This window comes from Pseudomonas sp. SDO5271_S396, from assembly GCF_054071795.1.
This window is the reverse complement of the sequence record NZ_JBSVWB010000031.1, coordinates 1-57,671: the sequence shown is the minus strand read 5'-3', so window position 1 is coordinate 57,671 and position 57,671 is coordinate 1. Positions and strand designations below refer to the sequence as shown.

At 62.7% G+C, this 57,671-nt stretch carries 47 protein-coding genes and 1 pseudogene (1 of these 48 running past the window's edge); 14 read left to right on the top strand and 34 right to left on the bottom strand.

Annotation, left to right across the window (positions count from 1 at the left end):
• From phaZ to ACW9IN_RS20070, 8 genes are all read right to left on the bottom strand, one after another.
• Nucleotides 1-86 carry the 5' portion of a poly(3-hydroxyalkanoate) depolymerase gene (phaZ, locus tag ACW9IN_RS20105; protein ID WP_457367511.1) on the bottom strand. 760 nt of this gene lie to the left of the window's left edge, so the window shows 86 of its 846 coding nt (coding positions 1-86); the start codon lies at nucleotides 84-86; its stop codon lies beyond the left edge, outside the window.
• A 165-nt stretch (nucleotides 87-251) separates the two neighbouring features.
• Nucleotides 252-1,931 (bottom strand): class II poly(R)-hydroxyalkanoic acid synthase, encoded by a 1,680-nt coding sequence (phaC, locus tag ACW9IN_RS20100; protein WP_457367510.1) that lies wholly within the window; start codon nucleotides 1,929-1,931, stop codon nucleotides 252-254.
• Between the two features lie 249 nt (nucleotides 1,932-2,180).
• Nucleotides 2,181-2,558 carry a gamma-butyrobetaine hydroxylase-like domain-containing protein gene (locus tag ACW9IN_RS20095; protein ID WP_457367509.1) on the bottom strand — a complete coding sequence of 126 codons (378 nt, stop codon included), beginning with the start codon at nucleotides 2,556-2,558 and terminating at the stop codon, nucleotides 2,181-2,183.
• Between the two features lie 206 nt (nucleotides 2,559-2,764).
• A complete protein-coding gene (hslU, locus tag ACW9IN_RS20090; protein ID WP_457367508.1) occupies nucleotides 2,765-4,102 on the bottom strand; it encodes an ATP-dependent protease ATPase subunit HslU in 1,338 nt (445 codons plus the stop codon).
• 37 nt (nucleotides 4,103-4,139) lie between these two features.
• On the bottom strand, nucleotides 4,140-4,670 hold the full coding sequence (hslV, locus tag ACW9IN_RS20085; protein WP_003171209.1) for an ATP-dependent protease subunit HslV: 531 nt from the start codon (nucleotides 4,668-4,670) through the stop codon (nucleotides 4,140-4,142).
• A gap of 196 nt (nucleotides 4,671-4,866) precedes the next feature.
• Nucleotides 4,867-5,568, bottom strand: coding sequence for an SPOR domain-containing protein (locus ACW9IN_RS20080; protein ID WP_457367507.1), 702 nt, complete (start codon nucleotides 5,566-5,568; stop codon nucleotides 4,867-4,869).
• Between the two features lies 1 nt (nucleotide 5,569).
• Nucleotides 5,570-7,306, bottom strand: a complete 1,737-nt coding sequence (gene argS / locus ACW9IN_RS20075; RefSeq protein ID WP_457367506.1) for an arginine--tRNA ligase — start codon at nucleotides 7,304-7,306, stop codon at nucleotides 5,570-5,572.
• Between the two features lie 110 nt (nucleotides 7,307-7,416).
• Nucleotides 7,417-9,636 (bottom strand): primosomal protein N', encoded by a 2,220-nt coding sequence (locus ACW9IN_RS20070; protein ID WP_457367505.1) that lies wholly within the window; start codon nucleotides 9,634-9,636, stop codon nucleotides 7,417-7,419.
• A 373-nt stretch (nucleotides 9,637-10,009) separates the two neighbouring features.
• Between ACW9IN_RS20070 and rpmE the strand changes: the two genes are divergently transcribed.
• Both rpmE and ACW9IN_RS20060 read left to right on the top strand, forming a co-directional pair.
• The gene (gene rpmE / locus ACW9IN_RS20065) at nucleotides 10,010-10,228 is read left to right on the top strand and encodes a 50S ribosomal protein L31 (protein ID WP_457367504.1); all 219 of its coding nucleotides are present in this window, start codon (nucleotides 10,010-10,012) and stop codon (nucleotides 10,226-10,228) included.
• Between the two features lie 285 nt (nucleotides 10,229-10,513).
• Entirely contained in the window at nucleotides 10,514-11,782 is a 1,269-nt protein-coding gene (locus ACW9IN_RS20060; protein ID WP_457367503.1) for a malic enzyme-like NAD(P)-binding protein, read from the top strand.
• 198 nt (nucleotides 11,783-11,980) lie between these two features.
• Here the strand turns inward: ACW9IN_RS20060 and ACW9IN_RS20055 are convergent, their stop codons facing one another.
• The gene (locus ACW9IN_RS20055) at nucleotides 11,981-14,446 is read right to left on the bottom strand and encodes a penicillin-binding protein 1A (protein ID WP_457367528.1); all 2,466 of its coding nucleotides are present in this window, start codon (nucleotides 14,444-14,446) and stop codon (nucleotides 11,981-11,983) included.
• Nucleotides 14,447-14,666: 220 nt separating this feature from the next.
• Here ACW9IN_RS20055 and pilM point away from each other — a divergent pair, with 220 nt between their 5' ends.
• The 10 genes and pseudogenes from pilM to hemE all read left to right on the top strand — a co-directional run bounded on the left by pilM (nucleotide 14,667) and on the right by hemE (nucleotide 29,117).
• The gene (pilM, locus tag ACW9IN_RS20050) at nucleotides 14,667-15,320 is read left to right on the top strand and encodes a type IV pilus assembly protein PilM (RefSeq protein ID WP_457367502.1); all 654 of its coding nucleotides are present in this window, start codon (nucleotides 14,667-14,669) and stop codon (nucleotides 15,318-15,320) included.
• Nucleotides 15,320-15,871 (top strand): PilN domain-containing protein, encoded by a 552-nt coding sequence (locus ACW9IN_RS20045; protein WP_457367501.1) that lies wholly within the window; start codon nucleotides 15,320-15,322, stop codon nucleotides 15,869-15,871. Before pilM ends, ACW9IN_RS20045 begins: the two co-directional genes overlap by 1 nt.
• Nucleotides 15,868-16,845 carry a pilus assembly protein PilP gene (locus tag ACW9IN_RS20040; protein WP_457367500.1) on the top strand — a complete coding sequence of 326 codons (978 nt, stop codon included), beginning with the start codon at nucleotides 15,868-15,870 and terminating at the stop codon, nucleotides 16,843-16,845. Before ACW9IN_RS20045 ends, ACW9IN_RS20040 begins: the two co-directional genes overlap by 4 nt.
• 142 nt (nucleotides 16,846-16,987) lie before the next feature.
• Nucleotides 16,988-18,241 (top strand): annotated as a pseudogene (locus ACW9IN_RS20035) (type IV pilus secretin PilQ); the annotation flags it as partial.
• 4 nt (nucleotides 18,242-18,245) lie between these two features.
• Nucleotides 18,246-18,764 carry a shikimate kinase AroK gene (gene aroK, locus ACW9IN_RS20030; RefSeq protein WP_457367499.1) on the top strand — a complete coding sequence of 173 codons (519 nt, stop codon included), beginning with the start codon at nucleotides 18,246-18,248 and terminating at the stop codon, nucleotides 18,762-18,764.
• A gap of 125 nt (nucleotides 18,765-18,889) precedes the next feature.
• Nucleotides 18,890-19,990: a 3-dehydroquinate synthase gene (aroB, locus tag ACW9IN_RS20025; RefSeq protein ID WP_457367498.1), complete on the top strand. Its 1,101-nt coding sequence runs from the start codon at nucleotides 18,890-18,892 to the stop codon at nucleotides 19,988-19,990.
• 10 nt (nucleotides 19,991-20,000) lie between these two features.
• The gene (locus ACW9IN_RS20020) at nucleotides 20,001-21,560 is read left to right on the top strand and encodes an AAA family ATPase (protein ID WP_457367497.1); all 1,560 of its coding nucleotides are present in this window, start codon (nucleotides 20,001-20,003) and stop codon (nucleotides 21,558-21,560) included.
• A gap of 350 nt (nucleotides 21,561-21,910) precedes the next feature.
• Complete coding sequence (gene gltB, locus ACW9IN_RS20015) at nucleotides 21,911-26,356, top strand: glutamate synthase large subunit (RefSeq protein ID WP_457367496.1); 4,446 nt, start codon at nucleotides 21,911-21,913, stop codon at nucleotides 26,354-26,356.
• A 32-nt stretch (nucleotides 26,357-26,388) separates the two neighbouring features.
• The gene (locus ACW9IN_RS20010) at nucleotides 26,389-27,807 is read left to right on the top strand and encodes an FAD-dependent oxidoreductase (RefSeq protein WP_457367495.1); all 1,419 of its coding nucleotides are present in this window, start codon (nucleotides 26,389-26,391) and stop codon (nucleotides 27,805-27,807) included.
• Nucleotides 27,808-28,049: 242 nt separating this feature from the next.
• Nucleotides 28,050-29,117 carry a uroporphyrinogen decarboxylase gene (gene hemE / locus ACW9IN_RS20005; RefSeq protein ID WP_457367494.1) on the top strand — a complete coding sequence of 356 codons (1,068 nt, stop codon included), beginning with the start codon at nucleotides 28,050-28,052 and terminating at the stop codon, nucleotides 29,115-29,117.
• Between the two features lie 74 nt (nucleotides 29,118-29,191).
• Here hemE and ACW9IN_RS20000 read toward each other — a convergent pair whose 3' ends face one another.
• Nucleotides 29,192-30,418: an MFS transporter gene (locus ACW9IN_RS20000; RefSeq protein ID WP_457367527.1), complete on the bottom strand. Its 1,227-nt coding sequence runs from the start codon at nucleotides 30,416-30,418 to the stop codon at nucleotides 29,192-29,194.
• A 173-nt stretch (nucleotides 30,419-30,591) separates the two neighbouring features.
• On the opposite strand from ACW9IN_RS20000, the gene ACW9IN_RS19995 reads away from it, so the two are divergent.
• Nucleotides 30,592-31,485, top strand: coding sequence for a LysR family transcriptional regulator (locus ACW9IN_RS19995; protein WP_457367493.1), 894 nt, complete (start codon nucleotides 30,592-30,594; stop codon nucleotides 31,483-31,485).
• A 238-nt stretch (nucleotides 31,486-31,723) separates the two neighbouring features.
• On the opposite strand, the gene ACW9IN_RS19990 is transcribed toward ACW9IN_RS19995, so the two are convergent.
• From ACW9IN_RS19990 to ACW9IN_RS19895, 20 genes are read right to left on the bottom strand one after another with little or no spacing between them, the layout of a single operon-like run.
• On the bottom strand, nucleotides 31,724-32,143 hold the full coding sequence (locus ACW9IN_RS19990) for a hypothetical protein (protein ID WP_457367492.1): 420 nt from the start codon (nucleotides 32,141-32,143) through the stop codon (nucleotides 31,724-31,726).
• A 25-nt stretch (nucleotides 32,144-32,168) separates the two neighbouring features.
• Nucleotides 32,169-33,395 carry a beta-ketoacyl-ACP synthase gene (locus tag ACW9IN_RS19985; protein WP_457367491.1) on the bottom strand — a complete coding sequence of 409 codons (1,227 nt, stop codon included), beginning with the start codon at nucleotides 33,393-33,395 and terminating at the stop codon, nucleotides 32,169-32,171.
• A complete protein-coding gene (gene fabG, locus ACW9IN_RS19980) occupies nucleotides 33,395-34,123 on the bottom strand; it encodes a 3-oxoacyl-ACP reductase FabG (RefSeq protein ID WP_457367490.1) in 729 nt (242 codons plus the stop codon). Before fabG ends, ACW9IN_RS19985 begins: the two co-directional genes overlap by 1 nt.
• The gene (locus tag ACW9IN_RS19975; protein ID WP_457367489.1) at nucleotides 34,120-34,581 is read right to left on the bottom strand and encodes a hotdog family protein; all 462 of its coding nucleotides are present in this window, start codon (nucleotides 34,579-34,581) and stop codon (nucleotides 34,120-34,122) included. Before ACW9IN_RS19975 ends, fabG begins: the two co-directional genes overlap by 4 nt.
• A complete protein-coding gene (locus ACW9IN_RS19970) occupies nucleotides 34,578-35,744 on the bottom strand; it encodes a beta-ketoacyl-[acyl-carrier-protein] synthase family protein (RefSeq protein WP_457367488.1) in 1,167 nt (388 codons plus the stop codon). Before ACW9IN_RS19970 ends, ACW9IN_RS19975 begins: the two co-directional genes overlap by 4 nt.
• Complete coding sequence (locus tag ACW9IN_RS19965; RefSeq protein WP_457367487.1) at nucleotides 35,741-36,226, bottom strand: hypothetical protein; 486 nt, start codon at nucleotides 36,224-36,226, stop codon at nucleotides 35,741-35,743. Before ACW9IN_RS19965 ends, ACW9IN_RS19970 begins: the two co-directional genes overlap by 4 nt.
• Nucleotides 36,223-36,957 (bottom strand): class I SAM-dependent methyltransferase, encoded by a 735-nt coding sequence (locus tag ACW9IN_RS19960; protein WP_457367486.1) that lies wholly within the window; start codon nucleotides 36,955-36,957, stop codon nucleotides 36,223-36,225. Before ACW9IN_RS19960 ends, ACW9IN_RS19965 begins: the two co-directional genes overlap by 4 nt.
• Nucleotides 36,954-38,201, bottom strand: coding sequence for an NAD(P)/FAD-dependent oxidoreductase (locus ACW9IN_RS19955; RefSeq protein WP_457367485.1), 1,248 nt, complete (start codon nucleotides 38,199-38,201; stop codon nucleotides 36,954-36,956). Before ACW9IN_RS19955 ends, ACW9IN_RS19960 begins: the two co-directional genes overlap by 4 nt.
• A gap of 30 nt (nucleotides 38,202-38,231) precedes the next feature.
• Nucleotides 38,232-40,544, bottom strand: a complete 2,313-nt coding sequence (locus tag ACW9IN_RS19950) for an MMPL family transporter (protein WP_457367484.1) — start codon at nucleotides 40,542-40,544, stop codon at nucleotides 38,232-38,234.
• Complete coding sequence (locus ACW9IN_RS19945; protein WP_457367526.1) at nucleotides 40,534-41,187, bottom strand: outer membrane lipoprotein carrier protein LolA; 654 nt, start codon at nucleotides 41,185-41,187, stop codon at nucleotides 40,534-40,536. The genes ACW9IN_RS19950 and ACW9IN_RS19945 overlap by 11 nt, the downstream gene beginning before the upstream one ends.
• 44 nt (nucleotides 41,188-41,231) lie before the next feature.
• Nucleotides 41,232-41,657, bottom strand: a complete 426-nt coding sequence (locus tag ACW9IN_RS19940; RefSeq protein ID WP_457367483.1) for an acyl-CoA thioesterase — start codon at nucleotides 41,655-41,657, stop codon at nucleotides 41,232-41,234.
• Complete coding sequence (locus ACW9IN_RS19935; protein WP_457367482.1) at nucleotides 41,650-43,191, bottom strand: HAL/PAL/TAL family ammonia-lyase; 1,542 nt, start codon at nucleotides 43,189-43,191, stop codon at nucleotides 41,650-41,652. Before ACW9IN_RS19935 ends, ACW9IN_RS19940 begins: the two co-directional genes overlap by 8 nt.
• Nucleotides 43,175-44,110, bottom strand: a complete 936-nt coding sequence (locus tag ACW9IN_RS19930) for an LpxL/LpxP family acyltransferase (protein ID WP_457367481.1) — start codon at nucleotides 44,108-44,110, stop codon at nucleotides 43,175-43,177. Before ACW9IN_RS19930 ends, ACW9IN_RS19935 begins: the two co-directional genes overlap by 17 nt.
• Nucleotides 44,107-44,841 carry a glycosyltransferase family 2 protein gene (locus tag ACW9IN_RS19925; protein ID WP_457367480.1) on the bottom strand — a complete coding sequence of 245 codons (735 nt, stop codon included), beginning with the start codon at nucleotides 44,839-44,841 and terminating at the stop codon, nucleotides 44,107-44,109. Before ACW9IN_RS19925 ends, ACW9IN_RS19930 begins: the two co-directional genes overlap by 4 nt.
• Nucleotides 44,834-46,504, bottom strand: coding sequence for an ApeI family dehydratase (locus ACW9IN_RS19920; protein ID WP_457367479.1), 1,671 nt, complete (start codon nucleotides 46,502-46,504; stop codon nucleotides 44,834-44,836). Before ACW9IN_RS19920 ends, ACW9IN_RS19925 begins: the two co-directional genes overlap by 8 nt.
• Nucleotides 46,501-47,046, bottom strand: a complete 546-nt coding sequence (locus ACW9IN_RS19915; protein WP_457367478.1) for a hypothetical protein — start codon at nucleotides 47,044-47,046, stop codon at nucleotides 46,501-46,503. The genes ACW9IN_RS19920 and ACW9IN_RS19915 overlap by 4 nt, the downstream gene beginning before the upstream one ends.
• A complete protein-coding gene (locus ACW9IN_RS19910; RefSeq protein ID WP_457367477.1) occupies nucleotides 47,043-47,297 on the bottom strand; it encodes an acyl carrier protein in 255 nt (84 codons plus the stop codon). The genes ACW9IN_RS19915 and ACW9IN_RS19910 overlap by 4 nt, the downstream gene beginning before the upstream one ends.
• Before the next feature lie 9 nt (nucleotides 47,298-47,306).
• Nucleotides 47,307-47,576, bottom strand: a complete 270-nt coding sequence (locus ACW9IN_RS19905; protein WP_457367476.1) for a phosphopantetheine-binding protein — start codon at nucleotides 47,574-47,576, stop codon at nucleotides 47,307-47,309.
• Entirely contained in the window at nucleotides 47,554-48,366 is an 813-nt protein-coding gene (locus tag ACW9IN_RS19900; RefSeq protein WP_457367475.1) for a lysophospholipid acyltransferase family protein, read from the bottom strand. Before ACW9IN_RS19900 ends, ACW9IN_RS19905 begins: the two co-directional genes overlap by 23 nt.
• Complete coding sequence (locus ACW9IN_RS19895; protein ID WP_457367474.1) at nucleotides 48,342-49,061, bottom strand: beta-ketoacyl synthase chain length factor; 720 nt, start codon at nucleotides 49,059-49,061, stop codon at nucleotides 48,342-48,344. The genes ACW9IN_RS19900 and ACW9IN_RS19895 overlap by 25 nt, the downstream gene beginning before the upstream one ends.
• A gap of 348 nt (nucleotides 49,062-49,409) precedes the next feature.
• Between ACW9IN_RS19895 and ACW9IN_RS19890 the strand changes: the two genes are divergently transcribed.
• Nucleotides 49,410-50,180 carry a ParA family protein gene (locus ACW9IN_RS19890; RefSeq protein WP_457367473.1) on the top strand — a complete coding sequence of 257 codons (771 nt, stop codon included), beginning with the start codon at nucleotides 49,410-49,412 and terminating at the stop codon, nucleotides 50,178-50,180.
• Between the two features lie 153 nt (nucleotides 50,181-50,333).
• Here ACW9IN_RS19890 and trxC read toward each other — a convergent pair whose 3' ends face one another.
• The 4 genes from trxC to ACW9IN_RS19870 form a co-directional block, all read right to left on the bottom strand.
• Nucleotides 50,334-50,768, bottom strand: a complete 435-nt coding sequence (trxC, locus tag ACW9IN_RS19885; RefSeq protein ID WP_457367472.1) for a thioredoxin TrxC — start codon at nucleotides 50,766-50,768, stop codon at nucleotides 50,334-50,336.
• A 78-nt stretch (nucleotides 50,769-50,846) separates the two neighbouring features.
• Entirely contained in the window at nucleotides 50,847-52,310 is a 1,464-nt protein-coding gene (selO, locus tag ACW9IN_RS19880; RefSeq protein ID WP_457367471.1) for a protein adenylyltransferase SelO, read from the bottom strand.
• A gap of 48 nt (nucleotides 52,311-52,358) precedes the next feature.
• Nucleotides 52,359-55,697, bottom strand: a complete 3,339-nt coding sequence (mscK, locus tag ACW9IN_RS19875) for a mechanosensitive channel MscK (protein WP_457367470.1) — start codon at nucleotides 55,695-55,697, stop codon at nucleotides 52,359-52,361.
• A gap of 53 nt (nucleotides 55,698-55,750) precedes the next feature.
• Entirely contained in the window at nucleotides 55,751-57,493 is a 1,743-nt protein-coding gene (locus tag ACW9IN_RS19870) for a potassium/proton antiporter (RefSeq protein WP_457367469.1), read from the bottom strand.
• Nucleotides 57,494-57,671 lie beyond the last annotated feature (178 nt).

Sequence of the window (57,671 nt, the reverse complement as noted above, 5' to 3'; positions counted from 1 at the left end):
GTCAGATGAGGCTTGCCCGGGCGTACCGCCGTGCGGATGGTCTGGCCATCCAGGTCGATGGTACGGAAGATGAACGGTTGCGGCATGCTCAAGCCCTGTGAAGTGGTGCTATTTATCTGTAGGAACTCGGTCAATGTGGGAGCTGGCTTGCCTGCGATTGCATTCTGTCAGTCACCCATTGGCTGACTGGCCCACCGCTATCGCAGGCAAGCCAGCTCCCACACTGACCTCATTTCAACTTCAAGCGTTGCTTAGCGTTCGTGTACGTAAGTGCCTGGCGCCGCCTCAGCTGCGGTGTAGGTCTTGTTCCCCAAGCTCGTAGGCGCCTTCTTCAGCTTGCCGGCCCGATCCGCCTGCCATGCCTGCCAGTGCAGCCACCAGGAATCGGTGTGTTTGGTAGCGTTTTCCTGCCATTCCAGCGCCGTTCCCGACAAGCCTTCGCTGGTCTGGTAGCGCGCCTTGGGGTTGCCCGGCGGGTTGAGGATGCTCTGGATATGCCCGCTGCTGGACAGCACGAATTCCACTTTGCCACCGAACAACTGCGCCGACTTGTAGCAAGACTGCCACGGCGTGATGTGGTCATTGGTGCCCGCCAGGGAGTAGATGTCGGCGGTCACCTGCTTGAGGTCGATAGGCGTGCCGCACACTTCCAGCGCGTTGGCGCGCACCAGCGGGTTGTTCTTGAACAGCTCGATCAGGTCGCCGTGGAAGGCGGCGGGCAAGCGCGTGGTGTCGTTGTTCCAGAACAGGATGTCGAACACCGGCGGTTCGTTGCCCAGCAGGTAGTTGTTGACCCAGTAGTTCCAGATCAGGTCGTTGGGGCGCATCCAGGCGAACACCTTGGCCATGTCGCGGCCTTCGAGCACGCCGGCCTGGTAGGAATGGCGCTTGGCGGCTTCCAGGGTCTGCTCGTCGACGAACAGCGCCACCTGGGTGTCCAGGGTGGTGTCCAGCACACTCACCATCAGGGTCAACGCGTTGACCTTCTTCTCCCCCAGCGCCGCATAGTGGCCCAGCAGCGCGGTGCAGGTGATGCCACCCGAGCAGGCGCCGAGCATGTTGATGTCTTTGCTGCCGGTGATCGCGGTGACCACATCCACCGCCTCTTTGAGGGCTTCGATATAGGTCGACAGGCCCCACTCGCGCTGGGCCTTGGTCGGGTTGCGCCAGCTCACGATAAAGGTCTGCTGGCCGTTGCGCAGGCAGAAGCGCGCCAGGCTCTTATCCGGGCTCAGGTCGAATACGTAGAATTTGTTGATCTGTGGCGGCACCACCAGCAGGGGGCGCTCGTGCACCTGTTCGGTGATCGGCTTGTACTGGATCAGCTCCAGCACATCATTACGAAACACTACCGCGCCTTCGGTGGTGCCCAAGGTCTTGCCCACTTCAAAGGCGCCCATGTTCACCTGGCTCGGCATGCCGCCGTTGTGCACCAGGTCCTTGGCCAGGTGGGACAGGCCGTCGAGCAGGCTCTTGCCGCCGGTTTCGAAGAAGCGTTTGACCGCCGCCGGGTTGGCCGCACTGTTGGTGGGAGCCATGGCTTCGGTCATCAGGTTGATCACGAAGTGACCACGGCTGATGTCCTGTTCCGACAGGTTGCTGTCGCCGATCCAGTCGTGCAGTTCCTTGCGCCAGGCCAGGTAGGTTTGCAGGTAGCGCTTGTAAAGCGGGTTCTGGCTCCAGGCCGGGTCGCTGAAGCGGCGGTCGTCGCCCTCGGGCGCCAACTGCGATTTGCCAAACATGACGTTCTTGAGTTCGACGCCAAAGTGAGCGACGTGTTTGACGCTGTGCAACGGTTGCTTGATGGCTTGGGTCAGCACCATTCTCGCCGAGGCGAGCAAATCCTTTTTCCGTAACGCGATGATCGGGTTCAGCCCCAGGGTGTTTTCCGAGGCCTGGCGTTTCAAGTCATCGTTGCTCTTGTTACTCATCTACGACGCTCCATTGTCCGAAAGACGAGTACCGGGTACCGCTGTGCACCGGGTTTCGATACACAACACAAGCCAGGTACTGCGACTCGGGTGACCGTTGATACCGCATCGTCAAATGCAGGGAACTTGCCAGTTCCATTGGTTACCCGAGTTTAATTTTTTTCGCAAGCAGGCCAATCGTTGGCCACGGGAGAGCGCATTCAAGCAGATGAAATTAGAAAATGCCCTCTAAAGAGCAAGACGCTTGTGTTAGAGCATCAGGCGCACGACCGATTCGCTCGGATCGCGGGTTTTGCCGGCGGCTTTGAGTTCGGCCAGGTAATCGGCCCACAGCGCGTCCTGACGCACGGCCAACTGGTAGAGGTAGTCCCAGGTGAACAGTCCGCTGTCATGTCCGTCGTCGAAGGTCAATTTCAGTGCGTACTGACCGGCCGGTTCTACCCGGGTCAGGCGAACGTTGAGCTTGCCGAATTGCAGGATGGGCTTGCCGTGGCCCTGGACCTCGGCGGACGGCGAATGGGTACGCAGCAGCTCGGCGGAGAGTTGGTACACCTCGTCGGGCCCGTAGGTGAGGCCGAGGGTGTTGGAGGTTTTGTGCAGGTTTACGGCAGTGGGGAATTTGGTCATTGGAGAACCGCCCAAAGATAGTCCTGAAGGAACCGGCTTCAAACTGGGGGAGCGGGCTTGTGTGGGAGTCGGCGGTTCGACGTCTCGACTTGCCCGCGATGCAAGCACCTCGGTGTGTCAGTCACACCGAGGTGATGCTATCGCAGGCAAGCCAGCTCCCACACAAGCCCGCTCCCACAATAAAGCAAAGCGGTTCTGCGTGAAGCTTACAAAATGTAGCGCGACAGATCTTCGTTCTGCGCCAATTCGCCCAAGTGGCTATTGACGTAATCCGCGTCGATCTTGATCACTTCGCCATTCTGCGCACCGGCCAGGTCGCCGGCGCTGAAGGACACTTCCTCCAGGAGACGCTCAAGCAAAGTGTGCAAGCGACGGGCACCGATGTTCTCGGTCTTCTCGTTGACCTGCCAGGCGATCTCCGCCAGGCGCTTGATGCCGTCCGGCTGGAACTCGATGCCCAGACCTTCGGTTTTCAGCAACTCGCGGTATTGCTCGGTGAGCGACGCGTGCGGTTCGCTGAGGATGCGCTCGAAGTCGCCCGGGGTCAGGGCCTTGAGCTCCACGCGAATCGGCAGGCGGCCTTGCAACTCCGGCACCAGGTCGCTCGGCTTGCTCAGGTGGAAAGCACCGGAGGCAATGAACAGGATGTGATCGGTCTTGACCATGCCCAGCTTGGTGTTCACGGTGCAGCCTTCGATCAGCGGCAGCAGGTCGCGCTGCACGCCTTCACGGGACACATCAACGCCGCCAGCGTTGCCGCGCTTGGCCACCTTGTCGATCTCGTCGATAAACACGATGCCGTGCTGCTCGACCGCTTCCAGGGCCTTGGCCTTGAGTTCTTCTTCGTTCACCAGGCGCCCGGCTTCTTCGTCGCGCACCAGTTTCAGCGCGTCCTTCACCTTGAGCTTGCGGCTTTTCTTCTTGCCCTTGCCCATGTTGGCAAACAGGTTCTGCAACTGGCTGGTCATTTCTTCCATGCCAGGCGGGGCGGAGATGTCGACACCGGAGACTTCGGCGACTTCGATCTCGATTTCCTTGTCGTCCAGCTGGCCTTCACGCAGGCGCTTGCGGAACAGTTGGCGGGTGTTGGAATCCGAGGCCGGCGCCGCGTCCTCGTTGAAACCCATGCGCGCCGGAGGCAACAGGGCGTCGAGGATGCGTTCTTCGGCGGCGTCTTCGGCGCGGTGGCTGACCTTGGTCATTTCCTGCTCGCGCAGCAGTTTCAGGGCAGCGTCTGCCAAGTCGCGGATGATCGACTCGACGTCGCGACCCACATAGCCCACTTCGGTGAACTTGGTAGCTTCGACCTTGATGAACGGCGCGTTGGCCAGCTTGGCCAGACGACGGGCGATTTCGGTTTTACCGACGCCGGTCGGGCCGATCATCAGGATGTTCTTCGGCGTGACTTCAACACGCAACTCTTCGGGCAATTGCATCCGGCGCCAGCGGTTACGCAGCGCAATGGCAACGGCGCGCTTGGCATCGTCCTGGCCGATGATATGGCGGTTGAGTTCGTGGACGATTTCGCGGGGAGTCATGGACATAGTGTTTGGCGGCCTCAAGCGGGAATAAGCCTACGGCTTATTCGGCGAGGTCCTGCTCCTCAATGGTCTGGTTGTGGTTGGTGAACACGCAGATATCGCCGGCGATGCCCAGGGCGGTCTCGACGATTTCCCGGGCCGACAGATCGGTTTTCTTCAGCAGTGCGCTGGCGGCCGCCTGGGCGTAGCCACCGCCGGAACCCATGGCGATCAGGCCATGTTCGGGCTCAACCACATCGCCATTGCCGGTGATGATCAGCGAGGCGTCTTTGTTGGCCACGGCCAACATGGCTTCCAGGCGGCTGAGGGAGCGGTCGGTGCGCCATTCTTTGGCGAGTTCGACGGCGGCACGCACGAGGTGGCCCTGGTGTTTTTCCAGCTGGCCTTCGAAGCGTTCGAACAGGGTGAAGGCGTCGGCGGTGGCGCCGGCAAAGCCCGCAAGAACCTGGCCGTGGTACAGGCGACGCACTTTCTTGGCGTTGCCTTTCATCACGGTGTTGCCCAGGGAAACCTGGCCATCGCCGCCCATGACGACTTTGCCGTGGCGACGAACTGAAACGATGGTGGTCAAGGGGAGAGTCTCCACGCAGCGGGGCGAAAATGCCCTGATGAACACTCATATGGGGTTGGCAGGGGGGATTTCAACCGTAGGAAGGGTGTGCAGACGAGTGGTGTTTATAGGTCCTGCACATTTTTGAGAGCACCTCAAAGCCAAATGTGGGAGCTGGCTTGCCTGCTCCCACATTTTGACCTGTGTGGAGCTTGGCTCAGCGACTCTGGCGTTGTTGTAACAACAGGTTGCTAAACCCTGCGCCAGCCAATTGTTTCTGCGCCACGGTCAGCTGTTCACGATTGCTGAACGGCCCGACCAGCACGCGGTACCAGGTCGCATCCTTCACCGTGCCGGACTCCACCGATACCGACTGGCCCAGCAGAATGATCTGCGCCCGCACGCGGTCGGCATCCGCTTGTTTGGGGAACGAACCCGCTTGCAGGAAGAACTTGGTCACCGGCGCTGCCTTGGTTTCCGCCACCGGGGGCGCCGGCGGCGGAGTGATCCCCGCCAGCGCAGCCTGGGCGCGGGCGGTATCGATCTTGGCCGCTTCGGCAGGGGTGACCGGGGTGGTCGGCACCTGCGGCGTCGGCAGGGTTTTCTCCGGCACGGCGTCGGGCGGCACGATCACTTCCGATTCCGGCAGCAGGGTGTAGAAGTCGTACTTGGGCTTCACCGGTGCAGTCGGGCTGGGCGTGGTCTTGTTGGCTTCGGCGATTTTCGTGGCCTTCTGCTGTTCCTGCTTGACCCGCTTGACGTCATCGCCCTTGCCCGGGTCCAGCTTCATCAGGAAGACCACAAATGCGCCGACCGTGAGGCCGATGGCCATCCACAGCCAACCCGGGATCGGTTTCTTCGCCGGGGCCTGGTAGCGGCTGGCGCCGCGCTTGGGTGCAGGTTTTTTCTTGGCAGCCAACTTACATACGCTCCAGGGTTTCCAGGCCCAACAGTTCCAGGCCTTGCTTGAGGGTCCGTCCGGCCAGTGCGGCGAGGCGCAGGCGACTTTGCTTTTGCGCTTCGTCGTCGGCGCTGAGGATGGGGCAATTCTCGTAGAAGCTGGAGAACAGGCCGGCCACTTCATACAGGTAGGTGCACAGGATATGCGGCGTGCCTTTCTCGCCGACGCTGTTCAGTACTTCGCCGAATTGCGCCAGCTTGGCGGCCAGGTCCTGTTCGTGTGGCGCTTGCAGGACGATCTGGCCGTCGACTTCGCTGAAGTCCTTGCCCAGCTTGCGGAATACGCCGGATACACGGGTGTAGGCGTACAGCAGGTACGGCGCGGTGTTGCCTTCGAAGTTGAGCATCAGTTCGAAGTTGAAGCTGTAGTCGCTGGTGCGGTGCTTGGACAGGTCGGCGTATTTCACCGCGCCGATACCCACTACGCGGGCAATGTTGCGCAAGTCGGCTTCGGCCAGTTCCGGGTTCTTTTCCTTCACCAGGGTGTAGGCACGCTCCTGGGCTTCGGTCAGCAGGTCGATCAGCTTCACGGTGCCGCCGTCGCGGGTCTTGAACGGACGGCCGTCGGCGCCGTTCATGGTGCCGAAGCCCATGTGCTCCATGTGCATCGGGTGAGTGATGAAGCCCGCACGGCGTGCCACTTCGAACACCTGCTGGAAGTGCAGGGCCTGGCGCTGGTCGACGAAATACAGCGCGCGGTCTGCCTTGAGCACACCGCTGCGGTAGCGCACGGCGGCCAAGTCGGTGGTGGCGTACAGGTAGCCGCCATCGGCCTTGACGATGATCACCGGCAGCGGCTCGCCCTCGGCGGTCTTGAATTCGTCGAGGAACACGCACTGTGCACCGTTGCTCTCCACCAGCAGGCCCTTGGCCTTGAGGTCGTTGACCACATTGATCAGGTCGTCGTTGTAGGCGCTTTCGCCCATCACGTCGGCCATGGTCAGTTTGACGTTGAGCAGTTCGTAGATTTCCTGGCAGTGGGACAGCGAAATCTCGCGGAAGCGGTTCCACAGCGCCAGGCATTCCTCGTCACCGGCTTGCAGCTTGACCACCAGGCCACGGGCGCGGTCGGCGAACGCCTCGGATTCGTCGAAGCGTTTTTTCGCGGCGCGGTAGAAGTTCTCCAGGTCCGACAGCTCGTTGCTGGTGATCGGGTTTTCCTGCAGGTATGCCATCAGCATGCCGAACTGGGTGCCCCAGTCGCCCACGTGGTTCTGGCGGATCACGGTGTCGCCGAGGAACTCCAGCACCCGCGCCACACCGTCGCCGATGATGGTGGAACGCAGGTGGCCCACGTGCATTTCTTTGGCCAGGTTAGGTGCGGACAGGTCAATCGCCACGCGTTGCAGCGGGCCCGCCTTGCGCACGCCGATCTTGATGTCGGCCAGGGCGGCGTCCAGGCGCGAAGCCAGGGCCTGGGTGTTCTGGAAGAAGTTGATAAAGCCGGGGCCGGCGATTTCAGCCTTGGTGACGCTCTCGTCGGCAGGCAGCGCCGCGATGATTTTCTCCGCCAGGTCGCGTGGCTTCATGCCGGCCGGCTTGGACAGCATCATCGCGATGTTGCTGGCGAAGTCGCCGTGGGTCTTGTCGCGGGTGTTTTCCACCTGGATCGCCGGCGTCAGGCCTTCAGGCAACACACCTTCGTTGACGAGTTGGGTGAGGGCTTGTTGGATCAGCTGGCGAATGGTGTCTTTCATGGTGTTCTCTGTGTGCCGCAAGCGGCGGCGCGCGATGCGCGGGTGGAAAAACTGGGCATTATCCGTGGCGAGGGCGGGCTTGCCAACCTTCGCGGGACCTGTGGCCAGGGTTAGTACAAATCTACCGGGTCTACATCCAGCGACCATCGCACTTGCCGGCCACTGGGCATTTGCTCCAGCGCAAGCAACCAACTGCTCAATAACCGATGCAGTGGCGCGCGAGCGGTTGCCTGCAAGAGTAGCTGAGCGCGATAACGCCCGGCGCGGCGCTCCATGGGGGCGGGGACCGGACCGAGCAATTCGATGCCGGTCAAACCCAGTTCTCCCAGCAAACCCTCGGCGGCGCTGCACGCTTCATCGAGAAAACCCTCGGCTTGCCCTGGCTTGTGGGCCTCGGCCCGCAGCAGGGCCAGATGGGCAAAGGGCGGCAGGCCGGCGGCGCGGCGTTCGCTCAGCGCTTGCTCGGCGAAGGCGAAGTAGCCTTGCTCGGTCAGTTGGATCAACAGCGGGTGGTCGGCCAGGTGTGTCTGGATGATCACCCGGCCAGGCTCTTCGGCACGCCCGGCGCGGCCTGCCACCTGCACGATCAACTGCGCCATGCGCTCGCTGGCGCGGAAATCACCGGAGAACAGCCCGCCGTCGGCATCGAGGATCGACACCAGGGTCACCCGGGGAAAGTGGTGGCCCTTGGCGAGCATCTGCGTACCGACCAGGATGCACGGGTGGCCCTTCTGGATGGTGGCGAACAGCTGGTTCATTGCGTCCTTGCGTGAGGTGCTGTCGCGGTCGACCCGCAGCACCGGGTAGTCCGGGAACAAAATGCCCAGGCGCTCCTCGGCCCGTTCGGTGCCTGCGCCGACGGGGCGCAGGTCGACTTTGCCGCACTGCGGGCACTGGCGCGGCACCCGTTCCACATGGCCGCAGTGATGGCAGCGCAACTCGCCGTAGCGTTGGTGCACGGTCATGCGGGCGTCGCAGCGCTCGCACTCGGACATCCAGCCACAGTCATGGCACAACAGCGTCGGCGCAAAGCCACGGCGGTTGAGGAACACCAGGACTTGCTGGCCGGCGGCGAGGGTCTGGCCGATGACTTGCTGCATCGGCCCGGAAATGCCGCTGTCCAGCGGACGGCTTTTCACATCCAGGCGCAGGAAGCGCGGCTGTTTGGCGCCGCCGGCCCGCTCGTTGAGGCGCAGCAGGCCGTAACGGCCGGTGTAAGCGTTGTGCAGGCTTTCCAGGGAAGGAGTGGCCGAACCCAGCACAATCGGGATGTCTTCCTGGCGCGCCCGAACCAGTGCCAGGTCGCGGGCGTGGTAGCGCAAGCCTTCCTGCTGTTTATAGGAGCCGTCGTGTTCCTCGTCGATGATGATCAGCCCGGGGTGCTTCATCGGAGTGAACAGTGCCGAACGGGTGCCGATAATGATGTCAGCCTCGCCGTCCCGCGCGGCCAGCCAGGACTCCAGGCGCTCACGGTCATTGACCGCCGAGTGGACCAGCGCAATACGGGCGTTGAAGCGCTGCTCGAAACGCGCCAGGGTCTGCGGCCCGAGGTTGATCTCGGGAATCAGCACCAGGGCTTGCTTGCCGGCCTGCAGGGTTTCGCGGATCAACTGCAAATAGACTTCGGTCTTGCCGCTGCCGGTGACGCCGGCCAGCAGGAAGGCGTGAAAACTGTCGAAGCCTGCGCGAATCGCTTCATACGCTGCGCGTTGCTCGCTGTTCAGCGGCAGTTCCGGTTGGGCCAGCCAGTGTTCATGGCGTGCGTCGGGGGCGTGCTTGCGGATTTCCACTTGCACCAGGCCTTTGGCGAGCAGCAGGTCGAGGCTGTCCTTGCTTAGCATCAGCTTGCTCAGCAACTGATGGGCCACGCCGTGGGGGTGTTGGCCCAGGGTTGCCAAGGCTTCGCGCTGGCGCGGTGCGCGGGCGATGCGCGGATCGTCCAGGCGCGCGCCGGGAACCATCGACCAGAAGCGCTCCTGGCGCGCTTCGGCCAACTCGCCCTGGCGCAACAGTACCGGCAACGCCCAGCTCAGGGTGTCACCCAGGCTGTGCTGGTAATACTGGGCGGTCCACAGGCACAGCTTGAACAGTGCCGGCGGCAACGGCGCCGTGGTGTCGAGGATGGCAAGCGCCGGTTTGAGCTTGTCGGCGGGCACTTCGCTGTGGTCGGCGACTTCCACCAGGATGCCGATCATCTCGCGCCGACCGAACGGCACCCGCACGCGCATGCCGGGTTGCAAGCTGGCGCGCGACACGCCGGCGGGGGCCTGGTAATCGAACAGGCGGCGCAGGGGCGAGGGCAGGGCTAGGCGCAAAATGGCGTCGGGCACGCGGGGGTCTCATATGAAGGCAGGCGGTGGCGCAGGGGCGGGAGCCTAGCAGACCTGCGGTGGGGGTGTCCCGTCTCGGGTGCCGGAATTGGGCCTTCAGAACACTGCCATCCATTGTGGGAGCGGGCTTGCTCGCGAAGGCGCTGTATCAGTCGCTGGAGATAGCGGCTGTTCTACCGTATTCGCGAGCAAGCCCGCTCCCACAGGGAAGTAGGGTGTGCATAGGAATTTCTGATGAAAGGGGCTTATATGTGCGGAATCGACCGGCACCGCCGCTTGCGCGTTTAAAAAGCTCTGGTAGAATCCGCGGCCTAATTACGTGCGGTATTCGACAATAGTGTCGAGTGGCGGCACGCTAGCCTGAGGAAGTGCCATGAAAGCCGATATCCATCCTGTATACGAAGAAATCCAAGTTACCTGCAGCTGCGGCAACTCGTTCGTAACCCGTTCGAACCTGGCCAAGCCGCTGAGCACTGACGTGTGCAACGAATGCCACCCGTTCTACACCGGCAAGCAGAAGACTCTGGACACCGGCGGCCGCGTTCAGAAGTTCGCCGATCGCTTCGGTGCTTTCGGTGCCAAAAAGGCCTGAGGCCGATCAACCTGGGAAACCCCTGCGGTTTTTCCAGGCTGATGAAAAAGGCGTCCCCAGGGGCGCCTTTTTTGTACCCGGGATTTGACCCCGGGGCACTGCAAGAAAAAATTGTAGACATTTTTACTTGTGATTGTGAACAGTTGAGCCCTTGTATCCCGTGGCTCTTGGCCGAAAGTCGTAGCGCAGGGCCCTTGACACCTGTGACTGCCCAGTCTTGTAGGGACTTTACGACACGCGTATCCTCGGCGGTCCGTCGACCAACAGTAAAAGCGGAATGCCGATATGTCTGATTTGAAAACTGCCGCTCTCGAATATCATGCCAATCCTCGTCCAGGAAAGCTGAGTGTAGAGCTCACCAAAGCCACTGCCACTGCCCGCGACCTGTCGCTGGCCTACAGCCCTGGTGTTGCCGAGCCCGTACGTGAAATCGCCCGCGACCCTGAACTGGCGTACAAGTACACCGGCAAGGGCAACCTGGTTGCAGTGATTTCCGATGGCACCGCGATTCTCGGCCTGGGCAACCTCGGCCCATTGGCCTCCAAGCCAGTCATGGAAGGTAAGGGCGTGCTGTTCAAACGCTTTGCCGGCATCGACGTTTTCGACATCGAAGTCGACTCCGAAAGCCCGCAGGCTTTCATCGACACGGTCAAGCGCATTTCCATCACCTTCGGTGGCATCAACCTGGAAGACATCAAGGCACCTGAGTGCTTCGAGATCGAAAAGGCCCTGATCGAACAATGCGACATCCCGGTTTTCCACGATGACCAGCACGGCACCGCGATCGTGACCGCTGCGGGCATGATCAATGCCCTGGAAATCGCCGGCAAAACCCTGGCTGACGCCAAAATCGTCTGCCTGGGTGCCGGTGCTGCCGCCATCTCCTGCATGAAACTGCTGGTGAGCATGGGCGCCAAGCTGGAAAACATCTTCATGGTCGACAGCAAGGGCGTGGTCCAGTCCGAGCGTACCGACCTGAACCAGTACAAGGCGATGTTTGCCCACGCGACCGAGAAGCGCACCCTGGCAGACGCCCTCGACGGTGCAGACGTGTTCGTCGGCCTGTCCGGCCCGAACCTGCTGAGCGCCGAAGGCCTCAAGTCCATGGCGGCCGACCCGATCGTGTTCGCCTGCTCCAACCCGGATCCAGAGATTTCGCCGGAACTGGCTCACGCCACCCGTAGCGACGTGATCATGGCCACCGGTCGTTCGGACTACCCGAACCAGGTCAACAACGTACTGGGCTTCCCGTTCATCTTCCGTGGTGCCCTGGACGTTCGCGCCAAGCGTATCAACGAAGAGATGAAAGTCGCTGCCGCCAACGCCCTGCGTGAACTGGCCAAGCTGCCGGTGCCTCAGGAAGTGAGCGACGCCTACGGTGGCATCAAGCTGGAATTCGGTCGTGAGTACATCATCCCGAAACCGATGGACAAGCGCCTGATCACCCTGATCTCCGATGCTGTGGCCAAGGCTGCCATCGAGACTGGCGTGGCGACCCTGCCGTATCCGAAGCACTACCCGCTGAAAAGCGTGGATGATGTGTTCAACGGCTAAGCCGTTGTAGCGCACCAACAAAAAGCCCCGGCTCTTGCGAGTCGGGGCTTTTTGTTGCCTGGCGATAAGCTCAAGGCCTGCGCACGATCACAATGTGGGAGCGGGCTTGCCCGCGAAAGCGCAATGTCAGTCAATAAAATCTGGCGACTGACCCACCGCATTCGCGGGCAAGCCCGCTCCCACACGGGATATCACTGGTTAGAAGAGATCAATCGGCGCCGCCTCATCTGCCGGCAATGGGCTGCCCGGTGCAACGCCGTTGCCCAACTCGTTGACCGACGGCGGCGTGTCCTCGCTCTTGAACAGTTCGAAAAAGGCGTTTGGCGTGCTGGGCGACGCCACCCGGCCACTTACCGGATCGATTCGCAAGCTGAGGATGCCTTCCGGCTCCGGCTGGGTATGCAGCGGCTTGTCCTTCAGGGCTGCGCCCATGTAGCTCATCCAGATCGGCAGGGCCACGGTACCGCCGAACTCGCGGCGGCCCAGGCTTTCCGGTTGGTCGTAGCCGGTCCACACGGTGGTCACGTAGTCGGCGTTGTAGCCGGAGAACCAAGCGTCCTTGGATTCGTTGGTGGTACCGGTCTTGCCCGCGATGTCTGCGCGGCCCAGGGCCAGGGCGCGACGGCCGGTGCCTTTCTTGATCACGTCCTCGAGAATGCTGTTGAGGATAAACGTGGTGCGCCCATCCACCACACGCTCGGCCACGGCGGGTGCCTGTGGCTCGTTCGGTGTTGTGGCGGCAGTGGCCGCTGCTGCAACGCCCGGCGTCGGCTCAATGGTGATGCCGCCATGGCTCGGAGCGGCCAGGCCATCGGTGGCGGCCACGCCGTTGACCACGTCGCCCGGCACTCGTGGCGGGTTGGCGGTGAACAGGGTTTCGCCGTTGCGACTCTCGATCTTGTCGATCAGGTACGGGCTGATCTTGTAGCCGCCGTTGGCGAAGGTGCTCCAGCCGGTGGCGATTTCCATCGGTGTGAGGGTCGCCGTACCCAGTGCCAGGGACAGGTTCGGCGGCAGGTCGGACTTGTTGAAGCCGAAGCGTGTGATGTAGTCGATGGTCTTGCCGACGCCCATCGCTTGCAGCAGGCGGATCGACACCAGGTTGCGCGACTTGTACAGGGCTTCGCGGACGCGGATCGGGCCGAGGAAGGTATTGGTGTCGTTCTTCGGGCGCCAGACCTTGTCCAGGTACTCGTCGACGAACACGATCGGGGCGTCGTTGACCAGGCTGGCGGCGGTGTAGCCGTTATCCAGCGCGGCACTGTAGATGAACGGTTTGAAGCTCGAACCCGGCTGGCGCTTGGCCTGGGTGGCGCGGTTGTAGTTGCTCTGCTCGAAAGCAAAACCGCCCACCAGGGCACGGATGGCACCGTTTTGCGGGTCGAGGGACACCAGGGCACCCTGGGCCACTGGCACCTGGCTGAATTTCAGGCTGTCGTCCTTCTGGCGTTTCACGCGGATCAAGTCGCCCACCTGCGCCACATCCGACGGCTGCCTGGGCAGGGCGCCCATGCTGTTGGTGTTCAGGAACGGGCGCGCCCATTTCATGCTGTCCCACGACACATGCGCTTCGCCGGTGCGGGTCAGCACTTGCAGACCGTCCTTCTTCACTTGGGTGACGATGGCTGGCTCCAGGCCACTGATCGGGCGCTGTTTGCCCAGTTCGGTGGCCCAGGCGCTCAGGGTCTTGCCAGGCAGGCGCGACTCGGGGCCGCGGTAGCCGTGGCGCTGGTCGTAGGTGATCAGGCCTTCGTGCACCGAGTTGTTGGCGATTTCCTGCAGGTCGCTTGGAACGGTCGTGGTGACGCGGAAACCTTCGGTATAGGCATCGCTGCCATAACGGCCAACCATTTCGGCGCGGGCCATCTCGGCAATGTAGGGGGCGTTCACTTCCGGCGTCGGCACGTGGTAGCTGGCGTTCAGCGGTTCGGCCACGGCACTTTCATAAGCTGCCTGGTCGATCTTGCCCAGCTTGTACATGCGGCCCAGGATCCAGTCGCGGCGCTCCTTGCTGCGCGCCGGGTTGGCCAGGGGATTGAAGCGCGACGGCGCCTTGGGCAGGCCGGCAATCATGGCCATCTGCGCCAGGCTGGCTTCGCGAATCGACTTGCCGTAGTAGACCTGGGACGCGGCTTCGATGCCGTAGGCGCGGTTACCCAGATAGATCTTGTTGACGTACAGCTCGAGGATCTCGTCCTTGGTCAGCTGACGTTCGATTTGCAGCGCCAGCAGGATCTCGGTGGCCTTGCGTGAAAAACTGCGTTCGCTGGTAAGGAAGAAGTTCTTCGCCACCTGCATGGTAATGGTGCTGCCGCCGGACTGAATGTGTCCGCTTTTTACCAATTGAGTCGCCGCACGCACCAGGCTGCTGGGGTCGACACCGTAGTGGTTGGCGAAATTATCGTCCTCTGCCGAGAGCAGGGCGCTGATGAAATTGGGCGGAATATCGGCAAAACGGATCGGTGTGCGGCGCATTTCGCCGAACTCCGCGATCAGCTTTTCATCGCTGCTGTAGACCCGCAAAGGAATCTGCAACTGGATACTTCTAAGCGCCTCTACGGAGGGCAAACCCGGACTAAGGTAGAGGTAGGCACCGCTGAGTACGAGCAGCAGCCCGCAGACGATGGCGACAATGGAGTACCCGAAAAACTTCAGCAGACGAATCAAGGCTTTTGGATTTCCAGAGAAAAGAATGGGTTAGGCGCCGGGGCATGCATGGCAAACGATGGATCGACCCGAGCTGCAGATAAAAGCGGGAAAAAACGCTGGGCATTAAAGCATTTTTCGGCTTGGGGCGTCATTCGCGCCACTCAAACAAGTCGACCGATTGCACGTTGCCCGGCGCCGATCAGGCGGTATGACAGGGAAAGTTTTGGGGAGTTTTATGATAAAGGGATTTTTCAGGCGAAAAGTCGATGCCGTCCTGGGTGTCGACATCAATGACACGAGCTTGCGGCTCGTCGAGCTGGAACGTTCGGGTCACGGTTACCGTGTTCAAGGCTACGTTTCCCAGGCATTGCCGGCCCATGCGGTGGTCGATGGCACGTTGTTGGACCTCGACGGAGTCGGGCGGGCGCTGCGCGAGGCGTGGGGAAAAATGAATACTGTCGCCCGGGGCGCTGCGGTTGCCGTGGCGGGGCCGTCGGTCATCACGCGGGTGATCGAGCTGGAGGCGGGGCTCAGCGACGACGAGATGGTCTGGAAGATTCAGATGGAGGCGGACCAATACATTCCTTATCCCCTGGACGAGGTGGCCATCGACTTTCAGGTCAAGGGTGTTTCGCCCCGGGACCCGGCGCGCGTGGAGGTGCTGCTGGCGGCTTGCCTGAAGGAGCAGGTCGAAGCGCGCGAGGCCGTTTTGGCCCTGGCCGGGCTGGTGCCGCGGGTGGTGGATGTCGAAGCGTTTGCATTGGAGCGCGCTTGCCGTCAGGATTTCGCCAGCTTCACGCCGGGCCATCGAGTCGATGGTGCACAATGGGCCGTGGATGCCCAAGGGATGGGAATTGCTTGCGGGTTGGCCCTGAGGAGTTTCGCTTGATGACACGAATCAACCTTTTGCCTTGGCGCCAGGTACTGGCCGAACGTCGGCGCAAATATTTCCTCATCTTTTTGTTGGCGTTCGCCTGCGCGGCGCTCGCGGCAGTGTGGCTGGCGGACCAGGTGATCGATCAGGCGATCGACCGGCAAGCAGCGCGCAATAACCACCTGGTCAAGGAAGTCGCTGTCCAGGATGCGCGTATCAAGACCATTGATGATCTCCAGGAGCAAAGCCAGCAGCTGGCGGAGCGCATGAGGGTCGTGCAAGACCTGCATGATGGCCGCTCGACCAATGCCCGATTGTTCGATCAATTGGCCCGTGCGGTGCCTGAAGGCGTTCATCTGCACGAAGTGGTCGCCAGGGGGGATACGGTCAGCATCAGCGGCAGTGCCGAATCCAGCCAGGATATCGCCCAGTTGATGCGCCGGCTGGAGGCGTCCGAAGGGACCCATGCCACCCGCTTGCAGCATGTGCGCGCTGAAGGTGAGCACGGTCAAAATGAATTTCAATTGATGGTGCGTCAGGGCGACTCGACCGAGGCGCAACCTTGAGCCTGTCGGGGCTCGACTTTTCCGCACTTTCTCACAACGCTGCAAAATGGCCCTTGCCTGGCAAGGTCCTGCTGGGCTGTGCCCTGGCGGGGCTGGTGCTGGTGGTGGGTGAGTGCCTGTCTCTGGGGCCGTCCCGGGAGCGTTTGCAGCAGGCCGAGGTGCGGGAAGGGGAGTTGCAGCAGCAACTCGCACACAAGACGACCTTGTCTGCCAGCCTTGAAGACCGTGTGCGTCGACTGCAGGTCATGCAGGAAAAGGTTGAAATGTTATGGCAGTCATTGCCCGGCAGGTCCGAAGTGCCTGCCCTGTTGGACGATATCGCCCGGTTGGCGGCAGTCAACGGTCTGCTGGTCGAGGCGGTCGCTCCCCTGGAGCAGCAGGCGCAGTCGCTGTATTCCGAGCAGTCCTTGCAAGTGACGGTCGCTGGGGGCTATCACGACCTGGCGACATTCGTCAGTGCCCTGGGCGGGCTGGGGCGCCTGGTCATCGTGCGCGACATGACCCTGCGCTCCGTGGGCCCGGGACTGCGGCTCGACCTGTTGGCCAGCAGTTACTGGCGTGAGCAGGCTGGAAGGCACGGTGTGTCCGAAGACATCATTGCGCCGGTGCCTGGCTTCGCCTACGACGCCGCTGCGCTGCGCGACCCGTTTCGGCCGCTGGCTGTGCAGGTCGCTCGGGCACCTGGCCGTACCGTTCCGGCGCCGGACCTCGCCCGTCCGCGAGGGGCGCTGGAAGGAGTGGCTACCGACCGGTTCGAAATGGTCGGCACCTTGTCCCGCGGTGCGCAGACCTTCGCTCTGCTGCGTGCCGCCTCGGAGGTGCACCGACTGGCTGTCGGCGACTATCTCGGGCCGGACCATGGCCGCATCACGGCCATTCATGACGACCATGTCGAACTGGTCGAGCTTTTTCCTGATGAACAGGGCGCCTGGCTGGAGCGCTCGCGCAGTCTTGTGTTGAACGTCAACTCATAACGGAATCGAATCAATGAAAAGGATTTTCTCGTCCTTCGGTGCGGCGCTATGGATAGCGTTCACGGCACCGATGGCTGTCGCTGTGCCCAATCGCGTGGACCTGATCCAGCTGCCACCCCCTGGCAGCGCGGCTCAGGGTACCTATACCGGAGGCAAACTGAGCCTCAACTTCCAGAACATCGACCTGCGTGCGGTCTTGCAGCAGATTGCCGATGTGGCCGGCCTGAACCTGGTTGCCAGCGACGATGTGCAGGGCACGATCACCCTGCGACTCAAGGACGTGCCCTGGGACCAGGCGCTGGACCTGGTGCTGCAAGCCAAGGGGTTGGACAAGCGGGTCAAGGCGGGTGTTTTGCTGGTGGCGCCTGCCGATGAATTGGCGGCTCGCGAGCTCCTGACGCTGGAGGCGCGCAAGCAAATGGCCGAATTGGCGCCGTTGCGTCGGGAGTTGTTGCAGGTCAACTACGCGAAGGCGGCGGACCTGGCCAAGCTGTTCCAGTCGGTGACGGGGCTGGAAGACGGCGCCGATGAACGTGGCTCGGTGGCGGTGGATGATCGCACCAATAACATCATCGCCTACCAGACCGGCGAGCGCCTGGAGGAGTTGCGGCGAATCGTGGCGCAACTGGATGTTCCGGTGCGTCAGGTGATGATCGAGGCGCGGATCGTCGAGGCCAACGTCGACTATGACAAAAGCCTGGGAGTGCGCTGGGGCGGGCGGCTCAATCGCGGGAATTGGTCGGCGGGCGGCATCGACAAACCTTTGCCCGAAGGGGCGACGCCGCCGGAAAACCCGCCCAGTTCGCCGTTCGTCGATATGGGAGCCTTTACCGGCACGTCGGGGCTGGGTCTCGCCTTCATCACCGACAACCTGTTGCTGGATCTGGAACTGACCGCCATGGAAAAGACCGGTAACGGGGAAATTGTTTCCCAACCCAAGGTGGTTACGTCCGACAAGGAAACCGCGCGCATCCTCAAAGGCACCGAAATTCCCTATCAGGAATCCAGCTCCAGTGGCGCCACATCGGTGTCGTTCAAGGAGGCCTCGCTCTCGCTGGAAGTGACCCCGCAGATCACCCCGGATGACCGCGTGATCATGGAGGTCAAGGTCACCAAGGATGAGCCTGACTACTTGAACAAGCTCAACGACGTGCCGCCGATCAAGAAAAACGAGGTTAACGCCAAGGTTCTGGTCAAGGATGGCGAGACCATCGTCATTGGCGGTGTTTTCTCCAATACCCAAAGCAAAGTGGTAGATAAAGTGCCATTTTTGGGCGATGTGCCGTATCTTGGCCGCCTTTTCCGGCGCGATGTGCTGGCGGAGAAAAAATCCGAGCTGCTGGTATTCCTGACTCCGCGTATCATGAATAACCAGGCGATTGCTGTGAGTCGTTGATTCTGTGCGAAATTTGATTCTTGTAGGTCCGATGGGCGCTGGAAAAAGCACCATCGGCCGTTTGCTGGCCAAAGAGCTGCGCCTGCCGTTCAAAGATTCCGACAAGGAAATTGAATTGCGCACGGGCGCCAATATCCCATGGATCTTCGATAAGGAAGGCGAACTGGGCTTTCGTGACCGCGAGCAGGCGATGATCGCCGAGCTGTGCGGCTGCGACGGCGTGGTATTGGCGACCGGCGGTGGCGCGGTAATGCGCGATGAAAACCGTCGCGCATTGCATGCCGGTGGTCGGGTGGTCTATCTGCATGCGTCGGTCGAGCAGCAGGTGGGCCGCACTGCCCGCGATCGCAATCGTCCGTTGCTGCGCACGGCCAACCCGGAGAAAACCCTGCGAGACCTGCTGACGCTGCGCGATCCGCTGTATCGGGAAATCGCCGACCTGGTGGTGGAAACCGATGAGCGGCCGCCGCGGATGGTGGTGCTCGATATTCTCGAGCGCTTGCAGCAACTGCCACCCCGTTAAAGCCTGGCCCGAAATGCGCTATTCTCGGCGGCGCGCTATCACCCGCCGGAGTGTGGCGTAGAGCCATTAGGTGGCGTCAGATTTCAATGTTACCGGTCGTCAATACATCTTCAACGCGGGGACACATGCAGACACTTAAGGTCGATCTAGGCGAGCGCAGCTACCCGATCCATATTGGCGAGGGGCTGTTGGACCAGCCCGAGTTGCTCGCGCCGCATATTGCCGGGCGGCAGGTGGCGATCATCTCCAATGAAACGGTCGCGCCGCTGTATCTTGAGCGTCTGAGCCGCAGCCTGTCGGCGTATTCGGTGATTTCCGTGATCCTGCCCGACGGTGAAGCCCACAAGAACTGGGAAACCCTGCAACTGATCTTCGATGGCCTGCTCACCGCTCGCCACGACCGCCGCACCACTGTGATCGCCCTGGGCGGCGGTGTGATCGGCGATATGGCCGGCTTCGCGGCTGCCTGCTACCAGCGTGGCGTGGACTTTATCCAGGTGCCGACCACCCTGCTGTCCCAGGTCGATTCGTCGGTGGGAGGCAAGACCGGTATCAACCATCCGCTGGGCAAGAACATGGTGGGTGCTTTCTACCAGCCCAATGCCGTGCTGATCGACACTGCCACCCTCAACACCCTGCCGCCGCGCGAGTTGTCGGCGGGCCTGGCGGAAGTCATCAAGTACGGCCTGATCTGCGACGAGCCGTTCCTTACCTGGCTGGAAGAGCATGTGGATGCGCTGCGCAACCTCGACCAGGCGGCCCTCACCGAAGCCATTTCCCGTTCCTGTGCCGCCAAGGCGCTGGTGGTAAATGCCGACGAGCGGGAGTCCGGCGTGCGGGCCACCTTGAACCTGGGCCACACCTTCGGCCATGCGATCGAAACGCACATGGGCTATGGTGTCTGGTTGCACGGGGAGGCCGTAGCGGCTGGCACGGTGATGGCGCTGGAGATGTCGCAGCGTCTGGGCTGGATCACCGCCCAGGAGCGGGACCGTGGCATCCGTCTGTTCCAGCGAGCCGGCTTGCCGGTTATCCCGCCGGAGGAGATGACCGAGGCCGACTTCCTCGAACATATGGCGATAGACAAGAAAGTGATCGACGGTCGACTGCGACTGGTGCTGCTGCGCCACATGGGCGAAGCGGTGGTGACCGACGATTATCCGAAAGAGATTTTACAGGCCACGCTGGGAGCGGATTACCGCGCCCTGGCCCAGCTTAAAGGTTAATAAGATCCCGATGACTAGTTTGCATGCCGACGAGGCGTTCCTCGGCCATTACCACCTGAGCCATGACCCTTTTGCTCCACGGGTGCCCGGCTTCAAATTTTTCCCGGCCCAGCGCAAGCCGGTGCTCGGCCAGTTGCACCACCTGGCGCGCTATAGCCAATTGCTGCTGGTCGTGACCGGCCCGTTGGGCAGTGGCAAGACCCTGCTGCGCCAGGCGCTGGTGGCCAGCACCAACAAGCAGTCGGTGCAGAGCGTGGTGGTGTCGGCCCGTGGTGCCGGTGATGCGGCGGGAGTGTTGCGCCAAGTGGCCCAGGCCCTGGACGTGGCAACCGCCGAGCCGAACGCGATCCTCAAGCAGGTGGTGCAGCTGGGCCTGACCGGCCAGGAAGTCTATCTGCTGGTGGACGACGCCGAGCAGCTCGACGAGTCCGCCCTTGAGGCGTTGCTGGCGCTGGCGGCGGGCACACCGGAAGGCCGTCCCCATGTGTTCCTGTTCGGTGAGTCTTCGCTGATCGCCGAGCTGGAGCAGATCAGTGGCGACCAGGAACTGTTCCACGTCATCGAATTGCAGCCGTACGAAGAGGAAGAAACCCGCGAATACCTGGCTCAACGCCTCGAAGGCGCAGGGGCGGGTATCGAACTTTTCTCCGCTCAGCAGATCTCTGATATTCACGAAAGCTCCGACGGCTGGCCTGGCACCATCAACCAGGTCGCCCGCGATGCCATGATCGAAGCCATGATTGCCAGCCGTTCCGCGGTGAAGCGTCCAAAGATGGGGTTCACTATGCCTAAGAAGCACGTACTGGCTATCTCCGCCGTTGTCGTGGTCGCCGTTGCCGCCGCCTGGTTGATTCCGGGGCGCAGCAAGGCACCGACAACTGCCGGCACGCCAACCGAACAGGCGCAATTGCCACTGGGCAAACCCACGCCAAATGTCGAATTCGCCAACTCCGGCCAGCCGACCAACCTGCCGATGGTCGGCCAGCCCGTGATGCGCGGCCCGCTGGCTGAAGAGGCCGGTGGTATCTCCGAGGGGGACGACGGTGTGCCGGTGGAAGGTTCCAGCGCCACCCCGCCGACGGTCACCACCACTGCGCCACCTGCAGGCGTGCCAGCCGGCCAGCCAGCCGCCAAGCCCACACCGGCACCTACGGTCGCAACTGCCAAGCCTGCGCCAGTGACCAAGCCGGCTGCGCCTGCACCTGCCGCCAAGCCAGCGCCAGCACCCGCAGCCAAACCGGCTGAGAAGCCCGCTGCCACCGTCGCCAAGGCTGGCGCCGCAGGCAGTGGCTGGTACGGCAGCCAGCCGGCCAGCAACTTTGTGGTGCAGATCCTTGGCACCAGCTCCGAAGCCAACGCCCAGGCGTTCGTGAAAGAGCAGGGCGGCGAGTACCGTTATTTCAAGAAAGTGCTCAACGGCAAGCCTCTCTACGTGATCACTTATGGCAACTTCGCAAGCCGTGCCGCGGCTGATTCTGCCATCAAAGCCTTGCCAGCGAAGGTTCAGGCTGGTAAACCTTGGCCTCGCACTGTTGCCAGCGTTCAACAAGAACTCGCAACAACTCGCTGAAGATCCGGCGGCCTTACCCAGGCCGCCCTCCCGGCACCTCAAAAAAACTACAACAGCGTGCAGCCCTGAAGGCCGCGCGCTTTGTGGTGTCTGCGTCACAGTAGCTTTTGAGTCGCGGCAGTCAGAATTAAAAAAGTTTTGACTAGCACAGCGTATCGCTTTAAACCTTTCATAAATGCGACATAGATTTGCGACATTTCGTCGCTAAATTTGTGAGCGTTCGTGTCGGTGTGTACAATGACCTCCCTTTTGCCCCCGCTAAGCCGGCGTACGTTCGGCGTGGAAGGTAACCGGTTGAATTGAAAAGAAATTTGCCTCGATAGAAGAGGCAGCCTGGTGAGAAAGTGTCTATGAAAGCAGGTCTGTACCAACCCGATGAATTCAAGGATAACTGCGGTTTCGGCCTGATAGCCCATATGCAGGGCGAGCCCAGTCATACCCTTTTGCAAACGGCCATCGAGGCCCTGACCTGCATGACCCACCGTGGTGGGATCAACGCCGACGGCAAGACCGGTGACGGTTGTGGCTTGCTGATTCAAAAGCCCGACCTGTTTCTGCGCGCTGTCGCAAAAGAACAATTTGCTGTCGACCTGCCCAAGCAGTACGCCGTGGGCATGGTGTTCTTCAACCAGGATCCGGTCAAAGCCGAAGCCGCTCGCGAGAACATGAACCGCGAGATCCTGGCCGAAGGCCTGCAGCTCGTCGGCTGGCGCAAAGTGCCGATCGACACCAGCGTACTCGGCCGTCTGGCCCACGAGCGTCTGCCGCAGATCGAGCAAGTGTTCATCGCGGGTGACGGCCTGAGCGACCAGGACATGGCGATCAAGCTGTTCAGCGCCCGTCGCCGTTCTTCCGTGGCCAATGCCGCGGATGTCGATCACTACATCTGCAGCTTTTCCCACAAGACCATCATTTATAAAGGCCTGATGATGCCGGCGGACCTCACCGCCTTTTATCCGGACCTGAGCGACGAGCGCCTGCAAACCGCAATCTGCGTGTTCCACCAGCGCTTCTCCACCAACACCCTGCCGAAATGGCCGCTGGCCCAGCCATTCCGCTTCCTCGCCCACAACGGCGAGATCAACACCATCACCGGTAACCGCAACTGGGCCCAGGCCCGTCGCACCAAGTTCACCAACGACCTGATGGACCTGGAAGAGCTCGGCCCGCTGGTCAACCGCGTGGGTTCCGACTCCTCGAGCATGGACAACATGCTCGAGCTGATGGTTACCGGCGGCATCGACCTGTTCCGTGGCGTGCGGATGATCATTCCGCCAGCGTGGCAGAACGTCGAGACCATGGACCCGGACCTGCGTGCATTCTACGAGTACAACTCGATGCACATGGAGCCGTGGGACGGTCCGGCCGGCGTGGTAATGACCGACGGCCGCTACGCGGTGTGCCTGCTCGACCGTAACGGTCTGCGCCCGGCGCGTTGGGTCACGACCACCAACGGTTTCATCACCCTCGCGTCGGAAATCGGCGTGTGGGACTACAAGCCCGAAGACGTCATCGCCAAAGGCCGCGTGGGCCCTGGCCAGATCCTGGCCGTGGACACCGAAACCGGGCAGATCCTCGACACCGACGCCATCGACAACCGCTTGAAGTCGCGTCACCCGTACAAACAATGGCTGCGCAAGAACGCCCTGCGTATCCAGGCGACCATGGAAGACAACGACCACGGTTCGGCTTTCTACGACGTCGACCAGCTCAAGCAGTACATGAAGATGTACCAGGTCACGTTCGAAGAGCGCGACCAGGTGCTGCGTCCGCTCGGCGAGCAAGGCTACGAGGCGGTAGGTTCCATGGGCGACGACACGCCGATGGCCGTACTGTCCCAGCGCGTGCGCACGCCGTACGACTATTTCCGCCAGCAGTTCGCCCAGGTGACCAACCCACCGATCGACCCGCTGCGCGAAGCTATCGTGATGTCCCTGGAAGTGTGCCTCGGTGCCGAGCGCAACATCTTCCAGGAATCGCCTGAGCACGCCTCCCGCGTGATCCTCAGTTCGCCCGTGATTTCCCCGGCCAAATGGCGCTCGCTGATGACCCTGGATCGCCCGGGCTTCGATCGCCAGATCATCGACCTGAACTACGACGAGAGCGTCGGCCTTGAAGCCGCGGTGCGCAACGTCGCCGATCAGGCCGAAGAAGCCGTGCGCGCCGGTCGTACCCAGATCGTACTGAGCGACCGTCATATCGCGCCGGGCAAACTGCCGATCCACGCGTCGCTGGCCACTGGCGCGGTACACCACCGCCTGACCGAAAAAGGCCTGCGCTGCGACTCCAACATCCTCGTGGAAACCGCCACCGCCCGCGACCCGCATCACTTTGCGGTGCTGATCGGTTTCGGCGCCTCGGCGGTGTACCCGTTCCTGGCCTACGAAGTGCTGGGCGACCTGATCCGTACCGGCGAAGTGCTGGGTGACCTCTACGAAGTGTTCAAGAACTACCGTAAAGGCATCACCAAGGGCCTGCTGAAAATCCTGTCGAAGATGGGTATCTCCACCATCACGTCGTACCGGGGCGCGCAGCTGTTCGAGGCCATCGGCCTGTCCGAAGAAGTCTGCGATTTGAGCTTCCGTGGCGTGCCAAGCCGTATCAAGGGCGCGCGTTTCGTCGACATCGAAGCCGAACAGAAAGCCCTGGCCGCCGAAGCCTGGAGCGCGCGCAAGCCGATCCAGCAAGGCGGCCTGCTCAAGTTCGTGCACGGTGGCGAATACCACGCGTACAACCCGGACGTGGTGAACACCCTGCAAGCCGCCGTGCAGCAGGGCGACTACGCCAAGTTCAAGGAATACACCGCGCTGGTGGACAACCGCCCGGTGTCGATGATCCGCGACCTGTTCAAGGTGAAGACCCTGGACACCGCGATGGACATCAGCGAAGTCGAACCATTGGACGCGATCCTCAAGCGCTTCGACTCCGCCGGTATTTCCCTGGGCGCCTTGTCGCCCGAGGCCCACGAAGCCCTGGCCGAAGCCATGAACCGCCTGGGTGCGCGTTCCAACTCCGGCGAAGGCGGCGAAGACCCGGCGCGCTACGGCACCATCAAGAGCTCGAAAATCAAGCAAGTGGCCACCGGTCGCTTCGGTGTCACCCCGGAATACCTGGTCAACGCCGAAGTGCTGCAAATCAAAGTGGCCCAGGGCGCCAAGCCCGGCGAAGGCGGTCAGCTGCCTGGCGGCAAGGTCAACGGCCTGATCGCCAAGCTGCGTTATGCGGTACCGGGCGTGACCCTGATCTCGCCACCGCCGCACCACGACATCTACTCGATCGAAGATTTGTCGCAGCTGATTTTCGACCTGAAACAAGTCAACCCGCAGGCGCTGGTCTCGGTGAAACTGGTGGCGGAAGCCGGCGTGGGCACCATCGCCGCCGGTGTGGCCAAGGCGTATGCCGACCTGATCACCATCTCCGGTTACGACGGTGGCACCGGTGCATCGCCGCTGACCTCCATCAAGTACGCCGGCGCACCATGGGAGCTCGGCCTGGCCGAAACCCACCAGACCCTGCGCGGCAACGACCTGCGTGGCAAGGTCCGTGTGCAGACCGACGGTGGCCTGAAAACCGGCCTCGACGTGATCAAGGCCGCGATTCTTGGCGCCGAAAGCTTCGGCTTCGGTACTGCGCCGATGATCGCCCTGGGCTGCAAATACCTGCGTATCTGCCACCTGAACAACTGCGCCACCGGCGTGGCGACCCAGAACGAAAAGCTGCGCAAGGATCACTACATCGGCACCGTCGACATGGTGGTGAATTTCTTCACCTACGTCGCCGAAGAGACCCGTGAGTGGCTGGCCAAGCTGGGCGTGCGCTCCCTCGAAGAGCTGATCGGCCGCACCGATCTGCTGGAAGTTCTCGAAGGCCAGACCGCCAAGCAACACCACCTGGACCTGACGCCGTTGCTCGGCAGCGATCACATCCCGGCTGACAAACCGCAATTCTGCGGTGTGGAGCGCAACCCGCCATTCGACAAGGGCCTGCTGGCCGAGAAGATGGTGGAAATTGCCGGTGGCGCGATCAGCGACGCCAGCGGTGGCGAGTTCGAACTGGATATCTGTAACTGCGACCGTTCCATCGGTGCACGTATCTCCGGCGAAATCGCGCGCAAGCACGGCAACCAAGGCATGGCCAAGGCGCCGATCACGTTCCGCTTCAAGGGTACTGCGGGCCAGAGCTTCGGCGTGTGGAACGCCGGCGGTCTGCACATGTACCTGGAAGGCGACGCCAACGACTACGTGGGCAAGGGCATGACCGGCGGCAAGCTGGTCATCGTTCCGCCCAAAGGCAGCGTGTACAAGACCCAGGACAGCGCCATTGTCGGCAACACCTGCCTGTACGGCGCCACCGGTGGCAAGCTGTTCGCCGCCGGTACCGCCGGTGAGCGTTTCGCCGTGCGTAACTCCGGTGCCCACACCGTGGTGGAAGGCACTGGCGATCACTGCTGCGAGTACATGACCGGAGGCTTTGTCGCGGTACTGGGCAAGACCGGTTACAACTTCGGTTCGGGCATGACTGGCGGTTTCGCCTATGTGCTCGACCAGGACAACACCTTCGTCGACAAGGTCAACCACGAGTTGGTCGAGATCCAGCGCATCAGCGGCGAAGCCATGGAGTCCTACCGGAACCACTTGCAACACGTGCTGGATGAATACGTTGAGGAAACCGGCAGCGAATGGGGGCGTAACCTCGCCGAGAACCTCGATGATTACCTGCGTCGTTTCTGGCTGGTCAAGCCCAAGGCTGCCAACCTGAAATCGTTGCTTTCCAGCATCCGTGCCAACCCGCAGTGATATGCGCCTGAAGAGTTTGATGAGGTTTTAACATGGCTGAACGTCTGAATAACGACTTCCAGTTCATCGATGTCGGGCGCAAAGATCCGAAGAAGAAACTGTTGCGTCAACGCAAGAAAGAGTTCGTGGAAATCTACGAGCCCTTCAAACCCCAGCAGTCGTCCGACCAGGCACATCGTTGCCTGGGTTGCGGCAACCCGTATTGCGAATGGAAGTGCCCGGTGCACAACTTCATTCCCAACTGGCTCAAATTGGTGGCCGAGGGCAACATCCTTGCGGCCGCCGAGCTGTCGCACCAGACCAACACCCTGCCGGAAGTGTGCGGCCGGGTGTGCCCGCAGGACCGTCTGTGTGAAGGTGCCTGCACCCTCAACGACGGCTTCGGCGCGGTGACCATCGGTTCGGTGGAGAAGTACATCACCGACACCGCGTTCGCCATGGGCTGGCGCCCGGACATGTCCAAGGTCAAGCCGACCGGCAAGCGCGTCGCCATCATCGGCGCCGGTCCTGCCGGCCTGGGCTGTGCCGACGTGCTGGTGCGTGGCGGCGTGACCCCGGTGGTGTTCGACAAGAACCCGGAAATCGGTGGTCTGCTGACCTTCGGCATCCCCGAGTTCAAGCTGGAAAAAACCGTACTGAGCAACCGTCGCGAAGTGTTCACCGGCATGGGCATCGAGTTCCGCCTGAACACCGAGGTCGGCAAAGACGTGACCATGGAGCAACTGCTCGCCGAATACGATGCCGTGTTCATGGGCATGGGCACCTACACCTACATGAAGGGCGGCTTTGCCGGCGAAGACCTGCCGGGTGTGTATGACGCGCTGGACTTCCTGATCGCCAACGTCAACCGCAACCTGGGCTTTGAAAAGTCGCCGGAAGATTTCGTCGACATGAAAGGCAAGAAGGTGGTGGTGCTGGGCGGTGGCGACACCGCGATGGACTGCAACCGGACCTCGATCCGCCAGGGCGCCAAGGCTGTGACCTGTGCCTATCGTCGTGACGAAGCGAACATGCCGGGCTCGCGCAAAGAGGTGAAGAACGCCAAGGAAGAAGGCGTGAAATTCCTCTACAACCGCCAGCCGATCGCCATCGTCGGTGAAGACCGGGTCGAAGGCGTGAAGGTGGTCGAGACCCGTCTCGGCGAGCCGGACGCCCGTGGCCGTCGCAGCCCCGAGCCGATCCCGGGTTCCGAAGAGATCATCCCGGCCGACGCCGTGGTCATCGCTTTCGGTTTCCGCCCAAGCCCGGCGCCGTGGTTCGAGCAGTTCGACATCCAGACCGACAGCCAGGGCCGCGTCGTGGCGCCTGAGCAAGGCCGGTACAAGCACCAGACCAGCAACCCGAAGATTTTCGCCGGTGGTGACATGGTGCGCGGCTCGGACCTGGTGGTCACGGCGATCTTCGAAGGCCGCAACGCCGCCGAAGGGATCCTGGATTACCTGCAAGTCTGACCCCGATCCCAACTTGAAATGGGATCAAACGGTGGGAGCTGGCTTGCCTGCGATAGCGCTGTAACAGTCACCGGATGTCTCGACTGAACTACCGCAATCGCAGGCAAGCCAGCTCCCACATTTGTTTTGCAGCGCTTTTATGTCCGCGACAAATTGACCCGATAGATAAAAGGCACGGTGCATTCCGTGCCTTTTGCGTCGCGCTCTGAGAAAATGCCCGCACTTTTTTTGCGGATGCCGACATGACTGCCCTCAAGAACGACCGTTTCCTTCGTGCCCTGCTCAAGCAACCCGTGGACGTCACCCCTGTGTGGATGATGCGCCAGGCCGGTCGCTACCTGCCGGAATACCGCGCCAGTCGTGCCAATGCCGGCGACTTCATGAGCTTGTGCATGAACCCGGCGTTCGCCTGCGAAGTCACGATGCAGCCGCTGGACCGCTACCCCGAACTGGACGCGGCCATCCTCTTCTCCGATATCCTCACCATCCCTGACGCCATGGGCCAGGGCCTGTATTTCGAAACCGGCGAAGGCCCGCGTTTCAAGAAGGTCGTCAGCACCCTGGCCGACATCGAAGCGCTGCCGATCCCCGACCCGCACAAAGACCTGGGTTACGTGATGGACGCCGTGAGCACCATCCGCCGTGAACTCAACGGCCGCGTGCCACTGATCGGCTTCTCCGGCAGCCCGTGGACCCTGGCCACCTACATGGTCGAAGGCGGTTCGTCGAAAGACTTCCGCAAGACCAAGGCGATGCTCTACGACAATCCGCAAGCCATGCACCTGCTGCTGGACAAGCTGGCGCAGTCGGTCACCGCCTACCTCAACGGCCAGATCCAGGCCGGTGCGCAAGCGGTGCAGATCTTCGACACCTGGGGCGGCAACCTGTCGGCGGCGGCGTACCAGGAATTTTCCCTGGCCTACATGCGCAAGATCGTCGGCGGCCTGATCCGCGAACACGAAGGCCGCAAAGTGCCGGTGATCCTGTTCACCAAAAACGGCGGCCTGTGGCTGGAAAGCATCGCCGATGCAGGTGCCGACGCCCTCGGCCTGGACTGGACCTGCGACCTCGGCGAAGCCCGCCAGCGCGTCGGCAACCGCGTTGCGCTGCAAGGCAACATGGACCCGACCGTGCTGTATGCCAAGCCGGAAGCGATCCGCACTGAAGTGGGCCGCATCCTCGCCAGCTACGGCAAGGGCTCAGGGCATGTGTTCAACCTGGGCCATGGCATCACGCCGGAAGTGAACCCGGAGCATGCCGGCGCGTTCCTGCGCGCGGTGCATGAACTGTCGGCGCAGTACCACGAATAATGAAAAAGCCCGGCAAATGCCGGGCTTTTTCATGGCTGAACACAAGCCAGCTCCCACATAAAAGCAAAATAGCCTTAGACCTTCACTTCTCCCAACGGTGGCAGCTTCGCCAGTCTCAACGCCACCAGCAACGCGCCGATCAACAGCGCGATGATGAACGCGCCAATCCCGTTCCACCCGGCAAAGTGCCAGAAGAACCCGCCCGCCGTCCCCGCAATGCTCGATCCCACGTAGTAGCAGAATAGGTACAGCGACGACGCCTGCCCCTTGGCTTTCACCGCGCGGCGCCCGATCCAGCTGCTGGCCACCGAGTGGGCGCCGAAGAAGCCGAAGGTGAAGATCAGCATGCCTGGCACCACCAGCCACAGCGGTGTGAACAGGGTCAGGCTCATACCGGCGAGCATCAGCACGATCGTTCCCCACAGGACGCGGCGGCGACCGAGGCGGTCGGCCAGCGAGCCGATTTTTGCCGAGCTGTAGATGCCGGTGAGGTACACCAGCGACAGCAGACCGACCACCGCCTGGCTCAGTTCATAGGGCGAGGCCAGCAAGCGGTAGCCGATGTAGTTGAACATCGTCACGAACGCGCCCATCAGCAGGAACGCCTCAAGGAATAGCCACGGCAGGCCCGCGTCCTTGAAGTGCATGACAAAACCGTCCAGCAGGTTGCGCGGCTTGAGGCTGCTGGCGCGGAAGTTGCGCGACTCGGGGAGGATTTTCCAGAACACGGTCGCTGCGATCAGCGCCAGGGCGCCGATGATCAGCATTGCGGTGTGCCAGCTGACGAAGTCGATCAACACGCCGATGATCAGGCGTCCGCTCATGCCGCCAATGGCGTTGCCGCCGATGTACAGACCCATGGCCAGGCCGATGTGTTGTGGATGGATTTCTTCGCTCAGGTAGGTCATCGCCACGGCGGCCAGGCCGCTCAGGGACAGGCCCACCAGCGCGCGCATCAGCAGGATGCCCTCCCAGGTCGGCATCAGACCGCTGGCAATGGTGCACAGCGCGGCGCTGAACAACGCGGCGACCATCACCGGCTTGCGTCCCAGGGTGTCGGAAATCGGCCCGGTGATCAGCAACCCAAGTGCCAGCATCGCCGTGGCCACCGACAGAATCAGGCTGCTTTGCGCCGCATTGATGGAAAACTCCCGGGACAGCGCCGGCATCATCGGCTGCACGCAATACAACAGAGCAAAGGTCGCGAAACCGCCAGAGAACAGCGCCAGTACCGTGCGCATGAACATGGGCGTGTCTTTTTCGATGTATTGCTCGTTGAGCTGGGCCACCACCTCATCCAGGGCGTTCGGTGGGACTTCTTGGGCGTAGGGCGCGACAGCAGCTTTCACGGGGGACCTCGGGGAGCAAGAGTGCGCCGAAATCGGCACTGCAAAAAAGAATATAGCTGGCTAACGATTCTTTCCAATATATTGTTCGACCTGTTTGATAGCTTTTACGACCTAATGAGGTTTAGATGGAATTACGACATCTGCGCTACTTCATCGCCGTCGCCGAGGAACTGCACTTTGGCCGCGCCGCACAGGTGCTGGGCATCTCTCAACCGCCATTGAGTCAGCAGATCCAGGCGCTGGAGCAGGAGGTCGGCGCACGGCTGTTTGAGCGTACCAATCGTCGGGTCGAGCTGAGCGAGGCGGGACGATTGTTCCTGCATGAAGCGCGGCTGGCGCTGGCGCAGGTCGACAAGGCTGCGGATGTCGCGCGACGGGCGCAGTTGGGTGAGTTGGGCGAACTGAAGATCGGCTTCACGTCGTCGGCACCGTTCAACGCCAGCATCCCCCAGGCGATCTTTGCGTTTCGCCAGGCGTTCCCGGCGGTGCATCTGAACCTGCAGGAGATGAGCAGTACCCAAGTGGCCGAATCTCTGGTGGATGAGTCGATCCAGGTGGGGCTGATGCGGCCACTGCCGTTGCCCGACTCCCTCAGCCTGATCGAACTGATGCGCGAGCCGCTGGTGGCCGTGTTGAATGCCGGCCATCCGCTGGTGACGGGCAGTGAGCGCGGTTTGCATCTGGCGCAGTTGGCTGAAGAGCCGTTCGTGTTTTTCCCGCGAACCTACGGCAGCGGCCTGTACGCCCAACTGCTCAACCTGGCACGTGACGCCGGCTTCAGCCCGCACTTCGCCCAGGAAGCGGGCGAGGCCATGACCATCATCGGCCTGGTTGCAGCGGGGTTGGGGGTGTCAGTGCTGCCGGCCTCGTACCAGCGCATTCGAATCGATGGGGTGGCGTATCGCACGCTCCTCGACCCGGACGCGGTAACGTCCGTGTGGCTGGTGCAACGCAAAGGAGGGCAAACCCCGATGGCCGAGGCGTTTGTGGAGTTGTTGACGCGCAAGGCTGTTCAATAAAAAACGGACTTTAAAACGAAGCAGCTCTTTGTGGGAGCTGGCTTGCCTGCGAAAGCGGTGGGCCAGTTGGCAGGTGTGTCGACTGACATTCCGCATTCGCGGGCAAGTCGAATCGTCGCACCGCCGCCAGCCATCGCAGAGCCAGGCAGGACGCGGCGATGACAAGCCAACCTGTTTGTGAAGAGGGCGCCGAAAGGCGCCCTTTGTCGTTTCTGGCGCCCTGCCGGTCAAGCGCGCTTCAGTTCTGCTGCGACGTATTCGCCTCGTTCACTCCGTAGGCGCGCAGCCCCGCCAGGATGTCCCGGTCCAGCATGCTAACCCAGCGGTTGTAGTTGCGATGGATGGTGCCGTTCTTGTAGCCCAGGTCACGGCTGTCGCGGTAGGTGATGGCGTAGCTGTTGCGGGTGTAGCGGATGTCGATTTCAGCATGGAACTGATTGCGCACGGTGATCTCGGCCTGCACCAGTTGCGGGCTCAGGCGCTGCACGGACCATTCACGTTTTTGCAGGGCATTGACGATGACCTGCCGGACTTTCTCTTCGCTGACCTGCCCGGTGGCCGGGATATCGTGCTGGGTATTGAGGATCGGCTTGTTGGTGCACCCCGCGGCGGTCAGCAAGGCCAGGGTGATCAGGGTGGCGCGTAGCAAGGAAGACATTCCGTTTTCTCCAGTCGATTGAAATTCAGGGCCAGCGGCGAAAGATCAGCGACGTGTTGACGCCGCCAAACGCAAAGTTGTTGTTCATCACGTAGTCGTGGTGCATCTCGCGGAACTCACCCTGCAGGTAATCCAGCTCGCCGCATTGCGGGTCAACGCTGTCCAGGTTGAAGGTGTGCACGTACTGGTCGCGGTTCATCATCTCGATGCTGAACCACGATTCCAGCGCGCCGCACGCGCCCAGGGTGTGTCCAAGAAAGCTTTTCTGCGAGCTGATGGGCATGCGACTGCCGAACAGGCTGCTGGTGGCCAGGGTTTCGGCGATATCGCCCTGGTCGGTGGCGGTGCCGTGCCCGTTGACGTAGCCGATGGCCGCCGGTGCCAGCCCCGCGTCTTCCAGGGCCAGTTCCATCGCGCGGCGCATGGTTTGTTGTTCCGGGCGGGTGGTGTGCTGGCCGTCGGCATTGCTGCCAAACCCGACGATTTCGGCATGAATATGCGCACCTCGCGCCAGGGCATGTTCCAGTTCTTCCAGTACCAGCATGCCACCGCCTTCGCCGATCACCAGGCCATCGCGACCGCTGTCGTACGGGCGTGGGCTGCTCTGGGGCGCATCGTTCTTCAGGCTGGTGGCGTAGAGCGCATCGAACACCATGGCTTCGGTGGGGCACAGTTCTTCAGCGCCGCCGGCGAGCATCAACGGCAGGCGCCCGAACTTGATCGCTTCATAGGCGTAGCCGATGCCCTGGCTGCCACTGGTGCAGGCGCTGGACGTGGGGATCAGCCGCCCTGTGAGGCCAAAGAAGATGCTGATATTCGCCGCCGTGGTATGGGGCATCATGCGCACATAGGAGTTGGCATTGAGCCCTTCGGCCACCGAGTTCAGCAGCATGTTGCCGAACGCCTTGATCTCGTCGGTGCTACCGGTGGACGAGCCGCACGCCACGCCCATGCGCCCGTCCTTGATCGACTCATCGCCAAGCAAACCGGCGTCTTGCAACGCGCGTTCCGCTGCCCACACCGCCAGGCGCGACACACGGCCCATGCTGCGCAGTTGCTTGCGTGTCCAGTGGGCGGGCACCACGAAGTCATCGATGGGCCCGGCCAGGCGTGTGTTCAATTCGCTGAAGCGATCCCACTCGTCCATGCGCCGAATGCCGCTGCGGTTGGCGCGGAAGTTGGCGGCGATGGTGTCCCAGTCGCTGCCCAGGGAAGTCATGCCGGCCATGCCGGTGACGACGACGCGCTTCATCAGCACAGGCCCCCATTCACGGCCAGGACCTGGCGGGTGATGTAGCCGGCTTCCGCCGACATCAGGAAATTCACCGCGCCCGCCACCTCTTCCGGGGTGCCCATGCGCTGTGCCGGGATCATCTTCATCAGTTCTTCCACCGGCACGTTTTCGTCCAGCATCGCGGTGTCGATCAAACCGGGGGCGACACAGTTGACGGTGATCTTGCGCTTGCCCAGCTCGATGGCCAGGGCCTTGGCGGCGCCGATCAGGCCGGCTTTCGAGGCGCTGTAGTTGACCTGGCCACGGTTGCCGATCAGGCCGGAAACCGAGGTGATGCACACGATGCGCCCGGCGGTGCGGCGCCGAATCATCGGCATCATCACCGGGTGCAGCACGTTGTAGAAGCCGTCGAGATTGGTGCGCAATACGTCGTCCCAGTCGTCCTCCGACAAGGCCGGGAAGGCGCCGTCACGGGTCAGGCCGGCATTGAGCACCACGCCGTAGTAGGCGCCGTGCTGCTCCACGTCAGCCTCAAGGATTGCCTTGCACGCAGCACGATCCGCCACATCGAATTGCAGTACCCGCGCCTGGCGGCCCAGGGCCTCGACCTCGGCCCGCACCGCGTCGGCTTCGGCGCGACCGCTGCGGCAATGCAGCACGATGTCATGGCCGGCCTGGGCCAGGCGCAGGGCAATGGCGCGACCGATGCCACGGCTGGAGCCGGTGACCAGTACGGATTCAGTCATGGCGTTACGTCCTTCGATTCATCTAAATAATTGGCCGCCTGGGGCGGTCGAAATACATTCAAGCGGGCGCTGGCCAAAATGCCATCACCGGTCAGGTGGCATTCGAACACACCCATGCCGTTGTCGTCTTCCAGAGAGCGCATGCCGTGGATGCTCAGTTCGGCACCTGCCGGAAAATGCGCCACGTTGCACGCGAACTTGCGAGTGCCCAGCAGAAAACCCAGCGCCACGGCTTCACCGTTGCGGCGTGCGTGACAACCCGCGTAGGCGGCCACGCTCTGCGCCATCAGCTCGATGCCGACCCAGGCCGGCAGGCTGCCATCCGGGTGGTTGAACAAGCCACCGGGCTTGACGGTGACGCGGGTGTGAATCTGCTCCTCATCGAACGACAGCACCTGATCGATCAGGATCATGTCGCCAGCATGGGGCAGCAGTTCGGCGAGTGGCCAATCGATCATGGGGCCTCTCCGATAATCAGGCTGACGTTGTTGCCGCCGAAGGCAAACGAGTTGCTCATCAGGCAGCGTTGTTCCAGGACCTCTCCCGTTTGCGCCCAGCGCAGAACGGGTAGCTCCGGGTCGGTTTGAGCGTCCCACACATGGGGCGGCACGCGGTCGTGTACCAGGCTCAACCAGCAGAACGCCGCTTCCAGCGCGCCGGCGGCGCCCAGGGTGTGGCCGCTCATGGGTTTGGTCGACGAACAGGCCACACCTTTGGGAAACAGGCTGGCGACGGCCAGGCTTTCCATGGCGTCGTTATGCACCGTGGCGGTGCCGTGCAGGTTCAGGTAACCGATCTGCTCGGGCTGTCGTTTTGCGCTGACCAGTGCCTTGCGCATGGCTTGCAGCGCGCCCTTGCCGGTGGGCTCGGGCGCAGAAATATGGTGGGCGTCGCAGCTGGCGCCGCTGCCGAGCAGGGCGATGGGCGCAGGTTCGCGGGTCATCAGGAACAGCACCGCCGCTTCACCGATGTTGATGCCGTTGCGGTTCACCGAAAATGGGTTGCACCGTTCGCTCGACACGGCCTCCAGCGAGACGAAGCCGTTGAGCGTCAATTTGCACAGGCTGTCGACCCCACCGCAGATCACCGCGTCGCACAGTCCCAGGTTCAACAGGCGCTGGGCACTCATCAGTGCGCGGGCGCTGGAGGTGCACGCAGTGGAAATCACATAGGCCGGGCCGCTTACCTGCAACCAGTCGGCGAGGAAGGTCGCCGGGGCGCTGAGTTCCTGTTGCTGGTAGTCGTAGTCGGCGGGGAAGTGCTGGTCCCGCAGGTAGTGAGCGATGCCTTGGCTGGCCTCGTCGATGCCCGACGTGCTGGTGCCCAGCACGATAGCCACCCGCGCGGCGCCATGGGTGTGGATCGCCTGACGGATCTCGTCCTCGATCTGCAACGCGGCATCCAGCAGCAACTGGTTGTTGCGGCTGTGGTGCTGGCTCAGGTGTGCCGGCAGGGGCGCCAGTTCACTGTGCACGCCGGCCACCGGCAACACGCGCTCCGGCACCCAGCCGCCTTCGGCGCGCATGCCGGAACAGTCGCCGGCAAACAAATTGCGGCTGACTTCGGCCTGGCCCCGGCCCAGTGCACAAATGACACCGAGGGCGTTGAGGTAGGCCGTCATTGGCCCGCTCCCAGCGGTGTGATGCGATAGCTCAAGGGCGGCTGAACGCTCATGTTCACGGTGAACACCTCGGAAGACTGGTACACGATCTGCCAGTGGCCGGGCAGGGTGCGCGTCAGGTCCATCGCCTGGGCGCTGGGGTAGAGCGCGCGCACGTCATCCGACGAGGTCAGGGCAAACAGCAGGGCGGCGAACAGCGCCCGCGCCTGAGGGTTGGGCGGCAACAGGCCGTCGGCCTGCCATTGGCCGTCGATCAGTTTCTGCCGCGCCTGGGGGATGCCCAGCGGGTCCATCATCGACCAGCGGATGCCGCTGCCTTCACGCTGGATCACCAATAACCAGTCCTGGCGCTGACCCTCGGCCAGGCGCTGCACATGCAACTGCATGGGCAACGCCAGCGCCGGGGTTTTTTCGGGCAGCGGCGGCTGGCTGACGCAAGCGCCCAGCAGTAACACGCACGCCATCAACAGCAAACGGATCATGGTGTAGCAGCCTCCAGGGGTTTGCGTGCCACGCAGTTGACCAGGGTCTCTTCGCGTTGGCCCACCGGCGGCGGATTGCGCAGGCCCCAGCGCTCCAGCAGACCGAAATCGCTGGAACGGCTCCACCACAGGTACGGATACGAAACGTTCTGCGGGCCGAACTCAAAACCCTGCTCGCGGAGCATGTCCAGATATTCCTCGGCGCTTTTCTGCACGTGCATGGGGTGACGGAACAGCCAGCGGATCACCCAGGTATCGATGTACGCCTCGGTGGATTCGGCGAACAGCAGATAGCCGCCGGGCTTGAGCACCCGGTAGAACTCTTTCAGGGCGCGATGCTGTTCCACCAAGTGATGAAAAGTCTGGTGGCAGAACAGGATGTCGACGCTTTCGTCGGGCATTTGCAGGGTGGCGCAGTCGCTGCCGATCAGCTCGACGGCCAGGCCCTGGCGTTCGGCTTCCGCGCGGCTCAGGGTCAGGCTGTGGGGGTCGGCGTCCAGACCGATCAAGCGTTCGGGCGCGAACACCTGCTGCAACAGCTTGAAAGACTTGCCCTGGCCGCAACCGGCGTCCAGCAGCACCGGAGCCTGTGGCAATGGCTCGCTGAACAGGCCGCGCAGGTCGTTGATCGCGACGCGCAAGACATGGTGCTGCCAGGTATGGCTACGCAGGAACCAGAAGCCGAAACGGGTTTCTTCGACGTAGTTTTTACTCAGATAGTGAGTGCTCATGCGGCATCCCCTGCACAAATTTCAGACAGCATCCGTAGCCGTCGCTTCGGCTCGCTGACAAACGGGTTGCGTTCGTCCCACGCGTAACCGGCGAGAATCGAGCTGATCATCCGGCGAATCTCCGGTGAACTGCCCGGGTGGAAAATCACATCCTGGAACGTACCGGCGTACCAGCCTTCGACGTAGCAACGGAAAGTGTCGACCCCGCGTTTCAAGGGCTCGGCAAATTCGGTCTGCCAGTCCACGGTTTCACCCTGCAACTGACGGTGCAGCAGCCCGGCGGCCATGCTGGCCGAGCGCATGGCGATGGTCACGCCGGAAGAAAACACCGGGTCGAGAAATTCCGCGGCGTTGCCCAGCAGCGCAAAGCCCGGGCCATGCAGGGTTTTGACGTTGGCCGCGTAGCCGCCGATGGTCCGCGCGGGGGTGTCCCACACAGCGTTTTGCAGCACGCCGGACAGGCTCGGGGTTTCGTCGATGAAGCCGCGCAGGCAGGCGTCGAGGTCGCTGTCCCGCCCGTCGAAGTGCGCCTTGGCCGCGACCACGCCCACCGAGCAGCGACCGTTGCTGAACGGGATGGTCCAGAACCAGATATCGCGCTTCGTCGGGTGGGTGGTGACGAGGATTTTGGTGCGGTCGAAGCCCGGGTGTTCGATGCGGTCTTCAATATGGGTGAACACCGCCTGGCGCACGGGGAAATCAGACGGTATATCCAGGTCCAGCAGGCGCGGCAGCACGCGGCCATAGCCGCTGGCGTCGAGCACGAACCTGGCTTTGAGGTGGTACTCGCTGCCGTTCTCGCGACGCACGTGCAGGTAGCGGCACTCGTCCTTGAAGTCCACACCGACGAGGGTTTCGCCGTAGCGGATTTCCACGCCCTGCAAGGCGGCCTGGTCCGCCAGCAACTTGTCGAATTCACCGCGCTGCACCTGGAAGGTGGTCGGCTTGCCGTGGCTGAACGTATCGCTGAAATCGAACGCACTGTAGCGCTCGCCCCAGGCGAACGCCGCACCGGTCTTCAGCTGGAAACCTGCGGCTTGCACGGCCTCGAGCATGCCGGCTTCTTCGATGAAGTCGATGCAGTGGGACAGCAGGCTTTCGCCGATCGAGAAGCGCGGGAAGTGCTGGCGTTCGATGACCAGCACATCGTGCCCGTTGCGCTTGAGCAGCGCGGCGGCGATGGCACCGGACGGCCCGGCGCCGATCACCACCACTTGGCGGCGTTCCATTTCAACTGTTGGCACATGGGCTCCTTGCCGCGTTGGCGTTAATCATCATGAGGCGTGCTTCTGCTGACCGGCCCAGGGCGCCAGCATAAAGCTGAACGCCAGGCCAAGGCTGACCGACAGGCCGAAATTGCTCACCGCCGGCGTGCTGGAGATCGCCAGCAGGCCGAACGACAACCAGGTGGTCACGGCGGCAAGTAGAGTGCCCAGCAGGCTCACCGCCGGGCCGCCGATCTGCTCGCGCATGAGGATCGCGTAATCCACGCTGATGGCGGTGACCAGCAGCAGACCGAACAGGCTGAACAGGGTCAGTGGCTGGCCGAGCCAGCCAAGGCTGGCCAGGCTGCACAGCGCTGCCAGCAAGGGCAGCGCAACGATGCGCAGGGCACCGCCAAAACCGAAGGGCAGTATCAGCAGCAGCACGATCAGCACGCACGACATCAACTTCAGTTCAGCGGCGCTGACCTGCGTATCGGCAAACACCCGGTTCAGATCGCCCAGGCGATCCACCAGTTGCACGCCGGGCAAATCCACCGCCTGCACCCGCAATAACGCCGGGTTGTTCAAGCCTTGCAAACTGACCATGGCCGCGACGCCGCCATCCACCTGGCCCAGCCACAATGTGCGCCAGGGCTCGGCCAGCGGGCCTGCCAACGCAGCGTCGATGTCTTGGGCGGGCAGTGCTTGCAGTTGCGCCACTTCGGTTTGCAGGGCGCTGACGGGCACGCCAAGGTCCAGTAGCGGTTGCCAGTGTTGCGGCAGTCTGTTCAGCGCATCGCGCAGCCGTTGCTGTTCGGCGGGCGGGCTGACCAGTTGATTGAGCGCCAGATAGCCTTGGAGCTTGTCCATGCTCACCAGTTGATCCAGACGTTGGCCCAGTGCGGCCTGGCGCTCCAGCAACTGTTGCTGGTTTTGCGCACGTACCAGGAAAAACTGGCTGGTGGGCTGGAATCCGGTGATGCGCGCCACGGCCTGCGCTTCTTGCAGCAACTGCGGCGGTGCGCCGATCCATTGGCGGATATCGTTCTTGCTGTCGAGGTGCCACAGGCCACCGGCGCAAAACAGCAGCACCAGCGCCAGCAGCACTGGGCTCGGCACGCGCTTGAGCAAGGCGCTGCGCGCGAGCCACAGGACCTCGGCGATGCGCAGCGGCCATTGCGCCGGGCGCAGTTCCACGCCTTTGAGCAGTGCCGGTAACAGGCACACCGCCGACAGGTAGGCGCCAACCAGGCCGGCGGCGGAGAACACCGCGATTTGCGTCAGGGCCGGGAACGGCGTCCAGGCCAGTGCGAGGTAGCCAATGCAACTGGTGGCCAGGCTCAGGCTCAGCCCCGGCAGTGTCAGGCGCAGCGCCGGCCAACTGCGCCACGGCTTCAGGCTCCAGCTCTTCGACAGGTAGTGCAGCGGGTAGTCCACCGCTACGCCAATCAGGCTGGAGCCCAGCACCAGCGTCATCACATGCATGTGGCCAAACAGCGCCACACAGGCCACCGCGCCAAACAGCATGCCCACCAGCACCGGCACGAACGCCAGCAATACCCGCCAGCGCCGGAAGGCCAGCAATAGCAGCAACAGGATGCCGACGGTCGCGCCGCCGCCGACCCAGGTGATTTCCCGCGTGGCCTGCTGTTGCCCGTTGGCGGCGTAGAGCAAGCCACTGGCGGCCAGCAGTTGCGCGCCTTGTCCTGCTGCGTGTTCGCGGCTGGCCTGGAGCAGATCCGCCACTTGCAGCGGCAGCTTCATGTCGAACGCATTGCCGGTAGTACGCGCGCGCAGCAGCACCCAGCTTTTACCGTCGGCATCGGCGATCAATGCACCGCTGCCAATGTCCAGTTGCACCGAGCCGTGCTGCGGCTGGCTGTTCTGGATGCGTCCGGTGAGGCCCAGCCAGTCGTCCTGGCTCGGCACCAGGCTGAAGCCGGTGAAGGGGTCGAACAGGGCTTGCACCCGCTGCTGGATAAACGCATCGGGGTGTTCGATCAGTTGTTCGCGATCCTTGGCCGAGAGCATCGCCAGGCGACCGCGCAGCAGTTGTTCGCGCAGTGCCGGCAAGTCGGCTTGCAGGTTCCACTGCACCTTTTCAAACAGCCCGCTGGCTTGCCAGCGCTCACCCAGTTGCTGCGCCACGGCCAGCGCTTGCTGGCGATCGGCATGCCCCACCAGCACCAGCATTTCGCGGTTCAGGGGTTCCTGCATGCGCTGCTCGGCCTGTTGTTCCAGGGCGTCCGGCGTGTTGCCCGGCACCAGCTCCATCAGGTTGGCCGACAACGGCGCGCCCTGGCGCCACTGCCAGCCGGCCAGGGCCAGCACGGCCACCAGCAGGATCAGGAACAGGCGCGGCAACAGGCGTTCACTGGGCAAAGTCGTGCTGCTCCGCATCACTCAAGGGCTGGCCGGCGGTGCTGTCTTGCATACGCAACACGGTGCTGTCGCCCTGGGTTTCCAGCAGTTCGATGGTCTGCACCAGTTCGCCGCCGTCGATATTGATCCGGGTGAAGACCTGCTTGAGCAACAGCGAGCGCGGGATCAGCGTGAGCGTCCACTGCTTGGGCTCGCCTTGCAGTTGCAATTCGAAGTCGCGCTGCAAACCGCTGCTGTCACCCTGCAGCACGGCGAGGAACAGACGATTCTGTTCGGCGCCGGCGCTTTTGTTCGGCAGCAGTTGCCAGCCGTTGGCATCGCGACGGGCAATGCCCTGGGCGCTGATGCGGTAGTCCTGTTGCAAGGGCGTCTTGAGCAGCCACAACAGGCCGTGGTCTTTGGCGAGCACGAAGGTGCCTTTGCTGACCAGGGGCTGGGGCAGGGCGCGCAGGTGTTTTTCCTGGATGAAGTTGCCGTGGATCACGGAGGGTTTGGCGAGTTGGTCGCTGAGCTGCTGCAAGTCAAAAGCATGAGCGCTAAAGCTCAAGAACAACCCGATCAAAAATGTGGGAGCGGGCTTGCCCGCGATGAACCTGAGGGCGCCGCGCAGTGTCAGGCGGCTCGCGTTATCGTTGACGTCCATCGCGGGCAAGTCGAGTCGTCGCACCGCCGCTCCCACAGGGGATCTCATTTCAAGGCTCTCTCTACGGTGTCGGTGAATACTTTGGGCGATGCCAACTGCATCTCGCGGCTGGCGATTTCCACCGCCACCTGCACGGTGCTGGCGCGGGTCAGGCGCTCGCCGCTGGCCAGGTCGGTAATCAGGTAATTGACCTTCAAGCGGTTCTCCCATTCCACCAGGCTCGCACGCACGTTGATCGTCTGGCCGAACACGGCACCGCGCACGTAGCGCAGTTGCAGGTCGATCACCGGCCAGGCGTAGCCCGATTCGAGCATGTGCGTGTAGTTGTGGCCGAGCTTGTCCAGCAGCGCACAGCGCGCCACTTCCAGGTACTTCACATAGTGCCCGTGCCACACCACGTTCATAGTGTCGACGTCGAAAAACGGCACCAGGATCTTGGTGTCGCAATGCAGTACGCCAGGGCTACGCATGCAGCCTCCAGTGTTGCTCGGCAATACGTTGCAGGCACAGGCGCAGCTCGCCTTCCAGGGCGCGGTCTTCGATCACCGGCGGGAAGTCCTTGGCCAGTTGCTCATGCATGGCGGCCAGGGCCGGTGGCAAGGGGCGTGCATCGTCGGCCTGGGCGCGTAGCCACACGCCCTGGTTGGCGGCGAGCAGCGTGGCGGCGGCGACCTGCTCGGTGAGTTCCAGCACGCGGATCGCATCGCGGGCGGCGATGGTGCCCATGCTCACCTTGTCCTGGTTATGGCACTCGGTGGAGCGCGAGAACACACTGGCCGGCATGGTGTTTTTCAGCGCCTCGGCGGTCCAGGCGCTGGCGCCGATCTGCACGGCCTTGAAGCCGTGATTGATCATGGCGCGGTCGGCTGGCGCGCCCGACAGGTTGCTCGGCAGGCCGTGGTTGTAGCGCACGTCCACCAGCAGCGCGAGTTGACGGTCGAGCAGGTCGGCGACGTTGGCCACCAGGGTCTTGAGGCTGTCCATGGCGAAAGCAATGTGGCCGCCGTAGAAATGACCGCCGTGCAGCACGCGTTCTTCTTCGGCGTCGATGATCGGGTTGTCGTTGGCGCTGTTCAGTTCGGTCTCGATGAAACCGCGCAACCAGCCCAGGCTGTCGGCCAGCACGCCGAGCACATGGGGCGCGCAGCGCAGCGAGTAACGGTCCTGCAAGCGATGCAGCGGCGCGGTCGGCGCGTCGATGGCCAGGTCCTTGCGCAGCCAGGCGGCCACTTGCATCTGCCCGGGGTGCGGCTTGGCGGCGAACAGGCGCTCGTCGAAGTGTTCCGGGTTGCCTTGCAGCGCCACCACGTTCAGCGCGGTGATGCGCGTGGCCAGTTGCAACAGGTAGTCGGCGCGGGCGAAGGCCAGGCACGCGAGGCCGGTCATCACGGCGGTGCCGTTCATCAGCGCCAGGGCTTCCTTGGGGCGCAACACCAGCGGGTCCCAGCCCAGCTCGCGGTGCACGTCGGCGGCCTGGCGGCGTTCGCCACGGAACATTACTTCACGCTCGCCGGACAGGGTTGCGGCCACATAGGACAGCGGTGTCAGGTCGCCGCTCGCGCCCACCGAACCTTCTTCCGGGATCAGTGGCAGCACGTCGTGTTCCAGGAAGGCATGCAGGCGCTCCAGCAATTCCACACGCACCCCGGACACGCCATGGCACAGCGACTGCAAACGCGCCGCCAGTACCGCACGGGTGGCCTGGGCATCGAGCAGTTTGCCCAGCCCGCAACCGTGGAAGGTGTACAGGTGACGCGGCAACGCCTCGACGTGCTGCAACGGCACCGCCACTACGCAGGAGTCGCCGTAGCCGGTGGTCACGCCGTAGATCACGCCTTCCTTGTCCAGCAGCGAATCCAGAAACTGCGCACCCTTGGCGATACGTTGGCGATACGCGGCATCGTCCTGCAAGCGGGTGGGCGCCTGACGGTTGGCCAGGGCCAGTACGTCTTCGATGCGCAGGGGGCGTTCGCCAAAGGTGACTGGCTCAAGATGCGTCGTCATCGGTCTTCCAGAAAGGGTAAAAGTTGAACCATTGTTGGGGCGCTTCCAGGCAGAACTGGCCCAGGCGTGCGGCATAGCGCGCGGTCCACAGGGCTATGACCTGCTCGCGGCTGGTGCGTTTCCATTCGATCCGTTGCGTGAACGGTTCGATGGTCAGGCGATAGCGGTTTTGGTGTTTGAGGCACATCAGCAGGTTGACCGGGCATTTAAGCAGGCCGGCCAGCAGCCACGGGCCTTGGGGGAAAGCGGCGTCATGACCGAGGAAATCCACGCGCACCGTGCGCCCACCGTGCAGCGGCACGCGGTCGCCGGCAATCGCCAGCCATTCGCCGTCGTCCAGGCGTTGGCTGAGCAACAGCATGGTGGCCGGGTCCAGTTCGCTTACTTGGATCAAGCGCAAATGGGTGGCACCCGCTTCGCCCAGCAGACGGTTGAATTGCTCGGCGTGCTTGGTATGCACCAGCACGTTCATCGTGACTTGTTCGCCGATTTCGGCGAGTGCGCGGCACACTTCCAGGTTGCCCAAATGTGCGCCCACCAGCATCTGCCCGCGCTCGCCACGCAGTTGCCCGCGCAATTGCGCGGGGTCGTCGATCTCGATTTGTTCGATGCGCAGTTTGCCGTTCCACACGTCGAGCTTGTCGAGCAAGGAGTCGGCGAAGGCTATGAACTGGCCGAAGACCTTGCGGTGGTTGGGGCGCAGTTCGTCGCGGCCACTCCAGTCGGCCAGGCGCTGCTGGTACTGCCAGGCGCTCTGGCGCGCGGTGCGGCCAAACAGGAAAAAATACAGCACGATGCCGTACAGCAATGGGCTGAGCAGGCGACGGCCCAGCACTTTGGCGGCGAAGGCGGTGAGCTTCATCAGCCAGTAGCTGCCGCGCTCCTCGCGGTCTGCCCAGTGTTTGCCGCTGTCGCTCATGCTTGCCACCGTCGCCACAGGATCATCGGCGCGCGCACCAGCATGCCGAAGAACAGCCGGGTGTGCATCGCCGAGATGCGCACGTTGTCGCGAAACAGCCGGAAGTGCGACAGGCCATCGGCAGGGTAATGCACTTGGGTCGGCAACCAGCGCATCGGCTGGTTGCGCCAGGCCAGGCGTACCAGGATGTCGGAGTCGAAGTCCATGCGCGTGCCGATGTAGGCCGCGTCCATCAGTGCCAGCACCGGCGCCAGCGGGTACACGCGAAAGCCGCACATGGAGTCGCGGATTTGCAGGGACAAGGTGTTGATCCACACCCACACGTGGGTCAGGTAGCGCGCGTACAGGCGGCCTTTGGGCACGCTGTCGTCATATTCGGGGTAGCCGCAGACAATGGCGTTGGGGTGACGGCGCGAGCTGTCGAGAAAGGTCTCGACTTCGCGCAGGTCGTGTTGGCCGTCGGCGTCGACTTGCAGGGCGTGGCTGAAGCCCAGGCGCGCGGCCTCGCGGAAACCGGCCATTACCGCACCGCCTTTGCCTTGGTTGCTCGGCAGGGTCAGCAGGGTGACGTTCTCCAGCGTGGCCAGCTGTGCCAATACTGCCGCGCAGGCCGGGCTGCTGCCGTCGTCGACCAGCAGGCAGGGCAGGCCACTGTTCAGCAGGCTGTGGACCACGGCGGGCACGGCGGCTTCGTGGTTGTAGACCGGGATGAGGGCGCAGGGGTTATGCATCGACGGTCTCCAGCAAAATCCGCCCGCTGGAACACGCCGCGACACCGTTGCGATAGGCGAAGTACAACTTGCCGCGCTCCTGATCAAAGCGCAGGTGCAGTTCGATCGCATCGCCCGGGCGCACCAGCTGCTGGAACTTGAGCACTTCCATCCCGGCAAAGGTCGGCGGCAGGTCGAGCAGTTGCTGGCCCAGGTTGAACGCCCATTCCACTTGCACCACGCCCGGCAGCACCGGGGTCACCGGGAAGTGTCCGCTGAAATGGGCCAGATCCGGCGGGACGCTCAGTTGCAGGGTCCATTCGCCGTCGGCTTCGACTTGCTCCAGCACCTCTGGCGCCTTGGGGCGCGGCGCCAGCAGCAGCGTTTCGATGTCGGCCTGGGGCAATTTGCCTTGGCTGTTCAGGGGTAACTGGCGCAGCAGGCGCCAGCGACGGGGCAGGGCCAGGGCTTCACAATGCTGGCTCAAATGCTCGCGCAGGGTGTGGGTGACGCTGCGCCGGCCCTGATTGCGCAAGGCGTGCAAGCCATCGGCGCTGAGTACCACCAGCGCGCCGAGGGACGCGCGGTTTTCCCGCACCACGCCCAGGCGGGTTTCGGCGACCCACGGGTGGCTCATCAGCGCCTGTTCGAGCATGGGCAGGGAGATGCGTTTTTCTTCCAGCTTGACGATGCGGTCCAGACGCCCCAGCAGCTCGAAACGGCCATCGGCATGGATGCGCGCAGCGTCGGCGGTCTGTTCGATATGCCCGGCAGGCAGGTAGGGCGATGCGATGCGCAGGGCGCCGTCGGCATCCTGGCTCAGTTTCACATCGGCGAAAGGCTGCCAGGGTTGCGCACCCTGGCGCCAGGCGATGCCGCCGGTTTCCGAACTGCCGAGGATTTCCGTCGGCCATTGCTGCAAGCGGTCGTAAAGCTCGCCCGCCGCTTCGATAGGCAAGGCGCCGCCTGAGGAGAACACCCGCGCCACTCGGCTCAGGGCCGGCCAGTCGAGGTTGTCGCCCATGCGCTTGAGCAGTGCCGGGCTTGCCACCCAGGCGAACTGTTGGTGCTCGCGGCTGGCGCGCTGCAGGTCTTCGGGGAACGCCAGTTGCCTGCGCACGAAAGTACGGCCAGCGCACAGCGGCCACAGCACCCGGAACAGCAAGCCGTAGATGTGCTGGGTGGCGACGCTGCCAATGATGCAGGCGTCCTTGAGGTCCGAACCCCACAAGGCTTCCAGGGCCTGCACTTCATTGGCCAGCTGGCGCAGGGTCTTGTCGATACGCTTGGGCTCGCCGCTGGAGCCGGAAGTGCACAGGCTCAGTTGGCAGGTGTCCAGGTCCAGCGCAGCGGCGCTCAACGGAGCTTGATACAGCGCGTCGAGATCGTCGGGCGCAACCAGCCAGGCGTCGACGGCATCGCTCCAGCGCTGGCGGGTCTGGGGTTGCAGGTCGGCGGGCAGCAGTACGCTGACGCCCGCGCGCCAGGCACCCAGCAGGGCAATCGCCAGCAGGCCGGCGTCTTCCAGGTACACGGCCAGGCGCCGGATGCCGCGCGCTTGCAGGCCTGCCGCCAGGCTCAGGGATTGCGCCCACAACTGGGCGTGATTCATCGCAGGTTCGGTGGTGACCGGACGCTGCTCCAGCGGCTCAAGCAGCACGTGCTCAAGTTTCAACCCATTCATACGCGGCCTCGAACCCTTTGTCGTACCAGCCATTCCACGGCAAACAACAGCCCCATCAGCCCGTAGGCGATCAGGCCGTTGTACAACGTCCACCAGCTCAGCGGCGCCCAAAGGGTGAGGGCGGTGGCGAGCAGGCCATTGCACAGAAAAAACACACTCCACACCACGGTGACCTGGCGCGTATACACAATGGCGTGGGCCGGCAGCACCGGGTCGGTCATGCGGGCCAGGCGTTCCACCATGGGCGGGCCGTATTTCAGGCTCAGGCCGAACAGCGCGAGCATGAAGCCGTTGACCAGGCTCGGGTACCAGCGCAACAGGTGCGGGTCATCGAACCAGGCCAACAGCAGGCAGAACAGGATCACCGCGACTGCCATCCAGCGGCTGCCGGGGCGGCGCGCGCCCGTCAGTGCGCGCAACAGCCACAGGCCGCCGAGCAGCAGGCCGAATTGCCAGGGGGCGAAGTGCTCAGTGCCGTAATACACCGCAAAGGGGTACAGCAGCCCCGCCAGCAACAGGCCAAGGCCGATCAGCCGGCTCATGCGGCCGGTTGCACCAGGCGGTATACCGCCTCAACCACATCGTTCACGGTGCGTACGGCCTTGAATTCTTCGGTGGCGATCTTCTTACCGGTCTGGCGCTTGATATGGTCGATCAGGTCCACGGCATCGATGCTGTCGATTTCCAGGTCCTGGTACAGGTTGGCGTCAAGGGTGACGCGTGCAGGGTCCAGTTCGAACAGTTCCACCAGAGCATCGCGCAGGGTGTTGAAAATATCGTCACGAGTTTGCATGGTCCGGTCTCAAGCTGCCTGTCTGGCCGTGACGAACGCCGCGAGGCTGGCCACGTTGGTGAAGTGATTGCGGGTGTCCTTGGCGTCGGCGTCGATCTTGATGCCGTACTTTTTCTGGATGGCCAGGCCCAGTTCCAGGGCGTCGACCGAGTCCAGGCCCAGGCCTTCGCCGAACAGGATCTGATCGCTGCCAATGTCGTCGACGCTGATGTCTTCCAGGCCCAGGGCCTCGATGATCAGGGCCTTTATATCGTGCTCAAGGCGGTGTTGGTCGCTCATCTTCGGCGAGCTCCTTAATGAAATAGTGATGCAGGTAATCGTTGAGCTTGCGTGACGCCTGGGGCGCGGGCCCGAGCGCACTGAACGCGTGTGGTTCTATATCGGCACCTACCCGCAAACTGAAGTGCACGCGGCATTTGGGGATGCGGTACCAGGGTTCGGCCTTGGTCAGGGTGGTGGGGCTGACCTTGATCACCACAGGGGTGATGATTGTCGCACCGCGCAGTGCGATGGCGGCGCCCCCGCGATGAAAGGCAGGCGCCGCGCCGGGTGTGGTGCGGGTGCCTTCGGGAAAGATGATCAGGGTCTGGCCGGCCAGCAGCGCATCGGCGGCGGCATCCAGCATGTCGGCGCTGCCGTCGTTGCTGATATAGCCGGCATCCCGCACCGGGCCTCGCGTGCAGGGGTTTTTCCAGAGGCTCTGCTTGACCACGCAGTTGGCCTGGCGCACCAGGCCGATCAGAAACACCACGTCGATCAGCGATGGGTGGTTGGCAATGATCATCTGGCCGGGGCGCCCCAGTTTCTCGGCACCTTCGACGCTGTAGGTGAGCACGCCAGCACGCTGCATCAACCGGATGAAGAACCAGAACAGCTTGCTGACGGTATGGCGGGCACGGCGCCGATGTTTTTCCACACCGCCCGGCAGGCAACTGAGCAGCGGAAACACCAGCAGACGCAGGCACAGCCCGCCGACGCCAAACAGGAAGAAGCTGGCGGCGGTGGCGAACAGGCGCCAGTAATAGGCGTCCCGTGGTTTATCGGTCACGGCTTGCGTTGCCAGTTCCATACGCGGTTCTTCCAGGCATGTTGGCAGGCGACCTGTTCAGTGAGCAGGGTGCGCAGCAGGTCCAGGGCGTGTGGCCACTGGGTTTTCGTGGGTTGGACAGTGCCGGTGCGCAGTTCCAGCTGCCACTCGTCGCCCGGGGTCAGCAGCAGGCCGAGGGCATAGGGGAAAGGCACATCGCTGATCCAGCGGCTGTAGGCTTCAGGCGGTTGTTCTTCGGTGATCACCAGCAATACCGCCGGGGCGCCTTCGTTGAGCAGCGCGGCGGCTTCGAGCATGCCGTGCTCCAGACCGTCTCCAGCGGCGGCGAGGGCGGTCATTTCGCTGGTTTCATTGCGCAGGATCGACCACAGCCCAATCACGGCGTTGTGTACCGACAGGCTGAATTGGGTCGGCGACAGCGGCTGGTCATTGGCCAGGTCGCTGAGGATGTCGAGGGTACGCGGGGTTTCGCCGTGCCGGGAGATGAACACCAGCGGCAGATTCTGCAGGCCCTCGGCCAATGGCCAGCCGACGCTGAACGCCATGCGTGCCAGGCGGCTCAGGCGGCGGCGCTGCATGGCCGGCAGGAACGACACGTCGGGGGCCGAATCGCTTGCGGGCAGCAACACCGGGTCCCGGCACCAGGCGTGCCAGTCGTCCGCGCTGTCCAGGCCAGGCGCCCATGCGCGCCATTGGGCGATGTTGAAAGTGATCACTGAGAAGTTATCCCGCCCCTGCGGGCTTCCATGTGCGGCCGTTGGCCCGGTTTACCGGGACAGAGAGCAAGAGCCGAGTGGCGCGCATTATCCCGGTGCTGCGGGGTTCTAGCAAACTTTGGTAAAGAATTGTTCACGGATGATTACAAATTGGTCGGAAAGAATTACAGATTGTCCTTTACCAGACCGCTGACTGGATTGTCGGACCCTTCCTCTTCAGATGTCGGTTGCGTATGACAGTCGGGTCGCCCACTGCCGTTGATGCAGGCGTGCATGGATGAACGAGGTAGCTAACAGGCGCTTTTGCCCTCTACACTCGGACATTCATTGATACACGGAGGTTTTTCCATGCGGCGTGTGGTGTTCAATCAGAAAGGCGGTGTTGGCAAGTCCAGCATTGCCTGCAACCTGGCGGCGGTCAGCGCCAGCGAAGGCTATCGAACCCTGTTGGTGGACCTCGATGCACAAGCCAACTCAACCCAGTACCTCACCGGGTTGACCGGTGACGATATTCCCATGGGGATCGCGGATTTTTTCAAGCAAACCCTGTCTTCCGGGCCGTTTTCCAAGAAGAACAAGGTGGATATCTACGAAACACCGTTCGACAACCTGCACGTCATCACCGCGACCCCGGAGTTGGCCGACCTGCAACCCAAGCTCGAGGCCAAGCACAAGATCAACAAGCTGAGAAAGCTGCTGGATGATCTGAGTGAGGATTACGACCGGATTTACCTGGATACGCCGCCGGCGTTGAATTTTTATGCGGTTTCGGCGCTGATTGCCGCTGATCGCGTGCTGATTCCCTTCGACTGCGACAGTTTTTCGCGCCAGGCGCTGTATGGCCTGCTGGCGGAAATCGAAGAGTTGAAAGAAGACCACAACGAAGGACTTGAAGTGGAAGGCATTGTGGTCAACCAGTTCCAGGCCCGGGCGAGCCTGCCCCAGCAGATGCTTGATGAGCTGATTGCAGAAGGGTTGCCGGTACTGCCGGTGTACCTGGCCAGTTCCGTGCGTATGCGTGAGTCGCACCAGGAGAGCAGGCCGCTGATCCATCTCGACCCACGGCACAAGCTGACGCAGCAGTTTGTGGAGTTGCATAACCTGCTGGAAAACGCGTGATCTGACAGGCAGCGCGGACCTGAGTTTGAAATGCGATCAGTGTGGGAGCTGGCTTGTCGAATCTTCGCACCGCTGCGATGGCATCGCCTCGGTGTATCAGGCAGACCGGGTCGCCTGCATCGCAGGCAAGCCAGCTCCCACATTTGATTGTGGTTAGACTCCCTGGCTGCGTAACCAGGCCATCAACTGCGGTAACGGAAACGCCCCGCTCTGGCGCGCCACTTCGCGGCCGTTCTTGAACAGAATCAAACTGGGAATCGAGCGAATCCCCAACTGCGCCGACAACTGTTGATTGGCCTCGCTGTCTAGCTTGGCCAGCCGGCACTTGCCTTCCAACTGCCCGGCCGCCTGCTCGAACACCGGCGCAAACGATTTGCATGGCCCACACCAGTCGGCCCATACATCCACCAGCAACGGCAAATCTCCCTTGATCTGGCTGGCGTAGTCGCCTTGCTTCAGCTCAAACGGCTTGTTCAGCAACACGGGCTGTTTGCAGCGCCCGCATTTGGGCGCATCGCCCAGGCGTTCGCCGGGGATGCGGTTGAGGCCGTTGCAATGTGGGCAGGGGATGACAAGTGGGTCGGACATGGTGAGGCTCCTTGGATGTGGCCAATGGACTTTATTTGGAGCCAGCGCTGCTACTTATCAAGCCCGCTCAGTACAGGCTTACGAGGAACAACTAATCTCCAAATGCTTGCCCCAATCCGGCGGTCGCTGCGCGTACTGTTCCATCCCCGGTTGTTCCTCAAACGGTTTGCTCAGCACTTCATGCAGGCGTCTTACTTCGCTGTAATCCCCAGATTCGGCAGCAGCGATGGCGTTTTGCGCCAGGTAGTTGCGCAGGATGTAGAGCGGGTTCACCCCATGCATCCGCGCCCGGCGTTGCTCTTGGCTGTCGTCCCCATCCCGTGCAACACGCGCCTTGTACCGCTCGGCCCAGGCATCGAACCCGGCCAGGTCGACAAAGTCATCACGTAAACGCGCCACGGCCAACGCCGCCGATTCATCTCCCAGGCGGCGGAAGAACAGGGTGTAATCCACGCCGCTGTTCTGCATCAGTTTCAACAAATGCTCGACCAACTGTTGGTCAGCGTCTTCGGCGGTGGTGAGCCCCAGGCGGCGGCGCATCAGGTCCAGATAGTTGGCCTGGTACAGCGGCAGGTACAGCCCAAGCGCTTCTTTCAAGGCATCGACGCTGATGAACGGCGTCAGTGCTTGCGCCAATGCGCTGAGGTTCCACTGCCCGATCGGCACCTGATTGCTGAAGGAATAGCGCCCTTCATGGTCCGAGTGGTTGCAAATGAAGTGCGCGTCAAAGTCATCCAGGAACGCGAACGGACCGAAGTCGAAGGTGATACCCAGGATCGACATGTTGTCGGTGTTCATCACGCCGTGGCAGAAGCCATAAGCCTGCCATTTGGCGATCAGTTCGGCATTGCGCTCGACGATTTCGCGGAACATCGCCAGGTACGGTTCGGGCTGTTCGCGGCACTCGGGGTAGTGCAGGTTCAGTACGTGTTCGGCCAGTTGCGCTTGCTGTTCGGATTTCTGGGTGTAGTAGAAGTATTCGAAGTGGCCGAAGCGGATATGACTGGGTGCCATGCGCAGTACCATCGCGCCGCGTTCCTGTTTCTCGCGCCACACCGGGGTGTCGGAGCCGATTACGCACAGCGCGCGGCTGCTGGGGATGCCCAGCGCATGCAGCGCCTCGGAGGCCAGAAACTCGCGGATCGACGAGCGCAGCACCGCGCGACCATCGCCCATGCGCGAGTAAGGCGTCATGCCGGCACCTTTGAGGTGCAAGTCCCAGTGCTCGCCGGCCGCGTTGTACACCTCACCCAACAGCAACCCGCGACCATCACCCAGTTGCGGGGTGTAGCCGCCGAACTGATGTCCTGAATACACCATCGCCCGGGGTTCCGCCTCGGCCCACAGTTTGTGGCCGCCAAACAGTTCGGCAAATACCGGGGTTTCGGCCACGGTAGGGTCCAGGTCGAGCAAGGCCATGGCGGCATCACTCGCCACCACCAGGCGGGGGTTGTCGAGGGGTTCAGGCAATACGTGGGTCGAAAACGCGTCGCCCAGGCGTGCGAAGCGGTTGTCGAAGGTGAGTTCGTCGAGGGCTTTCACCGGCCATCTCCAGCAGAATGTCCGAGCATTCTGCTGGGGATAGCGCGGTTAGTCGAGCTTGGTGGGCGGTGGTTCTTGCACGCCGCCATCGTTGGCGGGCTTGTTCGGTGCGTCGACTTCCACCAGTTTGTATTCCTGGCCATGGAGGTTCTTGAGGTAGACCTCCATCTGGCGGAAAGAGATGTTGATGTGTTCTTTCTTGAACTCGCGGTTGATAAAGCGGTTCACCTCGTCGATGACCGGGTTGCGGTCGCCCAGGTCGCGCACGTGCATGCGCAGTTCGTGGTCGAGGGTGCTTTCGCCGAAGTTCAGGAAGTACACGTGGGGCTCCGGTTCCTTGAGCACCCGAGGGTTGTCGCGGGCGGCCTTGAGCAGCAATTCCTTCACGCGGTCCAGGTCGGAGCCGTAGTCCACGCCGAGTTTGAGGGTGACGCGGGTGATGGTGTCGGTCAGCGACCAGTTGATCAATTGCCCGGTGATGAACGTCTTGTTCGGAACAATGATGTCCTTGCGGTCAAAGTCGGTGATCGTGGTGGCACGGATGCGGATCTTGCTCACCGTGCCCGACAGGTTGCCGATGGTGATGGTGTCGCCGATGCGCACCGGGCGTTCGAACAGGATCATGATGCCGGAGATGAAGTTGGCGAAGATCTCCTGCATACCGAAACCCAGGCCCACCGACAGTGCCGCCACCAGCCATTGCAACTTGTCCCAGCTCACGCCGAGGGTCGACAGCGTCGACACGAAGCCCACGCCGGCGATCACGTAGGACAGCAGCGTGGTCGTCGCGTATGCACTGCCCTGGGCCAGGTCCAGCTTGGACAGCACCAGCACCTCCAGCAAACCGGGCAGGTTGCGTGCCAGGGCAAAGGTGATACCGATGATGATCAGCGCACCCAGCAAGTCGCCGATGCTGATCGGCACCATGCTGATATTGGCCCCGGTGCCGCTGGTGTATTCGTAGAGGGTGACGTTGTCCAGGTATGAGAACACCGAGATCAGGTCTGCCCACACCCAATACAGCGCGGCGATAAAGCCGCCGAGCAGGGCCAGGCGGATCAGGCGCATGGATTGTTCGTTGACCTGTTCGATGTCCAGGGTTGGCTCTTCGATGACGGCTTCGCCTTCCCCGGCTTCCTTGGCAGCCTGGCGTTTGGCCAGGGCGCGGGCATAGGCCAGGCGTCGTGCGGCAACGCCCAGGCCGCGGACGAAGGTGGCTTCGATCACCAGCCAGAACATCAGCAGGTACAGGGTATTGATCAGCCGGTCGCTGAGCTTGAGCGCGGTGTAGTAGTAGCCGAAGCACACGGCCACGAACAGCGCGATGGGCAGGGCGGTAAACAGCAAGCCCACGGCCTTGCGGAACAGCGAGGCTTTTTCGTGGGTCGGGCTGTTCAGCAGCAAGCGGCCCAGCAGCCAGGCCATCAACGCGTAGCACAGCAACACCACGCCGATGCCCAGTACATCGTCGGCGAGCGCCGCCGGCTGGTGTTCGGCGATGGCCACCACGGCTACCAGGGCCAACACCACCAGGCCGAGTTTGCGCACCCAGCCCTGGAGGAATTCGACCTGGGGTTTTTCCCAACGGAAGTGCAGCTCGGCCACACCGCCCGGCGCGAGGATGCGGTAAGCGGTGTAGAACACCAGCCACGCCTGGGCGATCTGCAGCAGTGCGGCACCCAGGTTGGCGTTTTGCCCGCGGGCGTCGATCTGCAACGCGTAGCCGCACAACGCCAGGCCCAGGGCCACCGGCATCGCCAGCAGGATATTGATCAGGATGGCCTGGGGCGTGTGCCACTGGCTGTCACGCTTGAAGTGGCCGATATCCAGGTGGACCTTGCTCAAGCGCTGATACAGGTGCTTGCGCCGCCACAGCAGGGCGCCGATCAGCAGCAACAACGGCAGGAACAACAGCGGACGCTGGGTCAGGCCGTCATACAGTTCGCTGACGCTGGAGGCCCAGGGCAGGGTGGCCACTTGCTTGCTCAGGTGCGACGGCACCGTTTCCAGCCATTCGGTGTCCAGCGGCTTGTTGCTGGGGATCCAGAACATCTGTTCGTCCAGCGTGGCGCGCAGGGTGGTCGCGGTGCTGAGCAGTTGTTTCTGGTTCAGTTGCAGCGTGATGGATTCATTGAGCAGTGCACTCAGTTCGCGGCTCAGGCGTTCGAGCAGATCGCTGCGGGTGATCGCCAGTTCCAGCAGGGTGCGCCGCAATTGCGGGGTGACGTCCTCCGGCGACTGATTCGCCAGCAGGTTATCCACATAGGTGCCGGGTGAGCTGATCAGTTCGCGTTGCTGGTTGACCTCGAACTGGTACAGGCGAATGTTGGCGATGTCGTCCGCCAGGTCGCGGTCCACCGTGAGGCGCGGCAGGGCCTGCTTCTGTTTGTAGAGGATCTTGGACAGCAGCAGGCTGCCCTTGAGCACGTTGATCTGTTCGTCCAGTGCCGAATCGCTCTGGGTCACGGTGTCCAGCTGCTGCTTGGTTTGCAGGTTCTTCTGGGTCAGAGCGTTGAGCCGGTCGGTGCTTTTGAGCAGGTAGTCGGACAGTTTCAGGTTGGCGGCGCTTTCGGTGGCGAGCAGGCTGCTGCCACCGGCCTTTTGGGCCTCGATGGACTGCTGGGTCACCGTCTCCTGGGATTGGGCCAGGCGTTTCTGGTTGATCAGGGTTTGCAGGTCCTGGATTTCCTGTTCCAGGCGCGCGGTTTTTTCCACCACCAGGTCGTGCTGGCTGTTGCCCAGGTCTTGCAACTGGCTGTTGCCGGCCAGTTCCTGGCGACGCAGGGGGATCAGTGCGTTCAGGGCCGCGAGTTCAGCGTTGAGCTGGTTGCGTTGGTCGCCGCTGAGGGCCTTGCCGTTGTCCTTGCCCAGCTTGAGGGTGGCGTTGATCTGCTGGATGCGTGTCTGGCTGCTGCTGATTTCGGTCTGGGCGCGCTCGGGGCGGGTCTGCGCAGCGATGGTCAGGCTGTTGGCATCGGCCAGGTCTTTTTGCAGATCACCTTGCTGGGTGCTGCGCTGGACCAGCAGTTGCTCAAGCTGCGGCACCGGCAAGGTGGCGTAGCGTTGGGCTACGGGAATGATTTTGGTGGCCTTGAGCCGGGTCAGCTCGCGCTGGTTGTCGCTGGTCTGGCGTGGCGCCTCTTCTAGCTGGCGCTTGAGGTCGATGAGCCGCTGGTCGTAATCCTGCTTGTTGCCCAGGTAAGTCAGGGTCTGTTGCAGGATGGTTTGCAGCGCCTTCATGTCGGCGTCGGGCAGCTTGCGGTCGGGCAGCTTGTCCAGGCTTTGCTGGATGGCGTCGGCGCTGGGCGGGTCGGCGGCGTACACGCTGCCGACACAGAGGGTCAGGCCCAGCAGGGCAGTGGCGAGAAAAGTGCGCAGGGTTGGCATAGAGACCGGTCGAGCAAGATGGAGAAAAAGGGAGCGTGCTGTCGCTCCGCAGTTTAGAGGAAGAGTCCGGGGCCCGGGCGACTTCCTTCGGGGAATCTGACGCCCACTTTGCCGATCTTGTTCCCGTCCATGACCGCGACCGTCCAGATGGTGTTGTTCCACTCCACCTGGTCGCCCACCACCGGTGCGCCGCCGACTTTCTGGGTAATGAAGCGGCTCAGCGGCATGTCCGGGTCGATGCCTTCCAGCTTCAGGCCGTACAGGGCGGACACCGCGCCCAGCTGGGCGTCGCCTTCCAATACGAAGTCGCCGAAGAAGCGCAGGTCGAGGCCGCGTTGCGGCGCCTGGCTGAACAGTTTGCCCAGGGCCGGCAGGTTGTGTTCATGGCCGATCACGCAGAGCAGGTCGCCGACTTCCAGCACCGTACTACCCGACGGATGGAGCAGTTGCTGGCCACGGAACAGTGCGGCGATCCGCGTGCCTTCGGGCATTTTCAGCTCGCGCAGGGCGGCGCCGATGCACCATTTTTCTGCGCCGAGGCGATAGACGAACAACTCCCACTCGCTGGTGACGTGCACTTCCAGGGCGGCGCGGGAGATCGGCGCCGGGTCCGGCGGGACGGTGACTTTCAGCAGTTTGGCCACCCACGGCAGGCTCGTGCCCTGCACCAGCAGCGAGACCAGCACGATAAAGAACGCCAGGTTGAAGTACAGCTGCGCATGGGGCAGCCCGGCCATGAGCGGGAACACCGCGAGGATGATCGGTACCGCGCCGCGCAGGCCCACCCAGGCGATAAAGGCTTTTTCGCGACCGTGGAACGCCTTGAATGGCAGCAGGCCGACGATCACCGACAAAGGCCGCGCGAACAGGATCATCCACAACGCCAGGCCCAGGGCCGGCAACGCGATGGGCAGCAGGTCGTGGGGCGTGACCAGCAGGCCCAGCACCAGGAACATGCCGATCTGGGCCAGCCAGGCCATGCCGTCGAGCATATGCAAAATGCCATGACGGCTGCGCACCGGGCGGTTGCCGATCACCAGGCCGCACAGGTACACGGCGAGGAAGCCGCTGCCATGCAGGGCGTTGGTCAGGGCGAACACCACCAGGCCACCGGCGATCACCAGGATCGGGTACAGGCCGGTGGCCAGGTTGATGCGGTTGACCATTTGCAGCATGAGCCAGCCGCCGCCCAGGCCGACGACGCCGCCGATGCCGAATTCACGCACCAGATGCGTCAGCAGGCTCCAATGCAGGCCGGTCTGGCCACTGGCGAGCATGTCGATCAGGGTGACGGTGAGGAACACCGCCATCGGGTCGTTGCTGCCGGACTCGATTTCCAGGCTGGCGGTAACCCGTTCGTTCAGGCCTTTGCCGCCCAGTAGCGAGAACACCGCTGCGGCATCGGTGGAGCCGACGATGGCGCCGATCAGCAAGCCTTGAATGATATTGAGGTCGAACAGCCAGGCGGCGGCCATGCCGGTGAGGCCGGTGGTGATCAGCACCCCCACCGTGGCCAGCGACAGCGCCGGCCACAAGGCCACGCGGAAACTCGCCACCCGCGTGCGCAGGCCGCCATCGAGCAGGATCACGGCCAGTGCCAGGTTGCCCACCAGGTAGGCGGTCGGGTAGTTGTCGAAAATGATGCCGCCGCCGTCGACGCCGGCGACCATGCCCACGGCCAGGATGATCACCAGGATCGGAATCCCCAGGCGGGACGAAAGAGAACTGACCAGAATGCTCGCACCCACCAGCAACGCGCCGATCAAGAACAGGCTGTTGATGGTCGTCGCATTCAAAGGCAGTACTCCATGAGCAATAGGGACGGGACGCAAACTGACCATGCAGTCCGCGTGCCAGCGATTCTAACCTGTTGAATTGGCGCGCTGTCAAAAAGCTTTTAAGGGCATACGTCGATCTAATGTGGGAGCTGGCTTGCCTGCGATAGCGGTGTGTCAGTCACTGGAGGAGTCGGCT

Coding starts and splice junctions, on each gene's coding strand:
- phaC (WP_457367510.1), bottom strand. CDS start 1,931: ATGAGTAACAAGAGCAACGATGACTTGAAACGCCAGGCCTCGGAAAAC.
- ACW9IN_RS20095 (WP_457367509.1), bottom strand. CDS start 2,558: ATGACCAAATTCCCCACTGCCGTAAACCTGCACAAAACCTCCAACACC.
- hslU (WP_457367508.1), bottom strand. CDS start 4,102: ATGTCCATGACTCCCCGCGAAATCGTCCACGAACTCAACCGCCATATC.
- argS (WP_457367506.1), bottom strand. CDS start 7,306: ATGAAAGACACCATTCGCCAGCTGATCCAACAAGCCCTCACCCAACTC.
- rpmE (WP_457367504.1), top strand. CDS start 10,010: ATGAAAGCCGATATCCATCCTGTATACGAAGAAATCCAAGTTACCTGC.
- ACW9IN_RS20060 (WP_457367503.1), top strand. CDS start 10,514: ATGTCTGATTTGAAAACTGCCGCTCTCGAATATCATGCCAATCCTCGT.
- pilM (WP_457367502.1), top strand. CDS start 14,667: ATGATAAAGGGATTTTTCAGGCGAAAAGTCGATGCCGTCCTGGGTGTC.
- ACW9IN_RS20045 (WP_457367501.1), top strand. CDS start 15,320: ATGACACGAATCAACCTTTTGCCTTGGCGCCAGGTACTGGCCGAACGT.
- aroB (WP_457367498.1), top strand. CDS start 18,890: ATGCAGACACTTAAGGTCGATCTAGGCGAGCGCAGCTACCCGATCCAT.
- ACW9IN_RS20020 (WP_457367497.1), top strand. CDS start 20,001: ATGACTAGTTTGCATGCCGACGAGGCGTTCCTCGGCCATTACCACCTG.
- gltB (WP_457367496.1), top strand. CDS start 21,911: ATGAAAGCAGGTCTGTACCAACCCGATGAATTCAAGGATAACTGCGGT.
- ACW9IN_RS20010 (WP_457367495.1), top strand. CDS start 26,389: ATGGCTGAACGTCTGAATAACGACTTCCAGTTCATCGATGTCGGGCGC.
- hemE (WP_457367494.1), top strand. CDS start 28,050: ATGACTGCCCTCAAGAACGACCGTTTCCTTCGTGCCCTGCTCAAGCAA.
- ACW9IN_RS19995 (WP_457367493.1), top strand. CDS start 30,592: ATGGAATTACGACATCTGCGCTACTTCATCGCCGTCGCCGAGGAACTG.
- ACW9IN_RS19990 (WP_457367492.1), bottom strand. CDS start 32,143: ATGTCTTCCTTGCTACGCGCCACCCTGATCACCCTGGCCTTGCTGACC.
- ACW9IN_RS19985 (WP_457367491.1), bottom strand. CDS start 33,395: ATGAAGCGCGTCGTCGTCACCGGCATGGCCGGCATGACTTCCCTGGGC.
- fabG (WP_457367490.1), bottom strand. CDS start 34,123: ATGACTGAATCCGTACTGGTCACCGGCTCCAGCCGTGGCATCGGTCGC.
- ACW9IN_RS19975 (WP_457367489.1), bottom strand. CDS start 34,581: ATGATCGATTGGCCACTCGCCGAACTGCTGCCCCATGCTGGCGACATG.
- ACW9IN_RS19970 (WP_457367488.1), bottom strand. CDS start 35,744: ATGACGGCCTACCTCAACGCCCTCGGTGTCATTTGTGCACTGGGCCGG.
- ACW9IN_RS19965 (WP_457367487.1), bottom strand. CDS start 36,226: ATGATCCGTTTGCTGTTGATGGCGTGCGTGTTACTGCTGGGCGCTTGC.
- ACW9IN_RS19960 (WP_457367486.1), bottom strand. CDS start 36,957: ATGAGCACTCACTATCTGAGTAAAAACTACGTCGAAGAAACCCGTTTC.
- ACW9IN_RS19945 (WP_457367526.1), bottom strand. CDS start 41,187: ATGGACGTCAACGATAACGCGAGCCGCCTGACACTGCGCGGCGCCCTC.
- ACW9IN_RS19940 (WP_457367483.1), bottom strand. CDS start 41,657: ATGCGTAGCCCTGGCGTACTGCATTGCGACACCAAGATCCTGGTGCCG.
- ACW9IN_RS19935 (WP_457367482.1), bottom strand. CDS start 43,191: ATGACGACGCATCTTGAGCCAGTCACCTTTGGCGAACGCCCCCTGCGC.
- ACW9IN_RS19930 (WP_457367481.1), bottom strand. CDS start 44,110: ATGAGCGACAGCGGCAAACACTGGGCAGACCGCGAGGAGCGCGGCAGC.
- ACW9IN_RS19925 (WP_457367480.1), bottom strand. CDS start 44,841: ATGCATAACCCCTGCGCCCTCATCCCGGTCTACAACCACGAAGCCGCC.
- ACW9IN_RS19920 (WP_457367479.1), bottom strand. CDS start 46,504: ATGAATGGGTTGAAACTTGAGCACGTGCTGCTTGAGCCGCTGGAGCAG.
- ACW9IN_RS19915 (WP_457367478.1), bottom strand. CDS start 47,046: ATGAGCCGGCTGATCGGCCTTGGCCTGTTGCTGGCGGGGCTGCTGTAC.
- ACW9IN_RS19910 (WP_457367477.1), bottom strand. CDS start 47,297: ATGCAAACTCGTGACGATATTTTCAACACCCTGCGCGATGCTCTGGTG.
- ACW9IN_RS19905 (WP_457367476.1), bottom strand. CDS start 47,576: ATGAGCGACCAACACCGCCTTGAGCACGATATAAAGGCCCTGATCATC.
- ACW9IN_RS19900 (WP_457367475.1), bottom strand. CDS start 48,366: ATGGAACTGGCAACGCAAGCCGTGACCGATAAACCACGGGACGCCTAT.
- ACW9IN_RS19890 (WP_457367473.1), top strand. CDS start 49,410: ATGCGGCGTGTGGTGTTCAATCAGAAAGGCGGTGTTGGCAAGTCCAGC.
- trxC (WP_457367472.1), bottom strand. CDS start 50,768: ATGTCCGACCCACTTGTCATCCCCTGCCCACATTGCAACGGCCTCAAC.
- mscK (WP_457367470.1), bottom strand. CDS start 55,697: ATGCCAACCCTGCGCACTTTTCTCGCCACTGCCCTGCTGGGCCTGACC.